At 41.0% G+C, this 57,671-nt stretch carries 51 protein-coding genes and 1 pseudogene (1 of these 52 cut by a window edge); 30 read left to right on the top strand and 22 right to left on the bottom strand.

The window, feature by feature from the left end:
• The 6 genes from AAA952_RS14695 to AAA952_RS14670 form a co-directional block, all read left to right on the top strand.
• Window positions 1-324: the 3' portion of an STY4526/YPO1902 family pathogenicity island replication protein gene (locus AAA952_RS14695; protein WP_338258099.1), read on the top strand. It extends 204 nt beyond the left edge of the window; only the last 324 of its 528 coding nucleotides appear in the window; the start codon falls outside the window, past its left edge; it ends in the stop codon at window positions 322-324.
• On the top strand, window positions 311-955 hold the full coding sequence (locus AAA952_RS14690) for a PFL_4669 family integrating conjugative element protein (RefSeq protein ID WP_014620915.1): 645 nt from the start codon (window positions 311-313) through the stop codon (window positions 953-955). Before AAA952_RS14695 ends, AAA952_RS14690 begins: the two co-directional genes overlap by 14 nt.
• 8 nt (window positions 956-963) lie before the next feature.
• The gene (locus tag AAA952_RS14685; RefSeq protein WP_338258096.1) at window positions 964-1,713 is read left to right on the top strand and encodes a hypothetical protein; all 750 of its coding nucleotides are present in this window, start codon (window positions 964-966) and stop codon (window positions 1,711-1,713) included.
• A 608-nt stretch (window positions 1,714-2,321) separates the two neighbouring features.
• On the top strand, window positions 2,322-3,218 hold the full coding sequence (locus tag AAA952_RS14680; protein WP_338258094.1) for a hypothetical protein: 897 nt from the start codon (window positions 2,322-2,324) through the stop codon (window positions 3,216-3,218).
• A gap of 36 nt (window positions 3,219-3,254) precedes the next feature.
• On the top strand, window positions 3,255-3,518 hold the full coding sequence (locus AAA952_RS14675) for a hypothetical protein (protein WP_011839972.1): 264 nt from the start codon (window positions 3,255-3,257) through the stop codon (window positions 3,516-3,518).
• A 98-nt stretch (window positions 3,519-3,616) separates the two neighbouring features.
• Complete coding sequence (locus AAA952_RS14670; protein WP_014620459.1) at window positions 3,617-3,814, top strand: hypothetical protein; 198 nt, start codon at window positions 3,617-3,619, stop codon at window positions 3,812-3,814.
• Window positions 3,815-4,142: 328 nt separating this feature from the next.
• On the opposite strand, the gene AAA952_RS14665 is transcribed toward AAA952_RS14670, so the two are convergent.
• Window positions 4,143-4,334, bottom strand: coding sequence for a hypothetical protein (locus AAA952_RS14665; protein WP_338258090.1), 192 nt, complete (start codon window positions 4,332-4,334; stop codon window positions 4,143-4,145).
• 814 nt (window positions 4,335-5,148) lie between these two features.
• On the opposite strand from AAA952_RS14665, the gene sodC reads away from it, so the two are divergent.
• From sodC to AAA952_RS14640, 5 genes are all read left to right on the top strand, one after another.
• Complete coding sequence (sodC, locus tag AAA952_RS14660) at window positions 5,149-5,670, top strand: superoxide dismutase [Cu-Zn] SodC (protein ID WP_338258088.1); 522 nt, start codon at window positions 5,149-5,151, stop codon at window positions 5,668-5,670.
• A 597-nt stretch (window positions 5,671-6,267) separates the two neighbouring features.
• Window positions 6,268-6,579 carry a type II toxin-antitoxin system HigB family toxin gene (locus AAA952_RS14655; protein WP_011074398.1) on the top strand — a complete coding sequence of 104 codons (312 nt, stop codon included), beginning with the start codon at window positions 6,268-6,270 and terminating at the stop codon, window positions 6,577-6,579.
• A gap of 5 nt (window positions 6,580-6,584) precedes the next feature.
• Window positions 6,585-7,001: a helix-turn-helix domain-containing protein gene (locus AAA952_RS14650; protein ID WP_338258084.1), complete on the top strand. Its 417-nt coding sequence runs from the start codon at window positions 6,585-6,587 to the stop codon at window positions 6,999-7,001.
• 381 nt (window positions 7,002-7,382) lie between these two features.
• The gene (locus AAA952_RS14645; protein WP_338258082.1) at window positions 7,383-9,008 is read left to right on the top strand and encodes an MCR-4 family phosphoethanolamine--lipid A transferase; all 1,626 of its coding nucleotides are present in this window, start codon (window positions 7,383-7,385) and stop codon (window positions 9,006-9,008) included.
• A gap of 921 nt (window positions 9,009-9,929) precedes the next feature.
• Window positions 9,930-10,811, top strand: a complete 882-nt coding sequence (locus AAA952_RS14640; protein ID WP_338258080.1) for a hypothetical protein — start codon at window positions 9,930-9,932, stop codon at window positions 10,809-10,811.
• Between the two features lie 376 nt (window positions 10,812-11,187).
• On the opposite strand, the gene chrA is transcribed toward AAA952_RS14640, so the two are convergent.
• The 3 genes from chrA to AAA952_RS14625 all read right to left on the bottom strand — a co-directional run bounded on the left by chrA (window position 11,188) and on the right by AAA952_RS14625 (window position 13,876).
• Complete coding sequence (chrA, locus tag AAA952_RS14635; RefSeq protein WP_338258078.1) at window positions 11,188-12,549, bottom strand: chromate efflux transporter; 1,362 nt, start codon at window positions 12,547-12,549, stop codon at window positions 11,188-11,190.
• A complete protein-coding gene (locus AAA952_RS14630) occupies window positions 12,546-13,478 on the bottom strand; it encodes a chromate resistance protein ChrB domain-containing protein (protein WP_338258076.1) in 933 nt (310 codons plus the stop codon). The genes chrA and AAA952_RS14630 overlap by 4 nt, the downstream gene beginning before the upstream one ends.
• Before the next feature lie 206 nt (window positions 13,479-13,684).
• Window positions 13,685-13,876 carry a transporter associated domain-containing protein gene (locus AAA952_RS14625; protein ID WP_338258074.1) on the bottom strand — a complete coding sequence of 64 codons (192 nt, stop codon included), beginning with the start codon at window positions 13,874-13,876 and terminating at the stop codon, window positions 13,685-13,687.
• Window positions 13,877-13,892: 16 nt separating this feature from the next.
• Here AAA952_RS14625 and AAA952_RS14620 point away from each other — a divergent pair.
• The 3 genes and pseudogenes from AAA952_RS14620 to nadS all read left to right on the top strand — a co-directional run.
• Window positions 13,893-14,090 (top strand): annotated as a pseudogene (locus AAA952_RS14620) (IS3 family transposase); the annotation flags it as partial.
• A 125-nt stretch (window positions 14,091-14,215) separates the two neighbouring features.
• On the top strand, window positions 14,216-14,551 hold the full coding sequence (locus AAA952_RS14615; protein WP_338729020.1) for a type II toxin-antitoxin system RelE/ParE family toxin: 336 nt from the start codon (window positions 14,216-14,218) through the stop codon (window positions 14,549-14,551).
• Window positions 14,548-14,835, top strand: coding sequence for a NadS family protein (nadS, locus tag AAA952_RS14610; protein ID WP_011074394.1), 288 nt, complete (start codon window positions 14,548-14,550; stop codon window positions 14,833-14,835). The genes AAA952_RS14615 and nadS overlap by 4 nt, the downstream gene beginning before the upstream one ends.
• A gap of 203 nt (window positions 14,836-15,038) precedes the next feature.
• On the opposite strand, the gene AAA952_RS22385 is transcribed toward nadS, so the two are convergent.
• The 3 genes from AAA952_RS22385 to AAA952_RS14600 all read right to left on the bottom strand — a co-directional run bounded on the left by AAA952_RS22385 (window position 15,039) and on the right by AAA952_RS14600 (window position 21,968).
• Window positions 15,039-15,386 (bottom strand): DUF4238 domain-containing protein, encoded by a 348-nt coding sequence (locus tag AAA952_RS22385; protein ID WP_445190384.1) that lies wholly within the window; start codon window positions 15,384-15,386, stop codon window positions 15,039-15,041.
• A gap of 745 nt (window positions 15,387-16,131) precedes the next feature.
• Window positions 16,132-17,070 (bottom strand): diguanylate cyclase, encoded by a 939-nt coding sequence (locus tag AAA952_RS14605; RefSeq protein ID WP_338258072.1) that lies wholly within the window; start codon window positions 17,068-17,070, stop codon window positions 16,132-16,134.
• On the bottom strand, window positions 17,070-21,968 hold the full coding sequence (locus AAA952_RS14600; RefSeq protein ID WP_338258070.1) for a PAS domain S-box protein: 4,899 nt from the start codon (window positions 21,966-21,968) through the stop codon (window positions 17,070-17,072). The genes AAA952_RS14605 and AAA952_RS14600 overlap by 1 nt, the downstream gene beginning before the upstream one ends.
• 298 nt (window positions 21,969-22,266) lie before the next feature.
• Between AAA952_RS14600 and AAA952_RS14595 the strand changes: the two genes are divergently transcribed.
• The 4 genes from AAA952_RS14595 to AAA952_RS14580 all read left to right on the top strand — a co-directional run bounded on the left by AAA952_RS14595 (window position 22,267) and on the right by AAA952_RS14580 (window position 27,344).
• Entirely contained in the window at window positions 22,267-23,370 is a 1,104-nt protein-coding gene (locus AAA952_RS14595; RefSeq protein WP_338258067.1) for an agmatine deiminase family protein, read from the top strand.
• Window positions 23,371-23,512: 142 nt separating this feature from the next.
• A complete protein-coding gene (locus AAA952_RS14590; RefSeq protein WP_338258065.1) occupies window positions 23,513-24,883 on the top strand; it encodes an amidohydrolase in 1,371 nt (456 codons plus the stop codon).
• A gap of 219 nt (window positions 24,884-25,102) precedes the next feature.
• A complete protein-coding gene (locus AAA952_RS14585) occupies window positions 25,103-25,240 on the top strand; it encodes a hypothetical protein (RefSeq protein WP_338258063.1) in 138 nt (45 codons plus the stop codon).
• A 463-nt stretch (window positions 25,241-25,703) separates the two neighbouring features.
• Window positions 25,704-27,344, top strand: a complete 1,641-nt coding sequence (locus AAA952_RS14580; RefSeq protein ID WP_338258061.1) for a methyl-accepting chemotaxis protein — start codon at window positions 25,704-25,706, stop codon at window positions 27,342-27,344.
• Between the two features lie 1,022 nt (window positions 27,345-28,366).
• Here the strand turns inward: AAA952_RS14580 and AAA952_RS14575 are convergent.
• Both AAA952_RS14575 and AAA952_RS14570 read right to left on the bottom strand, forming a co-directional pair.
• Window positions 28,367-28,825: a DUF2057 family protein gene (locus AAA952_RS14575; protein WP_338258059.1), complete on the bottom strand. Its 459-nt coding sequence runs from the start codon at window positions 28,823-28,825 to the stop codon at window positions 28,367-28,369.
• Between the two features lie 81 nt (window positions 28,826-28,906).
• The gene (locus AAA952_RS14570; protein ID WP_338258057.1) at window positions 28,907-29,284 is read right to left on the bottom strand and encodes a hypothetical protein; all 378 of its coding nucleotides are present in this window, start codon (window positions 29,282-29,284) and stop codon (window positions 28,907-28,909) included.
• Window positions 29,285-29,870: 586 nt separating this feature from the next.
• Here AAA952_RS14570 and AAA952_RS14565 point away from each other — a divergent pair.
• The 3 genes from AAA952_RS14565 (at window position 29,871) to AAA952_RS14555 (ending at window position 33,837) form a co-directional block, all read left to right on the top strand.
• The gene (locus AAA952_RS14565; protein WP_338258055.1) at window positions 29,871-32,033 is read left to right on the top strand and encodes a TonB-dependent receptor plug domain-containing protein; all 2,163 of its coding nucleotides are present in this window, start codon (window positions 29,871-29,873) and stop codon (window positions 32,031-32,033) included.
• A complete protein-coding gene (locus AAA952_RS14560) occupies window positions 32,033-32,494 on the top strand; it encodes a TlpA family protein disulfide reductase (RefSeq protein WP_338258053.1) in 462 nt (153 codons plus the stop codon). Before AAA952_RS14565 ends, AAA952_RS14560 begins: the two co-directional genes overlap by 1 nt.
• 377 nt (window positions 32,495-32,871) lie before the next feature.
• Window positions 32,872-33,837, top strand: a complete 966-nt coding sequence (locus tag AAA952_RS14555) for a sensor domain-containing diguanylate cyclase (RefSeq protein WP_338258051.1) — start codon at window positions 32,872-32,874, stop codon at window positions 33,835-33,837.
• Window positions 33,838-34,269: 432 nt separating this feature from the next.
• Here AAA952_RS14555 and AAA952_RS14550 read toward each other — a convergent pair whose 3' ends face one another.
• Window positions 34,270-36,327, bottom strand: coding sequence for a TonB-dependent receptor (locus AAA952_RS14550; RefSeq protein WP_338258050.1), 2,058 nt, complete (start codon window positions 36,325-36,327; stop codon window positions 34,270-34,272).
• A 422-nt stretch (window positions 36,328-36,749) separates the two neighbouring features.
• On the opposite strand from AAA952_RS14550, the gene AAA952_RS14545 reads away from it, so the two are divergent.
• Together AAA952_RS14545 and AAA952_RS14540 are read left to right on the top strand one after the other, a co-directional pair.
• Window positions 36,750-37,049 carry a hypothetical protein gene (locus tag AAA952_RS14545; RefSeq protein WP_338258048.1) on the top strand — a complete coding sequence of 100 codons (300 nt, stop codon included), beginning with the start codon at window positions 36,750-36,752 and terminating at the stop codon, window positions 37,047-37,049.
• Window positions 37,046-38,623, top strand: a complete 1,578-nt coding sequence (locus tag AAA952_RS14540) for a PepSY-associated TM helix domain-containing protein (protein ID WP_338258046.1) — start codon at window positions 37,046-37,048, stop codon at window positions 38,621-38,623. The genes AAA952_RS14545 and AAA952_RS14540 overlap by 4 nt, the downstream gene beginning before the upstream one ends.
• Window positions 38,624-39,025: 402 nt before the next feature.
• Here AAA952_RS14540 and AAA952_RS14535 read toward each other — a convergent pair whose 3' ends face one another.
• Window positions 39,026-39,595, bottom strand: coding sequence for a CBS domain-containing protein (locus AAA952_RS14535; RefSeq protein ID WP_028759671.1), 570 nt, complete (start codon window positions 39,593-39,595; stop codon window positions 39,026-39,028).
• A 642-nt stretch (window positions 39,596-40,237) separates the two neighbouring features.
• Between AAA952_RS14535 and AAA952_RS14530 the strand changes: the two genes are divergently transcribed.
• On the top strand, window positions 40,238-41,227 hold the full coding sequence (locus AAA952_RS14530; protein WP_168825346.1) for a TerC family protein: 990 nt from the start codon (window positions 40,238-40,240) through the stop codon (window positions 41,225-41,227).
• A 175-nt stretch (window positions 41,228-41,402) separates the two neighbouring features.
• On the opposite strand, the gene AAA952_RS14525 is transcribed toward AAA952_RS14530, so the two are convergent.
• Complete coding sequence (locus tag AAA952_RS14525; RefSeq protein ID WP_028759669.1) at window positions 41,403-41,639, bottom strand: thioredoxin family protein; 237 nt, start codon at window positions 41,637-41,639, stop codon at window positions 41,403-41,405.
• 441 nt (window positions 41,640-42,080) lie between these two features.
• On the opposite strand from AAA952_RS14525, the gene AAA952_RS14520 reads away from it, so the two are divergent.
• From AAA952_RS14520 to nhaD, 4 genes are all read left to right on the top strand, one after another.
• Entirely contained in the window at window positions 42,081-42,725 is a 645-nt protein-coding gene (locus AAA952_RS14520; RefSeq protein ID WP_028759668.1) for an NAD-binding protein, read from the top strand.
• A gap of 2 nt (window positions 42,726-42,727) precedes the next feature.
• Window positions 42,728-44,092, top strand: a complete 1,365-nt coding sequence (locus AAA952_RS14515; RefSeq protein WP_338258041.1) for a TrkH family potassium uptake protein — start codon at window positions 42,728-42,730, stop codon at window positions 44,090-44,092.
• A 26-nt stretch (window positions 44,093-44,118) separates the two neighbouring features.
• Entirely contained in the window at window positions 44,119-45,138 is a 1,020-nt protein-coding gene (locus AAA952_RS14510; RefSeq protein WP_338258039.1) for an FAD:protein FMN transferase, read from the top strand.
• 197 nt (window positions 45,139-45,335) lie between these two features.
• Window positions 45,336-46,580, top strand: coding sequence for a sodium:proton antiporter NhaD (nhaD, locus tag AAA952_RS14505; RefSeq protein ID WP_028759666.1), 1,245 nt, complete (start codon window positions 45,336-45,338; stop codon window positions 46,578-46,580).
• 150 nt (window positions 46,581-46,730) lie between these two features.
• Here the strand turns inward: nhaD and AAA952_RS14500 are convergent, their stop codons facing one another.
• From AAA952_RS14500 to AAA952_RS14460, 9 genes are all read right to left on the bottom strand, one after another.
• Window positions 46,731-47,531 carry an undecaprenyl-diphosphate phosphatase gene (locus AAA952_RS14500; protein ID WP_028759665.1) on the bottom strand — a complete coding sequence of 267 codons (801 nt, stop codon included), beginning with the start codon at window positions 47,529-47,531 and terminating at the stop codon, window positions 46,731-46,733.
• Between the two features lie 741 nt (window positions 47,532-48,272).
• Window positions 48,273-49,073 carry an OmpA family protein gene (locus tag AAA952_RS14495; RefSeq protein ID WP_338258036.1) on the bottom strand — a complete coding sequence of 267 codons (801 nt, stop codon included), beginning with the start codon at window positions 49,071-49,073 and terminating at the stop codon, window positions 48,273-48,275.
• Between the two features lie 4 nt (window positions 49,074-49,077).
• Window positions 49,078-49,812 carry a flagellar motor protein gene (locus AAA952_RS14490; protein WP_338258034.1) on the bottom strand — a complete coding sequence of 245 codons (735 nt, stop codon included), beginning with the start codon at window positions 49,810-49,812 and terminating at the stop codon, window positions 49,078-49,080.
• A 151-nt stretch (window positions 49,813-49,963) separates the two neighbouring features.
• The gene (locus tag AAA952_RS14485; protein ID WP_338258032.1) at window positions 49,964-50,596 is read right to left on the bottom strand and encodes an exopolysaccharide biosynthesis protein; all 633 of its coding nucleotides are present in this window, start codon (window positions 50,594-50,596) and stop codon (window positions 49,964-49,966) included.
• A 278-nt stretch (window positions 50,597-50,874) separates the two neighbouring features.
• The gene (pstB, locus tag AAA952_RS14480; protein WP_338258030.1) at window positions 50,875-51,624 is read right to left on the bottom strand and encodes a phosphate ABC transporter ATP-binding protein PstB; all 750 of its coding nucleotides are present in this window, start codon (window positions 51,622-51,624) and stop codon (window positions 50,875-50,877) included.
• Between the two features lie 42 nt (window positions 51,625-51,666).
• The gene (gene pstA / locus AAA952_RS14475) at window positions 51,667-52,503 is read right to left on the bottom strand and encodes a phosphate ABC transporter permease PstA (RefSeq protein WP_445190383.1); all 837 of its coding nucleotides are present in this window, start codon (window positions 52,501-52,503) and stop codon (window positions 51,667-51,669) included.
• 23 nt (window positions 52,504-52,526) lie between these two features.
• Entirely contained in the window at window positions 52,527-53,432 is a 906-nt protein-coding gene (gene pstC / locus AAA952_RS14470) for a phosphate ABC transporter permease subunit PstC (protein WP_338258110.1), read from the bottom strand.
• Between the two features lie 46 nt (window positions 53,433-53,478).
• The gene (locus tag AAA952_RS14465; RefSeq protein ID WP_338258027.1) at window positions 53,479-54,288 is read right to left on the bottom strand and encodes a phosphate ABC transporter substrate-binding protein PstS family protein; all 810 of its coding nucleotides are present in this window, start codon (window positions 54,286-54,288) and stop codon (window positions 53,479-53,481) included.
• 367 nt (window positions 54,289-54,655) lie between these two features.
• Window positions 54,656-55,258 carry a recombinase family protein gene (locus tag AAA952_RS14460; RefSeq protein WP_338258025.1) on the bottom strand — a complete coding sequence of 201 codons (603 nt, stop codon included), beginning with the start codon at window positions 55,256-55,258 and terminating at the stop codon, window positions 54,656-54,658.
• Window positions 55,259-55,509: 251 nt separating this feature from the next.
• On the opposite strand from AAA952_RS14460, the gene AAA952_RS14455 reads away from it, so the two are divergent.
• Together AAA952_RS14455 and AAA952_RS14450 are read left to right on the top strand one after the other, a co-directional pair.
• Window positions 55,510-55,959 (top strand): helix-turn-helix domain-containing protein, encoded by a 450-nt coding sequence (locus tag AAA952_RS14455; protein ID WP_011839999.1) that lies wholly within the window; start codon window positions 55,510-55,512, stop codon window positions 55,957-55,959.
• Window positions 55,959-56,528, top strand: a complete 570-nt coding sequence (locus AAA952_RS14450; protein ID WP_173249013.1) for a PIN domain-containing protein — start codon at window positions 55,959-55,961, stop codon at window positions 56,526-56,528. The genes AAA952_RS14455 and AAA952_RS14450 overlap by 1 nt, the downstream gene beginning before the upstream one ends.
• A gap of 249 nt (window positions 56,529-56,777) precedes the next feature.
• Here AAA952_RS14450 and AAA952_RS14445 read toward each other — a convergent pair whose 3' ends face one another.
• Complete coding sequence (locus AAA952_RS14445; protein ID WP_338258022.1) at window positions 56,778-56,993, bottom strand: hypothetical protein; 216 nt, start codon at window positions 56,991-56,993, stop codon at window positions 56,778-56,780.
• Window positions 56,994-57,671 lie beyond the last annotated feature (678 nt).

Here is a 57,671-nt window from a genome sequence, read left to right as displayed (position 1 = left end):
AAAAAAATGGAAGGTATTGAAATCCCATTATTTTGTGAAGATCTAATCATTTACGGCGCGTCTAACAAATTAATGACAGACATGCTTAATATTTCAAAACACACATGTGCTTCTTGGCGCCGCTTTGTTGATACTGATCCCAACTATCGACAGCGCTCTATCCCTGCTGATTGCCATTTGGCGCTTTGGTCTGACATCGAGAAATTGCCTAATCCGCTTTACCCCACTGCAGAAGAATTACTCGTCTTAGCCAAACAGCATGCGGTCAGTATCGGTGCTATTTGGTCAGATATCAAAAAAGGAAATGATGATGAAAAAAAATAAAAACAGAGCGGGTTTATTGCGTAGCGATGCGTCTATTGCACTTCATGCCAGTGATTCTGTGTCGTTGTGGCACGGTCGCAAAGGCAAAAGTCAGGGATTACCCGGGTTCTTTTCACATACTGCGGTATTAGAAACCTCTGCTGCGAAAGATGATCCATACGCAGATTATGGGCTTATTTTGATTGAAAACAGTTTAAATGAAGCGTTCTTAACTATTAATCAGTTAAGCACAGGGTTAATGGCAAATGAACGTCGTCGCCGTGTGACGTCATCTGAGTGCGCTTCATTAAAACCGGTTGAAAAGGCGTTGTTTGTAACTAGTCGATTTGGTTGGCGTATGGTCGCGCTGATTGAAGAGTTTGATTTATTAATGGTTGATCTGTTGGATGCACAATTTAAAGCACGTATGAGCAGACAAGAATTTGAGCGACAGCGCCATGAAGCGGTTCATTGTGTTCGTAAGGTATTGGAAATGAGTCAAACTACACAGCATTCAGGTATAAGCCGTAATGATGTAAGTGCAAATAACCCTAAGGCACAGAGTGCGAAGGAGAAGTTCGGTCGTATTCCGATGGAAGTGATGGAAGGGGTGGTTCGTGCTGAATTTGCGCCTGAAATCAAACAGCGTTAGATATTATTGTGCAAAAGACAACAACTGACAAAGCTCGCATTAAACGGCAAAAGCTACGCTCTGCAAAGCGTGCTGCGGCGTTGCATGTAAAAAACCATAAAACCGCTGTTGGTGCTAATGCGTTTAAAGCGAGCCTTGATGGTTTCAAGGTTAAAAACGCTCGTCTACCTCGCTATTTCAACGAAGTGATCAATAACGCTCGTCAACTTATCTATCGTGGTCAGCTTGAAATTGATGAGGGTGGTATATCAAGAAAGATGTCAGAACGGACTAAGCGCAAACTCTTTGAAATAGTGGTAACGATGATTACCACATGCGATTTAATGAGTGGCCAAGTCGGTAAAGCGAAAAATATAGGTATGGATACCACTAGCCATGACGCACTGATGTTAGCCCATGCGAAGCGTTGGGGAGAAGCGATCCCGAGCTCTACCTGGTATCGTTATATCGATATGCTAAAACAAGCGGGTGTTTTCACTGTCCAAGAAGTTAAGGTGGCAATTGAAGATAACGCAACCGGTGAGGAAAAAACCATTCGTTCAGTTGCAGCCTATAAATGGTTGTCAGCGAGATTCTTGCAAGCGATAGGTGCATACACCGACACAATTCGCGCACAGATAAAGCAAGCTTATCAAAAGGCTATCAATAACGGCCTGTCATTTACTTGGCGAGTGTTCAAGCGCCAGCTCCCAGTAAAACAGCGGTTCACCGCTGATATGTTTTTCTCACAAAGCACGAACCCACCTCAAACCCATTGAGCGGCATTTTAAGCAACCGTCTTGATTGGCGGGGACTTTGCACATCTAGACGTTTTTAGTCGCTTAAATCAGACGTTAAAGCAGCCTAATCTTTCTGTAAAACATAATATCGTCTCCTTTTTTTGCCAAACAGCTAGGTACGTTTTTTACTTTCTCTGTGGGTTGTGGATAAGGGCGGTATATCAAAGCATTAATGGGAGTAAGAAAAAGGAGTAAGAAGTGGGAGTCCAAAAGCTTTTTTAAAAAAGATTAAGTATTAGTAAAAGATAACTTATTAAAAGGCACAAGCAACGGTGGATAAATCCACCTAAGAGCAATAATGCCTCGCCATTTCCTGCCGTTGGCAGGGGCGAGAACTTAAAGCACCGCTGAAAGTGAATTTTGTCATCCGACCGTTAAGCTACAAACGTGCTGAAAACCAGTTAAAAACAAAAGCGGTCTAGCAGAAGGGAAAAGAGCAATAATCATACCAATTTGTGACTTGTAAGGCGGTCATCCATCCTATTTTATCGTGCAAAAAAACATCACACTGTTTTTAAATACAGTGCTTAATGTGTTATACTGTTTATTGTTAAGGTGCTGTTTTTAAAGAGTATAAAGAGGTATCTATGAGTCATGTTAAAAGTAAATACGACCATTTTTTTCAAAAATTTCTGAGTCACTTAGAAGGATTCTATTTCAATCAATATAAAAAATGCCTTATTAACACTGTTCTCGACGGATTAGCCCCTGATATTCCTTCTACTCACCTTGCTGAATGGTATTTTTCAGATGATTTAACGGATGAATTGGCTTTTTGTTACCCGATATCTGAGTCTGAAACGGTCGGAGAATATTTTTTGCGTAAGAGAGGTTGGCGCGAAGGTGCAATGGCACGATTATATTTTTCCGCCGTGATCGCAGCGCATACGTCCATCTGGGAAATTACTGAGGTCTTAAAGGGCTGTACGGCTTACGTCAAGAAATTTAATGTGGATATGGCGCCCATCATGGTGGCCATACCGAAGTGTTCCCAAGTTGATTTGGATAAACAACCCTTTTTTGTTGGTAAGGTTCTTTCCCTTGAGTCAATGGGTCTTGGTGAGTTAACTATTTCATTGGGTAGCGTTCCGCTACCGCGCAACGCGGTAGAGAGTGTCATTGAACGGCTTGAAGCATTAACGTCTAAAGAGGCGTTAACCCCACTTCAATCACAATTCCAGTTACATCGGCTAGCACTCATGGAAAGGCATGTTTATGAAGTGCAGCAGGGTAAAGAGGTTTGGGGTGGTATCGAGGATGATATCATTGCTCAGCATCGGTTTGATGGTATATATCAAGCGGGCTTGCAAGCTTTTCACTTAAATAAGGCGCTGGTCAACCCTTATTCTGGGGAGGAGGGCATATATTGGTCTCAAGGTTGGCAAGATGGACAACAAATCGCCACCCAAAATGACCGAGGTCAACTTTTCAATTTATCGGATGTATTCCCCTTAAAATTTGCAAATAAACTCCACATAACGTAAAAATACTATCTTAAACATTGATTAGGTTGATGATTTATGACGGTATTTAAAAGTGGCACCGAAGGCCAGCGGAAATTTGCGACAGTTATTCGTGCTCAGGTGTTAAAAATGCACCCTTGGGGTCTTAATGCCAATACTGCGGATAAAGTCACTTTCCGGTTAGAGGGTATGAAGTCCCCACTCTTTTTTATTAAATATAAAGAGGCGCTAGTAGCCGGCGAGGTGGTGCAATCCTTAGCGCTCTATGATGAAGAGAACTACCAGCGCCGCGCTAAGTTCGTCCAGGCTCGTGCAAAATAGTGGGAACACCCAGACCATATGAATAAGCGGTTAATTGAGCTTGATATTGAACATCGTTGTACGCATCATCATGGCACCAATCCAAAACAGGACCTACATTGAACTCACTAGACATTATTGCCATTGAAGAAAACGGAATATTTACAGCTAAGCATAACAATCATTATTGGCATGTTGAAAAAGGTGCCACGTTGGTTACAGGCCGTTTTGAAGGCCGCAACGTACTTGAATATGCCTCACGCCCTGTAACAACGAAAAGGGCATTCGTCGATTGGGTTCTACGCGTTTATTTCTAAGATAAAATTTCCTATGTCTGAAAATATTCCTTCAATTGAAGGTGAACGCCTTGAGGCAATGCTGGCACTTCAGCGAATGTACACATCTGTTCATCGCTGCGACGGCTGTCATTGTGAGACGCCTAAGCGTTACAGTGTCAGTGGTAAGTGCGTTACATGCCAGGCGACGGGGGTGATAAATACCACGGATAGGCATAATTACAGGAACCCGGGTTATCATGATTTAAAAGCGTTTAATGAGGCTAAGGGCGTCAATCTTATTTTGCAGGTATTCAATCGGTTACAGCGCTTGCGTAATTTGAAGGGTAAACATCGGCTTAATGAGTGATTAGTCTTTGAGCGCGTACACAATTAAAGCAATGATGATAATCGCGGTAAACGCGCCCACCACATATCCTGTAAATGGGCTCGCTAACGCATCATTGAACGTTGATTTAGTGCTTTCTGCAAATAAGTCCTGGGCAAGAGCGAACGGCGTAAACAACAGACTTGATAATGCCAGGGTGGTAGCCAACTTCATGTTATTTTACCCTTAAATTTGATATCTTAATCATATCACACATGAATAAGAGTGATGTTTGATGAGAATTTCAGCAGTCCAAAAAGATATCCTATTTGTGCTATACCAGCTAGAGCTTCGTGGTTTTTTAAAACCTATACCTGCGACAGATATCCTTACTATGTTGAATAAAAGTCGAGCAACAGAGGTCTTTGGGACAAACTTTAGGGTATCTTGCCACAAACTCAATGAGAATGGTTTGGTCCATATGCATCGCTCCCTGCAGACGTTAAGGCTTTCGTTTACGTTGACTGAACTGGGGCGAGAGAAAGCTATTGAATTGAGTGTTGATTAATAGGGTGGCATTTCGGAAGGGAGTGCTTCCGAATAAAATAAAGCACCACAACAATATGCACATGGTGACGTATTAACTGAGTACTGTTTAGCTGCGAGCATTGCGGTGAAACACCCTGCATATTCACCAACTTCTATTATGTGACTTGTTGGGATATTAGGGCATTTATCAATATGTAGTGTCGATTCTAACTGTTCATTGTCTTTATAAACAATAATGTAACGTGCCATTATACTCTCTGATTAATTGAGTTTGAGCGCATTATGCCTCAATTTAACTGATGTTCTTCAAATAACTGACAGAATAAGTTTAGGTTCATGTTGCTTGAAGTTGATACGTGGAATGCTGTGTTAGCTTTCTGAGATTCATTTGTTTCTAACTTGCCCATTCTCACATACAAGGTAAGCAGGGAGGATCAAATTGAGAAGTAAGCAGTTGTTATGTATCGTGGGGGGGGATTTTCTTAACGGAGTACGATAAATGAAAAAGTTATGCTTTGCCTCGTTTTCAGTGATGTTGTTTAGTGGGGCAGTATTAGCTCAACAACCTCAAGTGACCATGGAATTACTAGGCGCTAACGGTAACACTGCTATTGGTACTATCTCCCTCCAGGATTCGGAGTTTGGTCTTGTCCTGACCCCAAATTTGTCATCCCTAACACCCGGTGTACACGGTTTTCACGTACATCAAACAGGTAGCTGTGAACCGACAACGAAAGACGGTAAAACAGTATTAGGAGGAGCCGCAGGTGGGCATTATGATCCAGAGAAAACAAATCAACACGGCGCACCGTGGACTACGAATAATCATAAAGGTGATTTACCGCCTTTATATGCCGATGCTGATGGTAAGGTGACCAATTCAGTATTAGCGCCACGTCTTAAAGTAAATGATATTAAAGGTAAAGCCTTAATGATCCATTTGGGTGGCGACAATCATTCTGATCACCCAGCCCCTTTGGGCGGTGGTGGCGCACGAATGGCCTGCGGAGTGATTAACTAAAATCTAACTAAATTAACGTGAATCAGACTTGCTTCGTCTGGTTCACGCGTATAAAGCTGACATTTTTTTGCAGGCTTCGGGCTAACGTGCATTTGCCCCAAAGAGTGTTAAAAACTCATACAGTGGATTTAATCGTGGCAAAAAAAAGCTACCTTTACGGTAGCTTTTATCAACAGTCTCCCCTATTTCTTTGAGGATTTACTTGGCTTCAGTTCTGGGGTATTCCCTGGAGTACTTTTGTTATCACGTCTGCGTTGATCAGGTTTACCAGTTGAGTCAGCGATTGGTTTAGGGCCAGGTTTAAGAGCCATAATAGTTATCCTTACATGTTTAAGAGGAAGTCCCTCACATATTAATATATGGAACAAGAAGTATCTGTTCAATAAAGAGATAACTTTAACGTGATGAAATCCGTAATGAAAATGATATGATCTTATTTATTGAAAATTTCAGCCTCGAATCGCGCCCGTGAATCACTCTAAGACAGAGTGATTAATTTATTCCACACTAGGCATGTCTGTTATTCGTGTATGCACGGAAGTTTCCATTTTGGAAACTTCCGTGCTATAGTTTCCAAAATGAAAACAGGAAAAGACTGTGCACGTTATTTCAAGAAAACCATTTAATGATGCCGCCCAAAAGTATCCTAACGATAAGGACGCTTTGGTGCAGATATACAGCACCTTACGTAGTGGCACATTCACCAATCCTGATGATTTACGACAAGTATTTCCATCTTTGGATAACTTTAAATATCGAGATAAATGGTGGGTGATTGATGTGGGGGGCAATAATCTACGAATTATCGCTTTTATCGAGTTCCGAGATAACAGGATGTATGTGAAGCACGTGGTTAGCCATGCAGACTATAGCAAGCTGACTGACAAGTACCGTCGAACAAAGGAGTAATGTATATGCTACCTACTGCATGTATTGAAATTAGAGAAGCATTGGCCAAAGTGCCATACCTCGCTCACATTGAAACTCAGGAAGACTACGAGCAGGCATTGGCATTAATGGACGACCTCGTTGATGACTATGACTCAAATAAATTTTTGATTGAGATGTTGTCACTTAGTATTGAGCGATGGGAAGAACAGGCTGATGAATTTGCTGAATTTAATGCTGCCATTGCCGAAATGGACAGTGGTATAGCTGTATTGAAAACGCTTATGTCTCAGTATCGTCTGGGTGTTGCAGATCTTCCTGAATTAGGTTCAAAAAGTAATGTGAGTAAGTTACTCAATGCCGTAGAAGGAAAAAAGTTAAATAGACACCACATAGAAGCACTCAGTCAGCGCTTTGGTGTGCCTGTATCATTATTTTTTTAGCTTAGTGAATCAGACTTGCCTAGTCTGTTTCACGCGCATCACGCTGGCATTTTGCGCAAGCTTCTGGCTCACCGCTTTGGTCCAAACTCGTGTCAGGCCGATCAGTTCTGGCACGTTTATGCCCCAAAACGTGTCACAGATCGAAGGCTAGCTCTTACTTAGTCTGATAGTTTGAGATACATAAAGTAATGAATACCAAAAAGTATGACCTGCCCATGAGGGATTTCAAAAATCGTTACAGTGAAACAGACTTGCCTAGTCTGGTTCACTGGCTAATGGACTTCAAAAATCAATATTACTCACTAAAACAGCCTTGTTATTATAAGGTTATTTTAATCAGATCAAGGTAGTATTGATTTTTTTTAACAAAAAGGGATTTTTGTGATTTCTAGATTTAAGACGTTATCGGTTAACCAACTCACTTTCATCACTGCGTTGTTTTATGTTGCCATTTTCAATCTACCTCTCTTTGGTATAGTACGAAAAGGAATTGAAAAACAACCAGAAGTCGATCCCCTTTTTATCGCATCTATGCCGCTATTTTTAACATTTGCGCTGAGTTTTTTGTTTTCAATTTTTACCGTCAAATACCTGCTGAAGCCCTTTTTCATTGTATTGACGTTACTTTCCTCAAGTGTATTTTTTGCCGCCTATCAATACAATGTCGTGTTTGACTACGGCATGATCGAAAACACGTTTCAAACACATCCTGCCGAAGCATTGATGTATGTAAATCTTGCATCAATTACCAATCTACTGCTGACAGGGCTATTACCGTCATATCTTATTTATAAGGCCGATATTCATTATCAGCCCTTTTTTAAGGAGTTATTGCATAAATTAGCCTTTATGCTGCTAATGTTCGTTGGCATTGGGATAGTCGCCTTTTTTTACTATCAAGATTATGCTGCATTTGGTCGAAACAACAGTGAGTTAAGGCGTTACATTGTCCCTACCTATTTTGTTAGTAGTGCATCTAAATATCTCAATGAGCACTATTTGCAGACGCCCATGGAATACCAACAACTTGGCCTAGATGCGAAGAATGCCAGTCGTAACCCGAACACTAAACCTAACTTATTAGTATTTGTTGTGGGTGAAACTGCGCGCTCAATGAGCTATCAATATTATGGATATAACAAGCCAACCAATGCTCATACCCAAAATCAGGGGCTGATTGCGTTTAACGATACTAGCTCATGCGGCACGGCCACAGCGGTGTCTCTACCCTGTATGTTTTCACGAATGGGGCGGGCAGACTATGATCCTCGCCGTGCTAATGCTCAAGACACAGTGATTGATGTGTTAAGTCATAGTGGTATAAAAGTACAGTGGTTTGATAATGATTCTGGCTGTAAAGGTGTATGTGATCAGGTTGAAAATCTCACGATAGATTTGAAGAGTGATCCGAAGCTGTGTTCTGGCCAATATTGTTTTGACCAAGTATTGCTCAACAAATTAGATAAAATTCTGGCAGTAGCACCAAGTCAAGATATTGTAATTTTTTTGCATATCATTGGTAGTCATGGACCAACTTATTATCTTAGATACCCGCCAGAGCATCGTAAATTTATACCGGATTGTCCGCGCAGTGATATCCAGAATTGCAGTAAAGAAGAACTGATTAACACCTACGACAACACTATTCTATATACGGATTTTATTCTCAGTGAAGTGGTGAATAAATTAAAAGGTAAGCAGGATATGTTCGATACTGCAATGCTGTATCTCTCTGACCATGGTGAGTCTTTGGGTGAAAAGGGCATGTATTTACATGGTGCGCCCTATAGTATTGCACCAAAAGAACAAACTAGCGTACCAATGCTGGCTTGGGTATCTAATGACTTTAGCCAAGATAATCAGTTGAACATGACTTGTGTTGCACAGCGAGCAGAACAGGGCGGCTTTTCCCACGACAATTTGTTCGACAGTTTGCTAGGACTTATGAATGTAAAAACCACTGTCTATCAGAGCCAACTCGATATTTTTGCACCTTGTAGATATTAGGGTTATTCCATAATGGTGAATACTGATTATTGAATACATGAACAGATGATTAATTTTCTTAATGTGCGGCGAAAAGGCAGTCTGATAATGAATACAATTTAATACTAGCGATAGTGTATTGTTCATGTTGTAAGGAGTATAAATAATGACCAGCATCCTCTTATTTAATACTTAATACCGATTTTGCCCCGTAACTATCTTCCTTCGGGGCTTTTTTTTGTCCCAAAGTGAGCCCGTGAATCATTCTAGGATAGTCTGATTCACAATCTAGCAATAATATGGAATTTAGTATTTTAAAGTAGTTACTAAATTCAGTTGACCTACAAGATAAACACTATGCCACTACACACCTACGTTAATGTTTTGATTAGACGTTGTTTTCATAATAAGCTAACTCTTGCTTGCAAATGCGGGTTCGAGACCCAGTAGACTATTCGAGTATTTTGCTTGGAGTCCTTTGTCGCGTTCTTTCTTGTTATCGGTCTCTCAATAGAGGAGCCAGCGTTCAATCGAACTACGACAAGGAAAGCTTTAGTTGCAGCTAAAGCCTGGGTCTCACATTACCCGAAACTGGAAATTATTTGTAATCAGGTGAGTTTATTATCCATACAAAGCGTTTAAGAGAATTTACAACGCTTGGCATTTTCAGTTTAATTCAGCTTAAGTGTTTACGGCACAATGGGTTAGGTCTGGTGATAGCGTTGCTAATCACTTAACGCGGAGTTACGTCATAGAATATTAATCTGAAACCAACTGATTAGAGTAAAAACTAACGCGTTTTTGCCAAAAAAAATCAGTTTATAAGGCTAAAAAGTAAACAAGGGATATAAAGTTTTGGTATATAAAAACTAATGTGCGAGGACTACTTTCAACCTTGATGTTATACTTGTCCAAGCTTTCCCAAAGTAAGTAAGGTATAGGGTGAAAAGTTACCATAAAAAAGATAGAGATCAAGCACTAAGCGTATTACAGAGACTGGCAGAAAATGACGAGCAGTTAACTCAGCCACAAGCAGTTAAACTCGCTCTCCTAGATCAGTATTTAATAAAAAATTGTGAGCTCGTTGCTAGCGAATTTATTGATCGCTTTCGTTACATAGAATATAAATTAACCGAATTAGCCATAATACAACGCGTGGCCTTTGATAACTTCGCTGAGTTTACAAATTGCCTGACTTTAGCGGGGCGTTTTGGTTGTTTAACGAGATTGGTGCGAGGGGGAGATTTTTCGGGGACTGATAGTCTGCACATTTGGCCGCTGCTAGCGGCACTCGCCATTAATGACTCACCCACTATCGCCGCCTATAAAAAGCAATTTGTGCCACCCTTTGTAACTGGTCATAAGGTGACGGTCTTAGCCTGCAATGCCGTATATGCTATTCTAGGTGCCACACCTGTTGCAGATAATTTGCGAGAAAAACTCACAAGCCTAAAAGATTCGAAATACAGTATGGCGATGCTGCATAGTCTCGCGGCTATAATCAATCAGGACATGGACTCGTTTATCGACAATATCCGCATTATGGTCAAGTCTAATCGCTCGCAACAGGAGTATTCGCCACTGGAAAAATGTTACTGTGTTAATGCACATGGTTTAGTCAATCTATGGCGGTTTCATACGATCAATGCGCCACTACGGCAACTTGATTTACCCCTACCATGGCAGAATGAATTAAATGCGTTTTTTAATTCAGGTCATGAGTCAATCCCAATAACGTTTGATCCCTTAGGTGAGTGTGATTTAAGTGACCTGCCAATTGATAAAAATACTCTGGCGCTAATCCATTCATTAACAACATCATGAGGTAACCGAGATTAATCTAATAGAGGGTCCACCGGGATTCTGGAAATTTCCGCCAAAATCAGATTAAGCAATTGTTATCAATAGAAACTCCTTGATTTTTAATATTGCAACTCTTTAGTTCAAGGTTTGAGTGTCTGTAGTTATGTTCTAAGTGCAGTATTTTTATCTATCCGCAGTTTAGTGCTGTCTCTAGCGACGTATGTGAGATGCAGCTATAGATATGAATTTTCCACAAAGACGACTTGCAGATGTGAGTGAAGGGATTTTCTCAACCACCCCATGGCATTGCACAACTGTAATGGGCAAATTAAGTGCCCCACTACAGTAGCCTCAATTTATAATCGTCAGCAGTGCGTTTTCAAGTCGATTGAGAGAGTTAACTACTCCCCATTAACGAAACCATCAGCCCAACAAGCGCCGATATACCAATCACTTTCATCACATTCATTTTGTAACGAAACAATGCAATGCCCGCAATAATAGCAATGATGGCTGATATCCATTCAAACGACCCCTCAAAACCTGTTGGCCATAAAATGTGATAACCAAAAAACAGAGCGAGATTTAAAATCACACCCACGACAGCCGCAGTGATCGCCGTCAGTGGCGCAGTGAATTTCAAATCGTTATGCGTCGTTTCAATAAAAGGTGCACCCGCAAAAATAAAGGAGGGTAAAAAGGTAAACCAGGTAACAATCGTGGCGGCAACTGCGCCCGCCAGAAATACCATATCGGGTCCAAATACGGCTTGCACATATCCCCCCACAAAACCGACAAAAGCCACTACCATAATGAGCGGTCCAGGTGTGGTTTCACCGAGTGCGAGCCCATCGATCATTTGCGTAGGCGTAAGCCAACCGTAATGGCCGACCGCGCCCTGATAAACATAAGGTAATACCGCATAGGCACCACCAAAGGTGAGTAATGCCGCTTTGGTAAAGAACCAAGCCATTTGGGTGAGCGCGTGATCCCAACCCCAGTAAGCCCAGAGCGCAAACAGTGGAATTGCCCAGAGTAATGCACCAGTGATCAAGATTAGGCTGAAACGCGACCAGCGGAAAATCGCGTGGGTGGGGGTTGGAGTGTGATCATCAATCAAAGCAGTGCCGAAGGATTTATCGGTTTTGCCGTGACCACCGCTGCTGTTGAAATAATCAGGCAAAAATCGCCCACCTAAATAACCCATCAGCGCCGCTGCAATCACGATGTAAGGGAATGGCACATTGAGCGCAAATATCGCCACAAACGCCGCGGCGGCAATCATCCACATGACATTATTTTTTAATGCACGCGAGCCAATCCGATGAGCAGCATGTACGACGATAGCAGTTACCGCTGGTTTAATTCCATAAAACAAACCAGCGACCCAATTCATCTCACCGTAAGCGATATACACCCACGACAGTGCAATCAAAATAAACAGTGATGGCAACACAAACAACCCTCCGGCCACGACACCACCCCAGGTGCGATGCATTAACCAGCCGATATAAGTCGCGAGTTGTTGCGCCTCAGGGCCGGGCAACACCATACAGTAATTTAGGGCATGCAAAAAACGCTTTTCACTGATCCAGCGTCTACGCTCGACCAGTTCCTGATGCATGATAGCGATTTGCCCCGCAGGACCGCCAAAACTGATAAGCCCAAGCTTTAACCAGAAACGAAAGGCTTCCCAAAAACCGACTGGCACTGGTGCTTCTACTTGTTTAACAGACGATAATTTGGTGGCGTTACTCATACCGTTTCCTTATCAGTAAAAGCGGCCAATAACGCATCGAAGACACCATTAGCAGTGATGATGAGTTGATCGTCGTCGTGAATGCTGTTGCGCAATCCCCACAGGATTTGCTCCAGGCCACTGGCCTCGCTAGGCTGGATCCCACCTGCATCTAGAAAATGTATCAAAGCCCCCATGCGCGCTAAACTGGGGTGTTCGAGCCCAAAACTTTCCAGCAGGACTTCAAAGGTCACCTTGCCATTGAGGTGAGTAAAACTGGCGCCATCAAAATCAAATCCCAGCGCATCGATGGGACAATCCTGAGGGGCTTGCAACCATACAAAGCGTGCTTCAGGGTCGATAAAACGGCTAATCAACCAGGCACTCGCAAGACGATCTACCCAGGGGCGGCTTCGGGTTGCCCATAACCGTCCGCGATAGAGGTCGACATCCAATCTCGGAATTTCACCGGCATGTTCATGGGGTTCATTGGGTGATAACTGCCGGTTGAGTTTACGTTCAAGACGTTGCAGCGCCTGCTGGGTTTGCACCTGCGCTTCGCCAGGGAAAAAATCCGTAACAGTGATGGCAGTGAAGTTCTTACGCAGTTTGCGCAACTGTCGTATTGCCTCTTGCAGGGAGTTAACTGCCAATTCTTGAATCTGGGGAAGTTCCTGTAAAAGGTTGGCATACTCATCGCGACGGTCAAACAAATCACTAAATTGGCTACCGTCTTTGCTATCCACGAAGAGCACATAAGCCGAGCCTTTACTTGCTTCCACTTCTTGTGCAAAGCCATCAAACAACTGCTGATGTTCTGGTCGTTGGGGAAGTAGATAAACGCCGTCACGTAATACGGCGGCACCGGCGGATTTAAGAGATCGCCACAACCTCATGCGAACAGTCGCATTTTGGGTAGGCAGGGATAAAATTAATAGTATCCACTTCATAATGGTGTAGAGTAAAGTTTAAATGTGTAGATTGCTCTACACCAACTTGTTTAGCCTGTACAGGAAAGCAATCCGGATCCTGTACATCTAGGGTTTACCGAGATTCTAGAGTAAACCATAAAAAAGACTAACGTTTTGAATCTATGAATTATATTGATATTCGTCGAGAGTGAGTAATGTAACATCACTCAAAACTTATTACTCGACTAACACTGATTCATCGGGCTCTTCAGGTAACTTTGGGCCAGGACTTTATCAACCCTTTTACCATCCATGTCCATAATTTCGAGTCGCCAATCCGCCACATCAACAATATCTGTGGTTTGAGGTATTTTGCCTAATTCATACATCAAAAATCCATTTAGCGTTTGATAACGCCCATCCTCTTCATTTGGCAATTGCTTTATACTTAAAGCGTCTGTCGAGCGATTCTTTGGCAGCTTAAAACACGATTGGATTTTTAAAGTTAATCAACCAACAAGGGAGTTTATGAAGCAAGATGTGACTGCTTACATGAAATATTACAACTTGGAGCGGCTGCATTCTGCTAATGACGATCTGTCACCTGTAGAGTTTGAAAATTCTCAAGTAAAAGTGTCCAGTTTGGGTTGACCAGTACACTAAAGCAGTCTTGACGAGTGTGTGGTATCAACAAAATGGCAAATGACCCTGTGTTGATTACCACATACGTAAGGTGTACAGTGTACACCTCAAAGGTGGCATAAGGATTTTAATTAGTGAGCCATGCTATTGAGTTTGTCGAAACCTCGATCTTTACAAGACAGATCAAGGAACTTGCAACAGATGACGAACTAAAGGATTTGCAAGCAGAGCTTATTGCTCAGCCGGATAAAGGCGATATGATCAAAGGCACAGGTGGCCTACGAAAGGTTAGAATGGCTGTAGGCAACAAAGGGAAGAGTGGCAGTATACGAGTGCTCTATGTCCTTGCTCTGGCCGATAAAATTTACCTGGTACTCGCTTATCCAAAAGCAGTTAAAGATAGCCTAACTGCGGAAGAAAAGGCCAAATTAAAACTAATCGTTCAATCACTTAAAGGAGAGAGCAAATGAGTATATTTAACGAACTTCAAGCCTCCCTTGAAGAAGCGGTAGAAATTCATCATGGTCTCAAAAAGCCCGCTCGAGTAACTCGTTATGAAGTTGCCGACGTTAAGTCAATCCGTGAAGATTTGCTTAAAGTGACGCAGGCCGAATTTGCTGCCACGATGGGTGTCAGTGTAGATACTGTTAAAAGTTGGGAAGGTAAACGCCGCAATCCTGCAGGATTAGCAGCTAAAGTGCTTGCGACGATTCAGCAAGATCCTAAAATCTACGCAGCCCTTGCCGCTCACTAAAATTATTCAAAGGCCCTTCTTGGGCCTTTTAATTCTCCCTATCTGAATCACTACGCGCATCACGTTGGCATTTTGCGCGAGTTTCGGGCTCACGCGCTTTGATCCAAACTCGTGTCAGGCCGAACAGTTCTGGCATGTTTATGCCCCAAAGCCTGTTAGCCTTTGATAGCGACGAATTTCCTGTTTCATTATTTGACTTACTTTTACTCATGCAAGTAAGGGGGTTTATGGACTGTTTTAACAGCCTTGAGATTTGAACCAACAAACTTCTTATAAGGCTTAAGCGACTCCTCACTGTTGCCAATGATATGAAAATTGGCACGTTTGGCTATATTGATATTCATTTCCTCTACAACATCAAATGACACTTGAACCTTGCCGCGAGGAAAACGATTTGATTTGTTTATCATGTAAGTAACATTTGGTGATATCGGATAGTAGAAATCACATTCATGATTTTTTGGTGGTTTAATCTCGTTGGTTAATGCTTGATGAACATTAACAATGGGTTGGTCAGAAGTAATGAACGGTGTATCTGTGTCATTGAGCAGCAGGCAATGAGTGTCGTCATTTCGGTCTAAGTAAAGTGATCAACCTAAATTCATACCGAACATGTAACCAATGAACCACCAACACTCTAGCGTTAACGTCTTAATATGATTGGCTGCTGTGTTGTTTATCGTATCTTTGAAGTTTTAGTTCTCGCAATTTGTTGACCAAAGAATTGCATGAACCTAATCATATTATCGTCATTATCAAGTACAGATAAATTTCGATTTGCAAGCGCCACTAGAGTTTCTTGAACTTCATTTTCGTGCTGTGTGATAGTTTTCAACACCATTGCACTTCCAAGCTTCAATCATCTTATCAGCAATTTCATCTTTTTTACTGCCTTGTTTATACAGTGATTCCAAGCATTGCATTGCTAGGTAATCACTTAGATAAGACATGTGCAGCTCGTGTAGGTCTTTAGGGATTTTTGAAGACCATCTTTTGATTATTTGCACATGTTCAGGTGTAACAGAACACGCCTTAGTGGAGGCTTGAGCCGTATGCAGTGAAAGTTGCACGTACGGTTCTTAGGAGGGCGGCACTTGGTAACAGGTGCCGTCTATCCGACAAAAATGAGCCCGTGAATCACTCTACACCAGACTGATTCACACGCTAACATTTACAATATTATGTCTTTTTTTGTTTCTAAAGCTGTAGCCAATTCAGTTGAACACGATGAATGTAAAATTTCAGTTTTGATAATTTCAAAAATCAAAACTTACAATGTGTACTCAATAATGCAGTTTACCGTAACAGGCTAACCCCGCTGACTTGATTACGACCATGTTCTTTCGCAAGGTACAATTGCTTATCTGCCGATTCGATAAGTGTTTGCCATTTTAAATGCCGATGAGGCTGCATGCTCGCAACGCCAGCACTAATCGTGACCTCTTGAAAACTGGAGCCTAAATGCTCGATGTGTAAGGCTTGCACTGCGTTAACGATGAGTTGTGCGATGTGCATCGCGCCTAAATGCTGAGTGTCCGGTAATAGGCAAATAAATTCCTCACCACCATAGCGCGCCACTAAATCGTTCGGGCGGTGTATCGCTGTGCGTAGCGCTTTCGCAACGAGACGTAAACATTGATCTCCTTCCTGATGACCATAGCGATCGTTGAAAAGTTTAAATGAATCGACATCTAACATCACCACTGACAAAGGTGCACTATTTCTGCAGCAGTACTTCCATATTTCGGGGATCCGTTGCTCAAACAGGTGCCGATTCGCAACCCCTGTGAGCCCGTCCAGTAAAGCAATCGATTGGAGTAAATCGGCTTGTTGTTTGAGGATAAACTGATTATTCACCCTCGCGTTCGTGATAATCGGATTGATGGGTTTATGAATAAAATCGGCGGCGCCAAGCTGAAAGCCTTTAACCTCTTCTTGTTCATCAAAATGCGCGGTAACAAAGATAATGCAGATATTGGCTGTCGCGGGATCGGCTTTGAGCCGTTGACACACTTCATAGCCCGTCATACCGGGCATTTCTATATCTAAAAGCACTAAATCAGGCAGTTCATTCTGGCAGACTGCGATGGCTTGCTCTCCGTTTATGGCCATAAACATTTCATAATCTTCATGAAAAAGCTGATGTAATATTTTTATGTTGAGGGGTTGGTCGTCAACGATAAGAATTTTTCCCTTCATGCGATTGGCTTGCGGGATGATTTCCGTAGGATGCATTATTTATTCTCCAACATGATGATGCGTAAAGTGTCTGATGCCTTATCGAATTCGAGTGCTTGTACTTGCCCCTGTAGCGTTATCCATTGTGGATGGTGTGGTAATTTTTTGATTAATCGGTCAACGAAAGTCATGGCTTCTAAATTGTTCGCTTTTAAGAGGAGCATGAGGGCGTTCAGTTCAGTCCAAGCACTCGGCATTAACGTTTGAGAATCGATTTCATGTGCTATTTTATCTTGAGCTAATGCAGTCTGTTCAGGCTGAGGGATGTAGGTAGAAAGTTGCTGAGTACTTTCATTGATTAATAATTCTAATTGTTCGGTCCACGCTTTTATCTCAATAAACTCAAGGTCTTTTTGTTTGAGTTGTTTCTCTAAAAATGCGGCATAAGCGGCTAAACGCAGTGCACCAAAATTACTGGCAAGACCTTTGATACCATGTCCCACGGCCGCCGCAGTGGCATACTCAAATACTTTAGTAGACTGCTTGAATAGATTAAGTTGTTTCAACATTTCAGGTGCAAAACCTTTCGCCATTTTCTGGAAAAATGCCTGATTACCGCCAAAACGACGCAGTATTAGCTTGATGTCATCCAGTAATGGCATATCGTCCATATCGTCGAGTGGAGCCTGTAACTCCGCTGGCTGATGCTGTTGCGCTAATGAGGGGACTTCTTCCTGTCCCACTAAACGCAAAATGCTGGGGAGCAATATCTGCATGTCGATTGGCTTACCTACGTGGTCATTCATACCAGCATCGAAGCAATCCTGTTTATCGCTTTGGGATGCATTGGCTGTCATCGCTAAAATAGGCAGATCCGCAAATCGGCTATCAGCGCGGATAAGCCGTGTTGCGGCTAGGCCGTCCATATCGGGCATTTGTATGTCCATGATCACGATATCGAATACGTTTCCACTTTCTAACACTTGAAACACCCCTTCAACGCCGCCGTTGGCAAGTTGCACGTTTGCCCCTTCATAACTCAGCAGCTCATCAATCACTTGTCGGTTGAGTTGATTATCTTCAACCACTAAAATGGCGAGTGTAGATAACCGTCGTTGCGAGTGTGGCGTAGGATTCACCGGCATCGTTTTGCCTTCGATAGCGTTGATTATCGCCTCGGCTAAAATCTGTGATGTGACTGGTTTAGTTAAAAAATTCACGAAGGGGACATTTTTTATATGCTGACTTTCGCTAATCACCTCATGGCCGTAGGCGGTGAGCATAACGATGAGCGGAATAGGGCTATCTGAGTGAGAATTACATATTAAATCAGCGGTTTGTAGCCCATCAAGATCTGGCATACGCCAATCCATTAGCACGACATCAAATGGTCTTGCGTTTGTATTGGCTTGCTTTACTTTTTCAAGCGCTTGATATCCCCCCGAGGCGGTTTCTGCACTGCAGCCAAAGTCAGTCAAAATCTTATGTAAAATTTCGACGGTAAGCGGGTTATCATCGACAATTAAAATATGATACCCACTGAGGTCAATGGCGTGAGTAGCTTCAACTTCCATGACGCAGAACGTTACATCAAACCAGAAGCGGCTACCCACACCTACACGGCTGGTGACGTTTAACTGGCCTCCCATGAGTTCGACTAACTTTTTGCTTATCGCTAATCCTAGCCCTGTACCGCCAAATCGCCTTGATGTTGACGATTCGGCTTGTTCAAAGCCCGTAAAAATGCGCTCTATTTGCTCTTCACTAATACCAATACCAGTATCTGAAATTGAAATCTGCACAGTAACGGTATTGGCCTCATGACGTAAGCATTCCATGGCGACGGTGACTTGACCGTGGCGTGTAAATTTAAGGGCATTACCCGCTAAATTAACCAAGATCTGTTGTAGCCTCAGTTGGTCAGCTAAGAGCCAGGCGGGTAAAGCCGGATCAAGGTCAAACATGACCTCGACATTTTTGTTGCCATGGTTGCCCGACAGCACAATTGCAAGGTCTCGCATAAGCAGTTCGATTGAACAAGGGTGCAGATCGAGTGTTAATTTACCGGCATCGATTTTTGAAAAATCGAGAATATCATTCAGTAACCCTAATAATGATTTCGCCGCAGTTTGGGTTTTGGAGACATAATCCTGTTGTTGCACTGACATTGAGGTATGTTGCATTAATTGCAGCATACCTAAGACCGCATTCATTGGGGTGCGGATCTCATGGCTCATATTGGCTAAAAATGCGGACTTGGCCGCATTAGCCGCATCTGCCTCATATTTAGCCTCTCTCAAGGTTTCTTCCAATTGCCGCTGTTCGGTAATATCTAAATTGATACCGATGACTTTTGTAACCTGACCTGTGGCATCGCGTTCGATTTGGGCGGCAGCTTGCACGTAACGAATAGTGCCATCGGTTCTGACGACTCTAAAAATGGGATCATATTGGTCTTTTTCTTCTACTGCCGCTTTTAGCTTCGCCTCGGCGAAGTCAATATCATTTGAATGGATCCGCATACGCCAATGCTCATAGGTTAATCCGTTATCCTGTAAGCTTAGAGGATGATCGTAAATAGCAAACATCCGCTCATTCCATTCGAGGGAGTTATCGCGTAAATCCCAGCTCCAGATCCCGAGCTTGGCGACTTCCGCGGCTTTACTTAAATAATGACTCGCAGTGACAAGTGCTTTTTGTTGTTGTAGTACTTGGGAAATATCAATCGCAATGCCTAAATAACCAATAATCTCGCCGAGATTATCCTGCATGGCTGTAACAGTGAGAGAGACTTGGCATTGACTGGTGTCTTTTCGCACATAGGTCCAAGTGCGCGTTTCTGGCCCAAAGGTTCGCGCTTTATAGACAAATACATCAAAGCCTTGAATGTCTTCACCATACTCACTGGACAATTCAGTTGCTCTTACCGCGACTTCCTCGGGCAAATGTAGCGGTGCCGGTGTTGATAGCCCGATCATATCCACTGCGGCGTAACCGAGTAATTGCTCGGCCCCACGATTGAAAATCGTGATCACGCCCTTTTTGTCCGTTGCAATGATGGACATTTCGGAGGCGGCATCGAGTACGTTCGTTAATAACGAACCCAACTTATTTTTCTCAATTTGCGCCAATTTGCGCTCTGTGATGTCGGTTCTTAATGCGACAAAACGTTCTATATCGCCGTTTTCATTAAAGACAGGGCCAATCACAGTATCAAACCATTTCAGCATTTGGTGTCGGTCACGATTACAAATCTCACCATGCCAAGATAGGCCCGATTTTATTTGGGCCCACATGGTGCGCCAGAATGCGGCATCATGCTCACCAGAGTTCAAAATGGCATGGGTTTTACCTAACAATTGTTTACGTGAATAGCCACTTACGTGACAAAAATTATCATTCACTTCTAAGATGACGCCATTCGGGTCGGTGACAGAGTAGAGCAGCTGTTGATTGATGGTGTCGAGCAACGTCTGGTTTTCGAGTAATGCTTGCTGGAGCGCATTGGTACGCTTGGTGACTTCTTGTTCTAAACGCGCATTCAAATTTAAAATATGCCGCTCGCCATCTTGTTGGACGGTGATGTCGCGGATAGTTTGGCTTACCCCCACAATCTCATTGTGTTCATTATAGATAGGTAGCGCTGTCGTAGAGGTTGATAACTGGCTACCATCTTGGCGCTGATGGCTTGATATTCGATTTAATACTGTTTTTCCTGAGAGCACTTCGCTAAACAGAGCGTGTTCTTTCGAGACGCTATTGGATGGAATAATCAATTCTGCATTTGATTGACCTAATACCTGATGTTCTTTATAGCCAAATAGCTGCTCAGCGCCTTGGTTCCAACTCGTAATTTGGCCTGCAAGGTTAAAGCTGATTATGCCGTCGAGGGAATGCTCTAAGATGCTGGCCCGCCTTGCCTGCTCAGCTTGCATTTGCTGCTTACGTTGCGAACTTAAGGACCACACCGTGATAAAGGCGGCCAACAGTAGACTGAATAACCCGCCACTGAGCAGTACTAAGCTCGGTTGATTAAGGTGTAATGATTGAATAAAAGCGGGGTAGGCAATGACTTCGACCTGCCATTTGCGGCCAAAAATAGTTTTTGTCAATGTGTGGCTATATGCTGATGGTAGCGAGGCATCATTGGCATGCGTCTCAAAAAATCGAATGGGGTGCTGTGCTTGGGTAACATCACTGAGCAGCAATTTAGTTTGTTTTTGATTAAGCGCTAAATTCGTTAGCACTTCGTTTGTCACGAGGGGGGCATAACTCCAACCATAACCAGCAGAAAGCCTTTCTTCGACGGTTTTGGGTATCCAAACGCTACGATAAATCGGTCGTAATATTAAAAAGGCCTGCGAAGGCTCACCAGTGGCTTGTACTAACGTGATGGGAGCCGATAACCGTACTTCTCCAGATAATAACGCGGCATCTGCTGCTTCTTTACGATAGGCTTCGGATGCAATATCTAACCCAACGGCAGCACGGTTTCTGTCTAGCGGCTCAATGTATTCAATCACATACTTTTCGCCGCTGTGTGGGGTCAGTTGTCGAATATTGAAGTCAGGCCAATCGTCATTTTTGGCTCTTGCTAAAAATGCGGCTTCATCTGCGCTGGATATTCGACGAATAAACCCAAATCCTCTGGCTCCTGGAAACTCTGCATCAATATCACGGGTCAAGCTGTAACGATGGAATATCGCACGGCTGATATTGTGCTCACCTGCGGTGATGATTGTCCCTTGAGCCCCACGCAAGCCATATTGATATAACTTAATACGGTTGATGACGTTCTCACTGATAAGCTCAGCGTTTTGTTGCAAAGCTTGTCCGATGACGTGGGCGTTCATCCGTCCTATCTGCCATGTGATTAAGCCGCTGAGTATCAATCCTAATATCAGAAAACAGATGCCCAGTTTATAGGCGGGTTTATAACTCGTCAGCAAATTCATATGTGCTTAATTATCCATCCATAGTAAGGTTCTGATTTTGGACCATTAAAAGACTTTTTGCCACTGAGGAAGGATTGGCAAAAGCTAAATAGGTTAAAAGTCGTGAATTTAAGTGGTGAGCTATGGTTTCAGCCCGTTAGTGTCATGCGAATAGGAGCAATTTGATATATCGTTATTTGCCTAGCGATTGGTTACGGCAAGTTGGATAGTCTTTTTTCTGATATAAATATGCTTCTAAGATTGTGGATGGCTTGAGTACTGCTGTTTGCGTTGTCAGCTTTTTATAGGATGGGTCAATATGAACAATCGGCGCAATTTCATTAAGTCATTTGGCGTTCTTACCTCCGCTACATTGTTGTGTGGCCCAACAGAGATATTTGCAATGTCTAATAATAAGTTGTGGTTTATGCCTGATGAGAGTGAGCCCCACTTGCGCACATGGATGGCCTTTGGAGCAAGTCAGAAAATCTGGGGTAAGAAGCTTCTGCCGGAAGTTCAACGTAACTTAGCGACCATAGCACTGTCCATCGCAAAGTACGAACCCGTTTCAATGCTTGTTCGTCAAGCAGACCTTCCTTTGGCTCAACAACTTATGGGTGACAACATTGAGCTAATTAGCTGTCCACTGGATGATTTGTGGATGCGTGATACTGGCCCTGTTTTTGTTGTTACTGAGAAGGGTGACAAAGGGACGGTTGACTTCAATTTTAATGGATGGGGTGAGAAGCAGGACTTTGACGATGATACTGAAGTCGCTTCGTTTGTCACTCAGCAAGTAGGCCTGCATCGCATTAAGACTGAGTTGGTGCTAGAAGGTGGAGGAATTGAGGTTGATGGTCACGGCACTGCAATTATAACGGAAAGTTGTGTGCTCAATGAAAACCGTAACCCTGGCCTCAGTAAGAGTCAATGCGAACATGAGTTAAAGCGATTGCTTGGATTGGAGAAAATCATTTGGCTGCCTGGCATCAAGGGGAAAGATATCACCGATGGCCATACTGATTTTTATGCCCGTTTTGCGCGGCCCGGTGTGGTTGTCGCTGGGTATGATCCTGATCCAGCGTCTTTCGACCATGCAGTAACAAAAAAGCATCTAGAAATTCTAAGCACAGCTACAGATGCAAAAAACCAAAAACTTGAGGTAATTGTTCTTGAGGCTCCTTCCATTGTTCGGGATAAATTCGATAATGAGGATTTTGCTGCAGGCTACATTAATTTTTACGTCTGTAATGGTGCAGTTATCGTCCCTGAATTTGGTGACCCCGCGGCTGACGCTGCAGCTAAGCGCCAATTGCAGAACGTGTTTCCTGAGCGTGATGTTGTACAGATCAATATCGATGGTATAGCAGCAGGTGGAGGAGGTATTCATTGTGCAACGCAGCAGGAGCCTTGGAGCAATTAACATCGTAAACTATGATAGAGACAGGCTTAGCCGCGGATGGCTTGGTCAACAATACCGCGTAAACTGAAAATACATTATTTTTTTAAATGGGTCGCTGAGTTTATTGCTCTTAATTCATTGTTTAGTGCAAAGGAAGACTATTATGTTGAAACGAGTATATAGCTTACGTTTAACCCGCATTTTTATTTTAATTTTTTTGTTTAACTTTAATGTTGTTGCTCAGATTAGTGAGGAGAACACTAAACTGCCTGACAGTCTCCTGGAACAATTAAATTCTGTTGTAAAAAAGGATACGGGTCGTCTGGTTGATATGTTTAAAGATCTTCATATGCATCCTGAATTGGCTTTCACTGAAGTCCGGACAGCTAAGATTGTTGCTAATGACCTTAAACGCTTGGGATATACCGTCACTGAAGGGATTGCAAAAACTGGGGTTGTCGGTGTGCTCCAAAATGGAGCGGGTCCAACAATCTGGTTTAGGGCTGATATGGATGGTATATCAGTAAAAGAAGACACGGGTCTCTCCTATAGCCCTAATAGAAAACAAAAACTTTCTGATGGCTCTGAAATCGACGTAATGCATGCCTGTGGACATGACGCACATGTGGTTTGGTTATTGGGCATGGCAAGTGCGATGGTTGAACTTAGGGAGAGTTGGTCTGGAACACTTATTGTTTATACTCAACCTGCAGAAGAAGTGGGATTGGGGGCGCAGGCGATGGTTAATGATGGCTTATGGGAAAGAGGTTTCCCAAAACCGGATTATGCCTTTGGATCGCATACAGCACCTATCCCTGTAGGGCATGTATCAAGTTCTGCGGGGTTGAGAATGGCAGGTACAGATCAGCTTGATATAACCTTTGTGGGCAAAGGTGGTCATGGCTCAACACCTCAAATGACAATCGATCCTATTGTTATGGCTGCTCAAGCTATTCTTTCTTATCAAACAATCATTAGTCGGAATCTGGATCCACTAGATTCCGGCGTTATCACTGTCGGTGCCATAGACGCCGGACGTGACAATAATGTTATTCCTACAGAAGCGATATTGAAGCTTAATCTAAGGTGGTTTACGCCAGAAGTCCGTAATAAAATAATTTTACGTATTGACGAAATTAATAATGGTATTGCATTTGCGTCTGGAGTGAGCCCAGAGCAAATGCCCATACGTAAAATGAAAGGCAATGCTGGGCCATTAGTTAATAACGATAAGCTAGTCACTAAGATTAATCCTGCATTAAAACAATTATTGGGAGCTGAGAATGTCTATGATCAATTTCCGCCCGTAATGGGATCTGAAGATTTTCAAGAAGCTTTTAATACTCTCAATGTTCCCTATGTATTCATGTTAGTGGGGGTTGCTCCGATGGAACAATTTACTGCTGCACGTGCTAAAGGGTTACCCTTCCCCTATGCTAATCATAATCCCAATTTTTTTGTTGATTTGAATTCTATATCTGTAGGTGCCAGAGTTAATACAGTTGCAGCATTAAGTGTCTTAAGAAAACGATAGTTGATTAGAGTCAGACTTACCTCGTCTGATCCATGCGCAGAATTTCGCGTTTTCGTATGATTCTAAGCTAACAAGTTACTGATTTATATACATATGCTAGTGAAGAACGGTTAACAAGCCGCTTTTATATCGTTACGGTCACAAAAAAGCGTGGTCTTTTACTAATCTCGCCGTTTAGCTATGCATGAAAGTGGGGAAAGATGTCAATTGGAGTGCAATATGAAATCACCTAAAATACCTGACGATGAACAGGTTCGTTTAAGTCAGCTACGCGCTTTAGTCATTCTTGATATTTCTCCTGAAGAGCGATTTGAGGAACTATCGGGATTTTGTAAATTTTTGCTAAATTATGGCTAATTAATTGTTCTCTTTAGATATTGTTCGATCCTGCTTGCCAGTTCCTTTCAATTTAAGGAACCATTTATCCCATCTATCCATGATGTCTTTTGGTGTATTCACTATTGATTCCAACGGCTCCATTTCAGTCAATAATATGAATTTTTTATCAGTCTATTCAACAAGTAGCGTGTTTGACGGCTTAATTAGAAATGCTGCCTATTAAGATCTATCTTCCATAGAGGTTATCTGCTGCTTAAATAAGTTGTTTTCTGCATTCACCACTAGCTTCATTTTATCGTTACACTCATCAATCAACAATTTTTGGTATGTTGACATTAAAAATAGTTGTTAGTTAATTGTTTATTGCTACACATACAGATCATACTGATACTTTAGAGAAAGCAGCAATATCCTTCTTAAAGAAGATATAAAATGCTTATGTTTGCACCGTTCTTGCAGAACATTAGACAGGGGCCTTTCTATGTTTAAAAACATGACAATAATACAGAAAATAACCGCAGTATTTTTTATCCTTTCTTTACTGGTGTTAGGGTTAGCTTGGTTTTCGGTCGTTCAGTTGGCCAGTTTGCATAATAATACGACCAAGATTACTGAAAACCTGATCCCTTCTATTCGTTCATCTGCTCAAATGCAAGTTGCTTTATTTGATGCACGGCGTGCCGAACTGAATCTGGTGATTGATGTAATGAAACAGGACACCGCAGCGATGGAAATTAGCGAACAGCGCTTTGAGACAGCCAAGCGTGAATTTGAAGCTGCCAAACAACAATATGCCAAACTGGAGTTTGTATCAGAGCAAGACAAACAACAATTTATTGAACTTGGTGACGCTGCCGAAAAATACTTCTCTGCACACTTGTCATTACTGGCAGCGATTGAAAAAGGGGATATGGCAAGTGTAAATGTGATGATCAAAACCGTGACCAGAAAAACTTTAGAACTGGCTGGTGAAGAAACGACAAATTTACGACGTGAAAATGATCGCGCAGCACAAGAAATGGCTTTACAGAGTAAGGATGCCTACAAAGCAGCCAAAATGCTCAGCATTATAGTGGGACTTGGCACAATCTTTTTTGTAGTGGCCATGGCATTTTTGCTTATCCGTCAGATCCAAAAACCTATAATGTGGTTATTAACGCAAACTCATCAGGTCTCTGCTGGTAACTTGACTAATAAGCTCGATATAAATGCATTTGCCCGTGATGAGTTCGGTCAACTGGCAGAGAGCTTTAATGAGATGCAAGGTAACTTACGTATGCTGGTTAGTGAGGTTTCGAACTCTGTAATACAACTTAGTTCTGCAGCTGAGGAGATCAGTGCTGTAGCTTTGCAATCATCCAATAATATGCAAACTCAGCAAAATGAGTTGAGCCAGTTAGCAACTGCTATGCATGAGATGCAGACTACAGTGCTAGACGTGGCCCGCAATACCAACGATGCCGCCAATGCCGCGACACAAGCAAGTGGTACAGCGACACAAGGTAGTGAGACAGTGAATGATTCGATTATACGGATTGATAAAGTTGCCGGAGCAATAGAAGCAACCGCAGTTGTTATCCGCAAATTGGGAGATGACAGTCGTAATATCGGGATGGTGTTGGAAGTAATTCAAGGTATCGCAGAACAAACCAACTTATTAGCACTGAATGCAGCCATTGAAGCTGCAAGGGCTGGCGAGCAAGGAAGAGGTTTCGCTGTTGTTGCCGATGAGGTACGAACGCTAGCCAAACGGACACAGGACTCAACCTCTCAAATCAATAGCATTATTACTGAATTACAGCTCCGGGCTAATGAAGCTGGGGTGACTATGCAACAAAGCCAAGCGATGATGATTGAAACAGTTTACAAAGCTCGGGAAGCTGGTGAATCGATTGCAAAAATCAGCAGTTCAGTGAACTGTATTTCTCAAATGAATATTCAGATAGCTACCGCAACGGAAGAGCAGGGAGCGGTGAGCGAAGAGCTAAACCGTAATGTGGCAAACATTAACGAAGCTTCTGAAGAAGTGGCGACAGGTGCAAAACAGATGGCGATGGCATGTAACGATCTCAATCATTTAGCCACGCAGTTACAAGATGTGGTGAGGAAGTTTCGTATTTAAATTTTCTTTTTGAAAAATGCAAGTTGAAGACGATAAATAAAGTTTCATACCTAACCGGATGAAGCCCAGCACTTCAACAACTAAATACCATTTAGTGTTATATCGGAATTATTTAACGCACAATAGCTTGGCGCTCAAGTTTCTATGTCATCTTTTATGGAAAAAGTCGGGCGTGCAGGGTTACTAACAACCCCGCACTCTAGACGCAACATATCGAGTGACAACAGCACAGCCGCCAATCCATACTTTGTCTCCAATTATTACGGAGGTTATTTTTCCATCACCAGCTAAACGCCGTTCAGCATCAAGAGTATGCGCAGCAGTATAAATCTGTACCCTAGGGTCGAGCATAGCGTTTAATCTTAAAGATTTTTCTGCATCAGAACTCAATATGCTAGAACTATCAGCTATCCATCCAGATGAGTTTTTTGTGCGATATATTCGAGTTAGATCCAAGCTCTTGTATCAAAGTTGCTCAACAGCAAAAACGTAGCTTAAAGAATTCCCTCTGATAATAGTATCAGAGTTTTTAAATTGCTTACAAAAGCAAAGGTTACCAGTTTTTGTTTCGAAGCTGAGGCCATTTGAATTAATGCTTTAGACCAATACCCGTGCGATGAATCACTCTTGTCTAGTCTGATTCATGCGTCAGCAGAAAACTACAATATTATGGATTCTGTTTAGATTCTAAAGCAGTGGTTAAATTTAGTTGGCTACAACACTTATGCCCACACTTGGCCATTAAAAGATTCTGACAACTGAAATCGTTAAACAATGCCAACAATCGTTGATATATGATGCGGTGCCATCATAGATGCTGCTTAGTCTGTAAATTATAGTATTGTGTTGGGTCAGAGCAGTTTACGGCGTTCATCTGCATTATGGTCTTGGCACTATGGATAAGCATTAGACACAATACCTTATCCGACGAGAGCGAGCAAAGAGAGAACATTTAGCATAATAGAGGCATTATGCTGCAATGCGTTAATTCACATTTCAGTTAATGCCCCTGCTTGCAACTCTTAAGGGGTAATTATTTTAGAGTGACTTTCCAGCATATCCGCCATTAATTGGCTGTGGTTTTGCAGTCGTAGTTGCTGCGGTGCTGCGCCATCAACACTTAACAGAATACTAGGTTTTTTTAAAAAATGTTTAGCATCAGCTTCGCTGAGTAATTTAGGTGTGTTGATCTGGTAATCTGACTGTGGCGTTACATCTAAGGTGAAGAATAAGGGTTTAGACGTCACCCAAGATCCACTGTCATCAGCACGATAGCTAAATAGATCTTGATATTTTACTTCAATCAGCACTTTACCTTCGGGTAATTGCGCAGGTTTAAAAGCTTCCGTTACTTGACCATTAATACTGATTACATTAAGGGTATTAGTGCCTTTTATGGTTGCTGCAGTTGCTGTCATGCTGATAATGCTCATGATTAAAGTAGCACTAACTAAAATGTTATGAAATGAAGTGGTTTTCATAATAAACTCCAAAAATTTGCTGCATAGCGAGAGAGCACAATCGTTGTGGCACTATCGCTGAACATTGAATCGATTTGATGGTTAAAAAAGATCGGTTACAGCAATATCGGAGTTGGGAGGCGGTGTGGTTAATTCAAGATCGGCTGTTTGAATAGCCCAACTTTGAGTCGCAATACGCCAACTAACATTATTTGTTAACGCAAGTTGAAGCTGTGTTGCGGTTAGATAAAGTTGTGCGAGACAATGGGTTTTACAATGGTTGGTAAGGGAATACTGGCAATGCTGCATGCATTCGTCCGGAGGACAATCTGACATAGCACAATTCATTTTGCTATCAGTCATTTGCATACAGTGGATATCATATAAGTCATTCATTGCTGAAGCTGGCATAGCATTCACGATCGCCGATTGGGCGATAAGTGAAAATAACAGTGCTATGGTGATCCAATACTTAGTCATAAAAACTCGATTAAATGTGTGTCTATTCCTAATGAACTAACAAAGTTGGGAAAAGGGAAAATTCTATCCAAAAGTCACTTTTCCTTGAATTTAATTTCAAGTACGACGCTCAACAATTAAGCTGCTAGCTTGATGAAAAACTATATTATCTTAATAATTTTGCATTAACCATAGATTTCTTCATGGTTGTTTAGTCTTAAATCGTGCGTGTGAATTACTCTGTCCTAGTCTGGTTCATGTATCGAATTCCACCATTGTGTTCTGACTTCGAAGTAGCGTGCTTTTGCCGTAATTAGACAGAATTACTGTACGCGAAGTAGCCTGCTTACACAAATTTTTGTGTAATTATGGGCAATATCCACTCTGTATTGGATCATATCATGTGGGGTTAGCGTGGCTGAACTTGCTCTATTTTGTGCTCTATCTGCAGCAAACCACTGTTAATCACTCTCGTACTGTCACTGCCAATTTTTATCATCTCGTCAATACAAGTTTTAAAAAGGTGTTAAAAGTATGATTAATGTCAAATAGCAATCATTCTCATTAGTGTATTGTGGCGTCACTTTCTATTTACGGAGAAACGAGAGTGAAACCTACTTATTTGGCCACCATTTTAGCCATGCTACTCAGCCCACAACTGGTGGTCGCTGAAGAAGTTGATAGCGCTGAAACAGTAAATATTGAACGTATGAGTGTTATCGGAGTAAGGCAGCGGCTAGAACAAGCGGGAACATTAGCTAATACGATAATGAAAACCGAGGTCATTAACGCAACCACGATTGAAAACAAAAACGCTGTTAATTTATCAGAAGCTATTGATAATTCACCAGGCGTCAAGGTTTCTAACGAATGCTCAATGTGTGGCGTTAAACGCATTATGCTTAACGGCATGAAAGGGGAGCAAACTACGATTTTAGTCGATGGTTTACCTGTGCATACCATGATCTCGGGCTACTATGCAGTCGATGCAATCCCTACCACAGGGATTGAACGTATTGAAGTCGCCCGAGGTGCGGGGGCATCATTAATTGCTCCTGAGGCTATTGGCGGTACTATCAATATTATCAGTTACGAACCTACGGAAAACGGCGCAGAACTTGATGTTTCAGCGGGTGAAAATGGTTACCGAAAACTGGGTTTTCTTGGCAAAGGAGTCAGTGAGGATGGCAGTACCCGTGCCACTTTAGTTGCTCAATATGATGATAGGGATCAGTTTGATGCCGATAATAACAAGGTCAACGAAGCGCCACTGCAGGAGAACCGCAGCCTGACTGCCAGAGTGTCGCAGGATGTCACAGATACCGACAATCTCGTGCTACGTCTTGCCAATATTCAATCAGAGATTTTTGGGGGACCTATGTTAGGGAGCACCTTTGCTGATGGCACAGCATCAAGCATTGGTAATGTATTGTCCGGTTTTGACGATCAATTTAGCGAGCCTCAACAACTGTTTGAAGATGGCGATGTTCGCAAACCGTTTACTGGCAAAGCATGGGAAACCACCGAATGGATCAAAACTGAGCGCAACGAGGCCTCATTAGCTTGGCTTAAAGAATTTAGTCATGACTGGAATATGCATTTGGCTACAAGCTATGCCGAACATAAACAAGATTCATTCTATGAAGGATTTGACTATACTGCTGAAGACAAAATGTGGTTCTTTGATGCTCGTTTTAACTATCTATTAAGCGAAAACCAACTGCTTACCTTTGGTGCCGATTTACGCACAGAGGAAATGCGCTCCCATTCTCGAACTGGCAGTGCGAATCCAGATTATGCATCTGACTCCTTTGATTATGATGTGAAGGGCATTTATCTACAGGATACGTGGCAAGCAACTGCAGTTCTCGAAGTCGCCATGGCCCTTCGTTACGATACGATCACCGCCGATTTTACCGATCCTAAAAAACCGGGTACCGAACTCGATGAATCTATTCTATCCCCACGGCTGGATATACGCCTGCGCCACAATGATGAATGGACATCACGCGTCTCAGCTGGGCGAGGTTATCGAGCCCCGCTTTCCTTCTTTGAGACCGATCATGGCATATTAGACGGTTCCCTTGGTTTTGATATAGATATTGATGAACTGGAACGCTCTAACTCAGCCAGTTATGCGTTAAGTTATGAGGGTGAGAAACTCACCTCTACAGCCTCTATCGCATGGACAGAAGTGGATCATCTTGCGGCATTAACGACTAATGACCATGGTATTCCATTGCTGACTCAGCTCGACGAAAAAGCAACAGTAATCACCAGTGATATCGCATTTGGTTACCGCTTAACCGAGGATATGACATTAAGTCTAACGGCTGAACATTTCGATTATGACTCAGTATTCAAATCATCGTATGCCGTTGCCCCAATTGAGGAAAGGGTAACACTCTCTTTAGATTGGGATGTAAACGATTGGGAGTTCTTCGCTAATCTCGTCTGGGTAGGTAGTCGTGATTTATCTGAATATGGCTACGATGGTTACAACCGCTTAGATGCTAATGGTCAAGTCGATCTCGATTCTAAAAAGACCACTGATGCGCCTGCTTACCTCACCCTCGACTTACGTGTTAGCTATGAGATAAACGAATATATGTCTCTTTATAGTGGTGTCAGTAATTTATTTGATTACACTCAAGCTGGCGATGAAGAAACACCGCTGTTTTACGATGCTGAAGGTGCCTTTGACGTAGGCTATATCTACGGTCCGCTGCGTGGGAGAGAAATCTACGCAGGCATGAAGTTAACCTTCTGATGTTACGTCAAATCGTATTAGTTTTAGTTTGCTGCGCTATGCCTCTACAGGCGGCGCAGCTTACTCGCGACTATCAGTTTCAAGCCCTGCGAAGCCAAAAACTGACCAACCTCTCGCATCTTGAAGGTCAACTGACTGCAATCATGTTTTTTGAGCCTGAATGCCCTTGGTGTATCAAACAATCTGTGGTGCTCAAAAAAATACATAACGATTGCAGTCAATCTATTCACCCCGTCGCCTTGGGCGTTAATGGTGATAACTTAACACTAAAGCGCGCATTATTTCGGCTTGATTTTCCCTTTGAAGCCTACCGCGCACCGCCTAAATTACTCAAAGATATGGGAGGTATACCCGCGACTCCGATCTTACTTTTATTAAATGCAAACGGGGAGTTAGTGAAGGGATATCGCGGCTTTACCAGTGAAGATGAACTAAAAGCGCAACTTTGTCCTACGGCTTAAATCATAGCTTCGTAAATAAGGAGAATACTCATATTTGTAGCAGTATGATTGCTAACTGAAGCGATTCAATATTGATCAGTGTGAGACGGTTATTGCTTTACCATATATTTCTTATGGGTGTTGAGCCCTATCGTAACGTACTTTAACTCAAAATTTTGCTTATGAACCACTCTAGGTGAGACTGTTTAGTCAGGTTCACGCACAGAGCCTCGCGTTCCCTTATGGTTCTGAGCTAGCATGTTACTTATTTATGGAAACGCTCTAGGTAGCGAATGGACTATAATATCGTTACGTCCATGAAAAAGTGTGGCCTTCTTCACTGGATTTGCTAGCGCTTGCCGTTTAGTGAAGGTGGAGGATGTCAATTGGAGTGCAATATGAAATCACCTAAAACACCTGACGATGAAAAAGTTCGTTTAAGTCAGCTACGCGCTTTAGCTATTCTTGATACTCCTCCTGAAGAGCGATTTGATCGCGTAACACGTATGGCGAAACGTCTATTTGGTGTCCCTATTGCTCTTGTGTCCTTAGTTGATGAAAATCGACAATGGTTTAAGTCATGTTTTGGATTAGATGTTTCCGAAACTGAACGGAGAATTTCATTTTGCGGCCATGCAATTCTTAATAAAGGCGCGCTAGTCATTAATGACACAACTCAGGATGAGAGGTTTTTTGATAACCCTTTGGTTATTGATGAACCGCATATTCGTTTTTACGCGGGCCAGCCACTGCATACGTTGAGCGGTCAAGGATTAGGTTCGCTCTGCATTCTTGACCTGACCCCGCGAGATTTCAGTGATGAGGACATCGCGATGTTAGCTAATCTTGCGGGTATGGTGGAGCGCGAAATTATGGCGGTGCAGCTCACCATATCCGATGAGCTGACGAAAATATCGAATCGTCTTGGCTTTATTACACTTACTCGATACTGCCTTGACGTATGCAAACGTGAGTTGTTTCCGGCCTCGCTTGTGTTTTTTGATTTAGACAAATTCAAAGAGATCAACGATACATACGGACACGCTGAAGGTGATAGAGCGCTCAAAATCTTTGCTGACGAAATGAGGGATTCATTCCGCACTTCGGATATTTTTGCTAGATTTGGTGGCGACGAGTTTGTCGCATTGTTAACCAATACGAGTACAGACCAAATTCAGCAGCTAATTGGACGTTTCGAGGTATCTTTAAGGTTGCGTTGTGCCTCGGAGTGCTTACCTTATTTCATCGCGTTTTCTTTTGGCATTGTTGATTACGAACCGCTTAAGCATGATTCAATCGAGGATATGCTGAATGAGGCAGATAAAGCGATGTATGAGAATAAAAAAAGCAAACGTAACGCGTAGCTGCGCAAATATCGAGTAAAACCAACTAACAAGTCAATGTAACGGACAACTAATTAAAATCTTATAGATTTCCTAGCGACCGTTTACTCCTAAATAGTGCACGTGAATCACTCTTGGTGCTTAGTCTGGTTCACGCGCCAAAAACTCCGTCTCACGTGGATTTGGGCTAACGCGATTTTTCCTAAAAACGATTTTCTAACCCAGCTATTCGAGTCCTTTAGCTCAACCAAGTGTTTGTGATTATAAATTGCTTGACCAGTACCACTACAAAGTGGGCTGCGTTAGAGAGACTGCATTTGTCGTAGAAAACTTTTGCATATTTAGTTTGGTGGGCAAAGGGACCGATTGTGTATGTTGTTTGGCTAATAATGCAAACACCCCCATTTAATAGGGGGTGTTTTCAAGCATAAAATTTTATGTGAACAAGATAGCTTAAAAGTTATACATCACTGATACACCGATGTTTCTTGGGTCGATAATTGCAGCGTAACCGTCCACATAACTGCGGCTGGGAGGCTCATTTACTGTCAATGCTTGCTCATCAAATAGGTTGTTCACGAAGCCACTTACCCGCCAGCTGTTGGCTTGATAATCGACGCTAAAGCGAGTTACTACATAGTCACCTGCCACGCGGTCTTCTGTGTTGTTGATATCGGCGAAGTATTCACCAACATAGTTGCCTGATAGGCCAAAGGTTAGCTCGTCATTGAGCCAATATTTAATGCCTAAGTTTGCGGTAACGTGTGGCGCCGCATTCAGTTGATTGCCAATAACATCCCCATAATTAGGATCTGCTCGTTTAATTTCACTGTCGAGCAAGCCCACTCCCGTCGTTAATTGCCAGTTATTACCAAGCATTGCAGTCAGGGCGGTTTCAATGCCATAGGTAACTGCTTTGTCTACATTGGTAATTTTTCGAGCTTGATTAGATGCTTGATATCCATCGAAGTTGTTATAGAAAAGGTTGGCACTAAGGTTGACATTACCGTCTAAAAATTCACTGCGCGAGCTAAGTTCGAAGGTATCAACAAATTCTTCATCGTAATAGTAGTATTCACTTTCTGCTAACGACAATGCTCCACCGCCAGCGTTATATCCGCGGCGCGCACTGGCGGCTAAGGTCGTGTTATCTGTGATGGCGTATTGCAGAACTAACTTAGGCAGTGTGACTGTGGTGCCGTCATCGAGGCTTTCATTTAGTTGACTACCTTGGTATCGCATCGAAAAATTACGTGTTTGTTCATCACGCATCACCCGACCGCCGAGAGTGACCCAAAGTGAGTCATCTAAACCATAGGTGATTTCACCGTAAATAGACGTTGATGTGCTACTGTCATCGCCGTTATAAATTGAGCTGCCTGTGCTATCAAAGTCTTGGCTGCGCTCAAAATAAGATAGGCCAATAAAACCATTCAAGTCGCGGTTATTTAAACCAAAACTGTATTTACCATCGACAGTGTAACTTTGATCTTTCATATCCACATATTGCTGCGCTGTCACTACTGGCTCGTAAGATTCAAAGCCCCAGTCATAATCCATGTAGGCGACAACTAAATCGAAAGCTTTGCCTTCACCAAGGTCGTAGTCGATTTTTACTGAGTGTGTGGCCGATTTAGTTTCAATATAACGCTGAAAGATAGGGCTATATGCCCAAGGGTCATTTCCCGTGAAGTAGTTACGTCCGGAATCTCCTTTCTCATCATTAAACGAGAAGCTATACATCACTTTTAGATCGTCAATAGCACTAGGTTGCCATAAAACTTTGCCGCGCCAGCGGTTAGTGATGAGTTCATTTTGGTCGAATGTGGCTGGGTTTGTGTCGTATTCCAAACCTTTGTTGTAGGTTTCACCTGTGACATTTTGCCCGCTGATCCTAAAGGCTAATTCGTCGTCTAGAATCGGGCCTGATAGCATTACGGCGCTATCAATATAGTTGTCTTGGTTGCGGTAACCTAAACGGGCGGCACCATGCCAATCGAACGTGGGATCTTCAGTTTTTATAAATACAGTACCACCAATACTGTTACGGCCATTAATGGTCGATTGTGGCCCTCGAAATATTTCAATTTGTTGAATGTCCCATAAGCCTGTATCGCCAGTGAGATCGGCTACAAAGGGTTCAGCTACGCCATCAATTAGAGTGGATACGCGTGCACGAGCACCGCCAGTAAATGAGTTGAAGCCTGAAGCCGAACCATTGCCTGAGACACCTCGGATATCTGGTACCGAGCCTGTTAGTACGACAACGTTAGGTATTTCGGACAAAGCATTTGAAATCGACTGATACTGACCGCTATCGAGTGTTTCTTTGTCAATAACAGATACCGACGAGGTCGTATCTTTTAAACTGCGCTCAATTTTTTCGCCATATACAGTAATTTTTTCAATAGCATCTGCCGACGCTATCTCGACGGCAGCGGCAGCCGTAGACATGCCAATACTCGACAGAAGTGCCGCAATCATATTTTTCTTAAATGCCCTGTGTTTCATAAAGATCCTCGGACTGACTATTAATGAATAGCGTGGTGTTAGCTAGAAGTGCCGACAATTTACATTAAAATAACCTTAATCACAATTGCGAATGGATGTCATTTACATTACCATTTATCGGTTTTGTGACCTCAACCAAATAATGAAAATAACAGGGTAAATATGTTTGGAATTTCAGCTTTTGTAGCGACAGTTATCGGTATCATGCTTATTTACGGTACGAGTAAACATCAAAGATTAAGGCGAACGTCATTACCTAAATCATTTTTGCTCATCGGATATTGTTTACTTTTATTGGCACTATTTTTTTGGTCGCAGTATTTGAGTTTGATATCCGCATTATTCACTTGGTTTTTTAATGTCTTGCTATTGCTGATATGCATTCCGTTGGTCACGCTCGTAAAACATAGAGGTGAATTGTCATGAAGCGGTTAACTGAAGCTGAAAAGATTCAGCCTCATTGGTGGCGAAAAAGCCTGATTGCAGGTGTGTTAGGTCTCACATTTGCCTACGGAATGGTGGCGGTTTTTGCTTGGTTTGGCCCAGGAGGAATTGATGCGCCAATGAAAGTACAGCTTAATATGTGGCTGATTAGTTTGATTTGGTTGACTGTTGTTTCTCTGAGTTTTTTATTCAAGACCGCAACCACAGCCTTGTGTGGCTTGGCCTTGGCTAATGTTGCTATTTATCTTATTTTCATCGGGTTATGGACATTGTTATGAGAATCCGTGCAGATGTGCTTCGTACTTATCAGTCTATCCATACGTGGACGGGAATATTAACTGGACTGCTATTATTCATTGCTTTTTATGCGGGTGCATTGACTATGTTCAAACCGCAAATTGAGCAATGGGCTATACCGTCAAATCAGCAGTTAGCTCAAGTACCCAGTGAGCGGTTGGATGAGTTAATTACGAAGGCATTGAGCCAATATGATAAAGCTAAGGAAGGTTTTATTATCAGCTTTGATGAACATGAATCACCAATGAAGTGGTACGAACATGGCGGCGGTCGCGGTATTCGATTAGATGATCAATTACGGCATGCAAGCTTGACTGAGCATGGCGAGATTATCACCCAAATGAGTAGTACAAACGAGTTGGGCACGTTAATTGACCAACTGCATCGTACCGCTGGCATCATCGGTAAAGTGGGCCATGAAGATTTAGGTGTGATTGTTTTAGGTGTGGCGGCCCTATTGTATTTTTTGGCGTTAGTGTCAGGTGTAATTATTTTGCTGCCTACTTTAGTCAAAAACTTGTTCGCACTGAGGCAAAATAAGGGAAGTAACCGCCTTTGGCTAGATAGCCATAATCTCGTTGGCATCATCAGTTTGCCATTCCACATCATCATCGCATGGACAGTGATTGTTTTTGCGTTCCACGACTTTTTTTATGGTGGGTTGGGTATCGTTTATGGTGATAAACCTTTATTTGAACGGCCTGTACGCTCAAATGTTGAATACTCAATTACTGAACTTCCATCAATGGCAACGTATCGACAGCAATTAAGTGCGATGACCCATGGCTATCAAATTGTTTCTATGGCGTTTTCAAACCTTTCAACTACCAATCCCGCGCTAGCTGTCGAAGTAAAAACCGATGGGCAGATAATGCGTGGTGGCTATAGCGATTTTATTTATCTGAACCCTTATACCTTTGCGGTGCAATTTAACACACTTAATCAAGCCAGTGAGGGGGTGTATGGTCCTATTGTAAACAGTTTGTTTGCTCTGCATTTTGGTAATTACGCGGGTGACTTTGGTCGCTGGATGTATTTTGCCTTTGGTTTATTAGGGGCATTTTTGTTTTATAGTGGCAATTTACTCTGGCTAGAAAAACGTCGTAATAAGCAAGCAGAGCAGCAAGCATCAACACGTTTTATGGCATCGCTGACAATTGGTGTTTGTTTAGGGTCAATGTTGGGGGTGAGTTTCGCTATCTTGGTGACTAAATGGCTTTATCTGGTAACTCATCAGGTCAATAGTCATTACCTTGCCTGTTACTACGTTATATTTTTTGGGGCGATTATTTATAGTTTTGTTCGTAATCCTGCATTGGCTGCAATTCATATACTGAAGTTATTAGCATTAGTTTGTGCATTGATCCCTGTGAGTACACTCATCTCACCGTTGTTTACACCATCCGAGTCGATTGCTTCTGGTAGCTTGGGGCCAGTCGATATGGTGGCGTTGCTTTTTGCAATATGCTTTTATTTTTGCGCACAGAAAGTTCATAAGCGAGCTTATTTTGGAGAACGAAATAGCATTTGGGCATTGTCGAACGCGAACACTTAATCAATATGGATGTTGATATTAATCAGGGCCAAAAGCCACTTTTGAGGTGTATATGAATATTAAATTGCTAGCTGTTCTTATCATGGCGGTTACCCTCTGGCTTATCGTGGCATCGGGTTTTGTCTTGCACTGAGTATTTAAAGAAAACTAAGTATACTATTCCGTTTAAACGGTAATAGAACTTGATTCACCGACCTGCAATATTTGATATTGTTATCAATTAACTAATCTAGAAAGTCATCATGAACGAACCTCGACTGCAAACACTTCTTACCGTTTTTCCTGTGCTGTCAGCAGCACTGTATTTTATGGGGTGATCCGTACCAACTCTTTTAGGCTTTCTACTAAGCGAATTAATGCGGTTGGTTATCCAACCGCATTTCACTTGAACACCTAACTGTACTAATGGTTGGTCGCTAGCTTATGGCTTTCATGTAATTGATGAACTATCTCAGCTGCGAAACTTTGTTTTGGCTGCGTAGGTAAGCATAGTCGTTCAGCAATATTATCACCGCTGATAATGCCACAAAGCTTATCGTCGGCATCGATAACCAATAATAGTCTTATAGAAGAAGCGCTTAAAGTATTTAAGACATCAGCTACAGTGGCAAACTGAAGTTCTAACAGGGTTACGGCTTGCAGTTTATCTCGGGGTAGCATTACATCTGCTAGTGTCAGCGAAAATGGCGTTACTGTTTTGCTGACTATGGGCAGTATACGATCCGAAGCAACTTCGGCAGAGCCGATGACTCCTTCCCAACGGCCTGACGGATTGATGACCAGAAATGTTATACCAGAGGTCGTCAATAGACGTTTTCTGGCATCTGCAACCGACATTTCCAGTGGCAAAGACCATAAGTGATGTTCGGCTATCTGCTGCATAGCTGCTATAGCGGGGCATTGGAGAGTGAGTGGATGATGTGCAACGTATAAAGGCGAAGAGTTCACATTAAAGGGATGCAAAGTTTTCATGATAAAAATCCTCAGTATATTAATTTAGTTATGTAAGGGATTAAATCGTTAAAAAACCAAGGGGGGAGCTTGTCCTATCGGCATTCCACGACAAAGACTTCCTAGCGCAGCATTGGACGGGAGAGTGTTCGAATGTTCATTGACTGAAAACTGAGTGATAATTGTCGATAATTGAGGTGTCAGCAGTTCATTGTTATCAGAAAGGGGTCGAAGTGAATTGAATGAAGGTTCTGAGGTAGGCAGAAGAGTAATGACGTGACTACTGTCAAGTAATGCTGAACTACCAGTAAACTCAACCTGGATAACTGATTTGGATGCACCAAGTAACACTGCAAGGCTATATAGCCAAACGACAAGATGCCTGAATAACATTCTGTGATCCTAGTCAATTATAAGTTACCGATTTCATGGTAAGAGGGATCTATGTTGGCTTGCAATCGCTTAAGGTATTATTAATAAACTTTAATTTTTCTCAGTAGTGCCAAATTTTGTATGCATTTTTGAGTAATCGACAATAAGTTATTTCCATTAACTAAATCATATACACTGTTTCTATTCTTTATGCGGGCATGCTTTGGTGAACCGAGGCTTCAAGTTATATTGATAAGTGTTAACTTCAGTTGAATGTGATTAAGGATACATATGGAATTTTTTTCCACGCTATTTGTGGGTTACCCGCTTTGGGTTTGGTTAATGTTTTTCGGTTTTGTGCTGGCGTTATTAGCCTTTGACCTTGGTGTATTGCACAAGGAGCAGCATGAAATTACTGTGGCTGAAAGTTTAAAGCTTTCAGCCTTTTATATCTGTATGGGCTTATTGTTTGGGGCTTGGCTCTGGTGGTACAAGGGCTCAACCGCTGGTATGGAATACCTAACGGGCTATCTGATTGAAAAATCACTGTCTATGGATAACGTATTTGTTATCGCGTTAATCTTCAGTAGCTTAGGTATCCCACGTTTATACCAACATAGAGTGCTTTTCTGGGGCATTATGGGCGTATTAGTGTTGCGCGCCATTATGATCGGTCTTGGAGCCGTGCTTGTTGCCCAGTATCAAGGTGTACTTGTGTTATTTGGGCTCTTCTTGATTTTCACTGGCGTGAAAATGCTCTTCTCAAACGATGAGCACGGTGATATCCAAGATAATAAGTTTTACAAATGGTTACGCACTAAGATGCGTTTTACGCCAACGTTGCATAAAGAAAAATTCTGGGTACGGGGTGAAGAGCATCAGTTAACAAAAGGATGGTGGGCTACGCCGTTATTCTTGGCGTTGATCTTAGTAGAAACCGCGGATTTGGTGTTTGCAGTTGACAGTATTCCAGCTATTTTTGCGATTACCCAAGATCCTTTTATTGTCTATACCTCGAATATCTTCGCGATTCTGGGGCTACGAGCCTTGTATTTTGCTTTGGCAGCTATGGTGCACCGTTTCGAATACCTTAAGTATGCGCTGTCAGTGGTATTAGTATTTATTGGGGTGAAAGTGGGTCTAGTGTATTTTAACCATGAAGGGTTAGTGGATTTTAAAATCCCTACGGCACTTTCTTTAGGCGTTACCTTTGGATTACTTGTCGCAGGTGTACTCTATTCACTTTGGAAAACACGTGATCAAGATAAGAACTGTCAATAGCCTGTGTTTTGTGATTAATGTTTTGTAAATTAATGATTTTATAAGGAGATACATCTTGTATCTCTTTTACGATGTATAGTTCTTGTACATTAATTTTGGGGTTCTGTTTAAATACTCGTATTGGTTAAGGATACCGTTCTATTGTATTTGGCTGCAATAGTGTAATGGTTCGGCGTTAAATTTTCAGCCATGACTCGACCATCTGTTGTTGGGGAGTAGAGCCCCAATGCACCAATCTTTCGTTAATGACAACTGCTGGTGAACTCACCACTCTATAGTCCATTATTATTTCTGGATTTGTCTCCATAATCAAATTAATACTGATACTATGATTATTAGCGATCGCAGTAATTAGTGCGGCAGTATTTGTGCATTTTTCACATCCCTTACCCAAAACTTTTATACACAGCATTTCACACTCTCACAATACGGGGTAACCTATTAGGTGCCGCTTAGGTGCCACTCGTTATGGCTATATAAGGCATTGCTTGTGACACTTCAAAAAATGCGTTTTAGGACCCAATTTATCGCTGCACTATGCCTTTTGGCCTTGTTTTAATCAATAAGAACTTCATTAAGATTGAGGTGGTTTTTATAAATTATTGTTAATCTTTGTTGCTGATTATTCTGTGTTGGAATCGTTATTCAATATCACATTTCCTGATTTTAGCTAATGGAGTTGTAGCAAAATAGATGAGTGGAGGTTTTATCCAACAACACCACAATATTAATAATGCGATGAAAAATCAGACGAGTATGGAGTAGTATTGAATATGTACCAATAAGAGTATTGCTATAAAAAAAGCGTTAGGTTACTGTTCTGCTGTTTTTTTATCCTGCATTTAGGACAGTTATGGCACATTTTACAGTGATTGGGCTCGGTCGTTTTGGTACTGCTGCATCGTTAGAATTAATCAATTTAGGGCATACTGTAACAGGAGTCGAACGAGATCCAAAGTTGGCAGAAAAGTATGTTGATGAATTAACTCAAACCGTTGTTTGTGATTCCACTGATGAAAATGCCTTACGTGAATTAGATCTTGAAAATAGTGAGGCTGTTTTAGTTGCTATTGGCGAAGATATGCAGTCAAGCTTATTGTGTACCTTAGCATTAAAAAATATTGGTGTAAAAAAAATATGGGTTAAGGCGAGTACTAAGGCTCATCACACGATTGTTTCTAAATTAGGCGTTAACCGCATAATTCACCCTGAAGAGGAAATGGGGATCCGCGTAGCACAGGCACTTAATTATCCGATGGTGAATAATTATTTACCATTAGGAAACGGTTTATACGTTGTTGAAGTTCATATACGAAATAAATTGCATAATACGCTTATATTCGAACTTTTAAAAGGCAGTGTTAAACCGATATTAGTTAAACGTGGCACTCAGGTTTTCTCTAGCTTTAGCACTGACTTTTGTCTACATGAAGAGGATATATTATTACTTTATGGGACTCAAACTGAACTTAAATCAATTGCTCCAAGGTTAATCTAATCATGGTATCTTGGCATCCATCGATTTATATAGCAAAGAAAACACCTAAAGCGGCAAAAAAAATACTGGCGGCGCCACCTTTAATACTGTCGGTGAGCTTTATTATTTTAATATTAATTGGCACTCTACTGCTTAAATTGCCAATAGCCACAACAGCCCCTGTTACTTGGAGTCAGAGTTTATTTAATGCAACTTCTGCAGTAACAGTGACAGGTTTAGTCGTTTTTGATGTAGGAACTGTATATACCACATTTGGACAGGTCATTGTTGCCCTATTAATTCAACTTGGTGGTTTAGGCATCATGACATTTGCTATTGTAACCTTGTTAGCTTTAGGCGGGAAAATTGGTTTTTTCCAAAATACTATAGCAAAAGAGGCTTATAATAGTACGAATAGTTCAACATTAGTGAATACTGCAAAGTCGGTATTCATTTTCTCTCTCTGTGTTGAATTAATTGGCATGTTGATTTTATCTATTTCTTGGTCAGATGAACTAGGTTGGAAAACGAGTCTGTTTCATGGTTTTTTTTACACAATATCTGCTTTTAATAATGCTGGTGTAGGGCTAAGTCCGGACAGTCTCATCCCCTATGTTGAAGATCCTGTTATCAATTTGACAATTACCGCATTATTTATTATTGGAGGCTTAGGGTTTAGTGTTTGGATTGACTTATGGCGTCAAAGACGCTGGGCTAAATTAACAACTTATAGCAAAATGATGATTATTGGGACGGTTATTATTAATGCTGTTGCCGTACTCGCTATTTATTGTATTGAATATAATAACCCTATGACTTTATCGCCATTATCTGACACGGGTAAATGGCTAGCGTCTTGGTTCCAAGCTGTAACCCCAAGAACGGCTGGATTTAATACACTTCCGATAAATGAACTTGAAGATTCAACAACCGCATTAATGTTAATGTTAATGTTCATCGGTGGAGGTTCGTTAAGCACCGCAAGTGGCATAAAAGTCGTGACATTTATGGTGCTAATATTGGCAACTTATGGTTATTTAAGACGTTATGAAACTGTTTATGTTTATCATCGTGGTATATCTAAAGAGACAATAAGTAAAGCATTAGCACTGGCGATGATATCTGTTGGAACAATTTGGGCCTCTATATTTTTCTTATTGCTCAGTGAGGATGCGCCAATGATAGATATTATTTTTGAAGCTGTATCTGCATTTGGGACCGTAGGATTGTCAAGGGGGTTAACACCTAATTTAACTGTGGCTGGTCAATTCATTATAATATTTTTAATGTTTATGGGACGATTAGGCCCCTTAACTCTTGCCTATTTTTTAGCGAGCCCAAAATCTAAACGTATACGTTACCCCGAAACAAAATTAACCATTGGATAATGAAATGACGAGTTTGGAGATTTAACATGAGATTGACTGGTTGTTTTTCTATTATCTGTTTGATGATGGTTGGTTGTCAGCCTACACCACACATGTTTAAGCTGGAAGGAGAGGCTCAGGGGACAACATGGCACATCAGTTTTTGGAGCCCAAATAATATTAACTCTTCTTTACTTGAGGAAAATATAAATAAGAAACTTGAAGAGCTAGATAAGAATCTCTCTAATTATAGGCACGACTCAACTATTAGCCTATTTAACTCATCCATGAGTACAGAGCTTATCGTAGTAGGCGAGGAAATCGTGAGTTTAGTTGAAAAGGCTAAAAACGTCTCTGCCAAAAGTTATGGATGTTATGATCTAACGGTAAAATCCTTATTTGATCTATGGGGTTTTGATAAGTTTCAGTTAATGGTCCCAAGTGAAATAGCTATTTCTGAAACACTTAAAAAAACAGGGATGCAACATTTACATTTACAATCTAATGCGATGTCAAAATCGAGTCCATATATTAATGTAGATTTGTCCTCCATTGCTCAGGGTTATAGTGTGGGTAAGTTAGCTGAAACGTTAGAATTATATGATGTTAAAAATTATTTAGTTGAAATTGGTGGGGAAATGGTAGTAAAGGGGCATAAACCCGATGGCTCTAATTGGAAAGTTGCGATTGAACGTCCTTTGCCGGATAAAAATATACTACACAAGCTATTAACCATAAAACAAGATCAAGCAATAATGACTTCTGGTACTTATCGGCATTACTTTGATAATAATGGTGTCCGTTTATCACACATTTTAGACGCCAGAACTGGTTATCCTGTAATACATAACACTGTATCGGTTACTGTATTGAATAAGGATCCAACGCTTGCTGACGCTTGGTCTACTGCACTTTTATGTTTGGGGCATGAGAGAGGGGTTGAGACTGCTAATAAAAACGATATTAGCGCATTATTTATTGCTGAAGAAAACAGTAAACTTGTTGAGTATTCGTCAAATGCATTTAATATTTTTACTGCATCAAGTTCTGTAATCAATGACAATTAGATATTGGCAATAACTCTATTTCTCATAAATACATTGAGAGTGAATAAACGTTAAAAATGAAACGTTAACCATTTTATTTTTGTTGACTGCATGTTAATATAAATTGCTGTTAATGCTCTATAAATTGCTATTTGTTGTCTTTTGTAAGAATCACAGCATTTAGTATAGATGAATTTTTATTTTACTGGATAAAAATTATGTTACATGCGTTTTTAATATCATTAGCTATATTAGCTTTACTAAGTATTATTTTTGAAGAAATTACTCATATCAATAAAGCAAAAACAACGCTTTTTTTTGGTTGTATAGCGTGGGCTACACTTTTCATTAATGCTGATGGCGTGGCAAATCAGGAGGTTGTAGCGCATAAATTCAATGAAAACTTACTCGAGATTGCAACTCTTTGGTTATTTTTAATGTCCACAATGACGTTTGTTGCATACCTTAATGCCAAAGGTATGATTCAAGTGATGGTACAAAAAATATTCCCACAGAAGGTTTCTGTGAGATTGCTGATGATCCAAGTAGGTTTGTTTTCACTTGTTCTTTCAGCATTTTGCGATAACGTCACAGCAACCCTTGTTTCCATTGGTTTACTATATACGTTTAAATTAGAAGATAGTATTCGTCTAAAAATGGCTGTACTAATCATCTTCTCAGTCAACTCTGGAGGGGTAGCACTTATTACTGGTGATGTCACTACTCTAATGATTTTTTTGAGTGGACATGTAAAGATGTCTGAACTTATTATATTGTTTATTCCATCATCTATAAGTGTAATTTTATTGGCTACAATTTTTTCTTATAAAATTGAAGGGTTCGTTACGACTTCGAACGATAAACTTACATATCAAAAGGTTGATGTGCTTATTGCCTTCATTTTCTTTTGTACAATTATGATGACTATGTTGTTTAACATTCTGTTTGAAATACCCCCTGTGTTAACCTTTTTAACTGGTCTATCAATTATGTTTTTAGTTGGCCATGTTTTTCGTAGTGATAAAGAGGAGATAAAAATCCTTGAATACATTCGCCAAGTTGAATATGACACATTATTATTCTTCTTGGGGATTTTATTGTTGGTTGGAATGCTTAAAGAAATTGGAACACTGGATTTATTGGCTAAAGCATATGCGATGTTTAATCCCAATATTTCAAACTTTGTCGCTGGCTTGGGCTCTGCTTTAATTGATAACGTTCCGCTTACTGCTGCGCTGCTGAAGGCTGAGCCTGTTCTCAATACTTCTGAATGGCTTGGTTTAACCTACAGTGTTGGTGTTGGTGGTTCTTTATTAGTAATTGGCTCAGCAGCGGGAATTGTTGCAATGAGCAAAGTAAAAGAGCTTACATTTGTTAGTTATATCAGATATGTCCCAGCATTATTTTTATGTTATTGCTTGGGCTATGCGTTAACATTGCTTTTAGCGAATGTTGTTTTTTAATAATTATAATTGATGGTTAGGTGTGAAGTTTCGCCTAACCATCAAATTAAAATTAACTGTATGTTTTTTATTGGTACTTTTTCATTTATTCACATGTGGTTTATGTGAATGCTTTATTGTGTTACGATATTTTTATAAGCCTTACTTGTATCAGGCAAGAACAAGAATTATTATGCCTAATATAATTCTGTACCATGCAAAAATATTTAATGAATGTTTGGCAACAAATTGAATTAGTGTATTAACAACAATAATTGCCGAGAAAAATGCTGCAATAAATCCAAAAACTATTGCCCAAATATCATCTATACTTAGCAGATGATAATTTTTTGATGCATCGTATACTGCGGCACCTAGCATGGTTGGTATGGCTAAGAAAAATGAAAACTCTGTTGCAGCTTGCCGTGATACCCCTGATAACATACCGCCAATAATAGTAGCACCAGATCTAGATGTGCCTGGGATCATTGAAATACATTGTGCTATTCCTATTGCTATAGCTTGTTTTAATCCTATCTGTTCAATACTTGTTATTTCAACTGTTTTTTTTCGTCCTTCAACCCAAAGTATGATAATTCCTCCAATAATTAATGTTGAAGCAACTACGGTTGTATTAAATAAAAGCTGTTTAATATTGCTAATAAATAATGCCCCTATAATAGCGGCTGGCAAGAAAGCAATCATGACCATAGCTGCAAATCGTTGTGCTACAGGGTCGGACTTTAGTACCCCATTAATTAGTGTTATAATTTTAATTCGGAATAACCAACATACTGCTAAAATCCCTCCTAATTGAATGACAACCTCAAATACTTTTGCCTCATGTGAGGGAAAGTTAATCCAATCACCAATTAAAATAAGATGTCCAGTACTTGAAATTGGTAAAAATTCAGTGATACCTTCAATAACTCCAAGTAGAAACGCTTTAAGAAAATAAATCCAGTCTGTCATTTTGTGCCTTTAAGTGTGTGAAATAGCGACTTGATAGTTAAATAAGTGGATAAAATATCAGTTTTTCACTGTTAATTAAATTGTGTGAATGATATTTAATTTTTTGTTTCATAAGCGATTTTTATTGAATTTTCTACGAAATACAATTGCACCAAAAGTTGTTAGCTGGTAGCGCTACTTGCTGATGAACAGGTTACCGAGTTTAATGACTTTGTTCGGTGTCTTCTCCCTACTTAATGTTTCTGCGACTTGTTCGTTATAATGTGCATATTCAAATCTTTTGTACTGTAAGAGATTGATAAACGTTTATAGGATTTAATGTCACTAATGCAAATGAGATTGACTTTTACTGACCAGCTATTAGGTTTCTGAACTTTGGAAAGGTATTCATTTTAAAAGGTAATCTTTGGGCTAGAAGCGGTAGGCATTAGCTCTTTACCAGCAATGCCCACCTCATGGTGAGAGCCGTTACTTTGTTTTCCTCTCACCATCCTGACTATTTTTATCAGTAATCGGCTCAGTAGCGGGAACTGTTGCAATAAGCAAAGTAAAATAGCTTACATTTGTTAGTTATATCAGATAAGTCTCAGCATTGTTTTTGTGTTATTGCTTGGGGTTTGCCTTAATATTAAAGTTAGCTAATGAAAAACATTCTCGTTACATTTAACTCAGAAGCCATTCTCTGTAGATAAAGAGCGTTAACATTAAGAAAATAGTGTGTAGTCAGACAGTTTTTTATGATTATTCAGGTATAGGAATATGGCTTTCAATGGTATTACCTTGGTTTATAATTATTTCTATTCTGCGGTTTTTCTGACGATGTTCAGGTGTATCATTTTTAAAACGAGGTTGTGTATCAGCTAAGCCCTGAACAATAATTCTACTTGAGTTTACGCCCTTGTTTTTAGTGATTACTCTAACGACTGCTGTAGCTCTTAAAGATGATAAGTCCCAATTATCAGCATAAATCTCCATTGGCAATGTTGCGTCAGTATGTCCGGCTATCACTATTCTTCCTGGGACTGACGCGATAATCTCGCCAATCTTATCAATTAGCGGTACAAATTTAGGTTGTATAAAAGCAGAGCCCGATGCAAAAAAAGTGTTGTTGTCACCGATTCGAATGATGAGACTATCACTCACAGCATCAATTTCAATTTCTTGATTTTCTATTTCATTTTTTAACTTAGCGGATATTATTTCTTTATACTTTTTTATTGTGTCATTGCTCTCGGAGCTTGCAGGTGCGGTTGTTGCAAGTTCAATAAGCTTTGGTTCTGCATCTACAACGGATGTCACAGTATTGGGTTCGAGTATACTCGTTCCTCCAGGTGCTAATGAAGTCACAGCAGGAGTTGATATCAACCCGATTTTAGCCAATGAATCTATAAGACCTTCAACCATAAACTTTGCTTCATTTTTATCACTCATCGCAAATGAGTACAACACGACAAATAAGGCAAATAACAGTGTCATAAAATCTGCGTAAGAAATTAACCAACGTTCATGATTTTCTGGGGGATCAACCTTCTTTTTTCTCATCTAGTTAGTGCTCCAAATATGGATTTAAATGAGCTTGTAACCGTTGTGGAGACTCACCGTCTGCAATGCCAATTATTCCAGTCAGAGTCATCTCTTTAAATACACTTAACTGATGTGCAAACGCTTTGTAACGGTTTCCAAATGGCAGGAAGATGATATTAGCCGCAGCAACGCCATAAATAGTTGCAATAAATGCGACTGCAATCGCACCACCTAATTTATCTGGGGCATCAAGTAACCCCATAGCATGAATTAGTCCAAATACAGCACCAACAATTCCCATCGTAGGACAATAGCCACCCATTGCCTCATATACTTTTACAGTTTGTTCTACACCGTGCTGTTCAAATTCAATCTCTTTTTCTAAGATTTCTACAATATTGTCTTTTTCATAACCATCAACGAGTAATTGAAGTCCTTTATGTAAAAAAGGATCGTTAATTTGGTCTATCTTATCTTCAATTGATAGCAAACCACCTTTTCGCACATCGCCTGCAATTTCGACCAAAAACTCGGCACGCTCCGCCAAATCAGTTCGTAAAGGGAAAATGAGCCATTTAAAACGTTTCATTGAAGCAATGATGACAGAAAAAGGGAACTGCGCCACTGTAGCCCCAATGGTTCCTCCAATGACAATCATAAATGCAGGTAGATCTAATAATGCACTTGGGTGCCCACCTTCAATTAGGTTTCCAACGAGGATAAAAATTAACGCAACAATTACACCTATAAAACTCATTTGTGACTCTCAATGGGTAAGTTTTAAAGCATTGATATTAAAGTATAAGTAAATTTCTATTATCATTTTTACTTAAAAAATTATGATTTTGCATATTACAAGCTAGATGATAAATCTACTAAATTCAATATGTTAATTAATATATTTAAGTTTATCTTAGAATGTCTGAAACATTTTGTCCTGCTAAAAATAATCCCATGCCCAAGAAACTAAACCACACTAAGGTCGTAATGGCCAAGAGATAACCCCAAATTATGATCATGCCATCCCGCTGTAACATTCCAATGCAAATTAATAAGATCACCCAAGCTGGTAGTGTGTTTGTAAAGGGGATGGCGCCAAAGGGTAACATCAGCAACATCGCGACAAGGATGAGTAATAGCCCATTAAAACGATTGGTTCGATTGCTTGTTAACAAAAATAAACGTGGTCTTGTAAGATGATCAATCCGAGTGAGTAAAGTTACCCCTTTCATCAATATTAATTTTATCTGTTCTGAACTAAAGTGTCGCTCCATTAACGCAGCAGGTAACCATGGTCCTCTATTCAAGACGACACCTACCCCAATAAAAACAATCAGCAGCCCAAATGGGGTACTTGTTCCTGGAATTGATAGAGGTAATAAAAATGGAATTGTTAATAGAATGCAAAAGAACAACATACCTTGCTCTCCTACAAGGGACAGCAGATTACGTAAGCTGATATGCTCAGTTTTAATTGCATCAGATGTAAACTGTAAAATATCAGAAAGCTTTAGTTCTTTATTTTTTTTCGCCGCGTTCACACATTATTTCCTTGTTTTAATAGAATTATTTAAAAATAGCTCCATTCGATTTGCTAACTACCTCACTTTAAACCACTGTTAAAAGCAATGAGTTAGACCATTAGCACTCGTTTTGCTCAACAGTGGCATTGATTTTTTCGTTGGAATAAAACCTAAACACTGTGTCATATTGCCTTGTTCTTCGGCAATACTTCTCCACTGATATAGGCTTTGCTACTCATAACATAATTTCTAATTAGCACGCTCTTAGGTGTTTAGGCCCATTTTAGCTACTTTGGTTAGCCAAATTGGCCGCTAACATATCCTTGGGTGCGATGATCCATGGGATTATTGAAGATTTGTTCTGTGTCCCCATGTTCGACTAATTCGCCCATCCAAAAAAATGCTGTTTTATCTGAAATACGTTTAGCTTGGTTCATTGAATGAGTAACAATCACGATGGTAAATTTTTTACGTAATTCATCCATTAACTCTTCAATTTTATGGGTCGCAATCGGATCTAAAGCACTGGTAGGTTCGTCCATCAAGATGACTTCTGGCTCCATCGCAATGGCACGTGCAATACATAAGCGTTGTTGTTGACCGCCGGATAAACCAAATGCAGGTGTATGTAAGCGAGCTTTGACTTCTTCCCATAATGCTGCACCACGAAGGGAGCTTTCAACGACTTCATCTAACACGGATTTATCTTTGACGCCTTGCGCTTTTAAACCAAAGGCAATATTTTCATAGATGCTCATAGGGAATGGATTCGGTTTTTGAAAAACCATGCCAACACTCATTCTTAGGCGTTTTACATCAACATTGGCATAAATATCATCACCATCAAAGGTCACTTTTCCTGTAATTTTAACTCCTTCTACTAAATCATTCATGCGGTTTAGCGTACGGAGTAAAGAGGATTTCCCGCAACCTGATGGACCTATTAAGGCCGTTACTTGGCGTGCGGGGATATCAATCGAAATGTCTTTTAATGCATGGTTTTCGCCGTAGAATAAATTTAAATGTGTTACTTCAATCTTGCTCATTATTTTGCCTTTTTATAACATGTTTTTTACGTGTTATTTCTATTATTTGTTTAATTTAGTCGCAATGATTTTGGTTGCTAGGTTTAGTATTAGCACCAATACAATCAAAATGGTTGCAGTTGCATAAGCTTGATCCCATTCATTTTTGGTAAATAGCTCTTGAGTTAATTTATATAAATGAACGGTCAATGTTCTGCCTGAGTCCATAACTGATTCAGGAATTTGAGTCACCATTCCTGCAGTCAAAAATACCGGAGCTGATTCCCCGATGACACGGCCAGTGCTTAAGATGATAGAGTTCACTATACCGGGTAAAGCACTGGGTAAAATCAAACGCCAAATGATATAAATTTTACTGCTGCCTAACGCATAGCCGCCTTCTCTATAACTCATAGGCACTGACATCAAGGCTTCTTCTGTGGTGCGAATAATGACCGGCAAAATCAGCATAGCTAGGGTGAGTGCCCCTGACAAAATTGAAAATCCAAGACCTAGTTGTGTGACAAAAAAAGTCATGCCAAAAAGGCCGTAAACTATCGAGGGTATGCCCGCTAATGACTCGGTACAAAAACGAATGATTCTAACGACTTTACTAACAGGGGAGGCGTATTCTGTTAAATAAATTGCGGTCATGATGCCAATCGGCGCTGCAAATATAAGTGATAGTAATACCATGTAAACGGTTGAGACTATCATTGCCCAAATACCCGATATCTCACCAATTCGAGTGTAAGCACTCGTAATAAATTCCCAGCTTACATAGCTTAGGCCATTAGCAAGAATGTGCCAAACTACCCAGAGCAGGAACAGGATTGTTATCCCTGCGGACCCCCAAATGGCGCAGTAAAGTAGCCAGTCTTTGCGCTGTCTCGTTAGCATGGATTGCGTGAACTTAGGCATGATTAGTGAGCCTTCTTGCGATTGAGATACAACAGCGAACCGTTAAGTAATACGATGAACGCGAGTAATACGATACCGGTTGCGTATAAAGCACTGGAGTGGATGCCTGTTGCATAAGACATTTCCATCGCGATATTAGCGGTTAGTGTTCTAGCAGGTTCAAGTAAGGAGCCTGGCATTGCTGGAGCATTACCCATTACCATGATGATGGCCATGGTTTCGCCAATAGCACGAGCAACACCTAAAATTACGCCTGTTAGAATACCGCTTTTGGCTGCGGGGACAAGCACGTTAAAAATAGTGTAAATATGGGATGCACCAAGAGCCAATGCACCTTCTTTATAAATCGATGGCAATGCACGTAATGAGGTTTCTGAAATGGTGATGATGGTCGGCAAGATCATGATCGCTAGAACAATAATCCCAGCCAAGAGGGTATTACCTACAGGAATATCAAAAATAGCTTCTATACCTGGAACAATAATAACCAACCCAAAAAAACCATATACTACAGAAGGAATACCTGCGAGCAGTTCAACTGCAGGCCTGACAAGATTTGCGAGCCATTTTGGTGCAAGCTCAGCAAGAAATATGGCGGTAAAAATCGCAATTGGCACCCCAATAATTACTGCACCCGTTGTTGAGATGAGTGAAGCGATAATCATAGGTAAAATGCCGTATAACGCGGGTGGTAACCACTCCTTACCTAAAACGAATGAGATTAAACCAGCCTCTTTTAAAGCAGGTAACCCTTCGTGAAAGACAAACCATCCAATAGTGGAAACAGAAATCACGCCAGCCATAGCACTACATAGGAATAGTATTTTGAAGCCGCTTTCTGTTAAGACCCCAGATTTTTTTAAAAAAAGTGGTATTTTTGGCGCTTGGGGTTGAGTCCCTGAATTCATCATGACACCTTGAGTGTAAGTATAAGAGTTATAAAATCAGGCTTTTTTATTGAATAGGGCTGTAACCTTGCTCTGCGACGATGCGTTGACCATCGTTTGATATAATGAAATCTATAAAATCTTGTGCATTTTGATGGGGGTTATTATTCACTAATAGAATGAATGGTCTCGTTATTTGATATTGACCTGTTGCAATATTCTGTTCTGATGCAATAACGCCGTTTACTTTAATCGCATGTAAAGAATTATCTACTGAGCCAAGGGATATATAACCTATGGCATAAGGGTTATTTGCGACGATGGTCTTGATCATGCCGTTACCGCTGCCAACATGAGCTTTAGGTGTGATTGCTGAAACTTTATGGCCATTAATTGTACGTTGGAGTTCCATGATTTCTTCGAAGGCGCCTCGGGTACCTGAGCCAGCTTCACGTGTTACCACGACAATCGGACGTGATTCACCTCCAACTTCGCGCCAATTTTTAATTTCCCCACGATAGATTTTAGATATTTGTTCTTGAGTTAGGTTTTGTACTGGGTTGGCATTGTTCACTGTTGCGGCGATACCATCATGGGCAATCACTATTGCCTTGGTTGTATCATTTAGCTCATTTTCATTTATGTTACGTGAAGACATACCAATCATACTGGTCCCATTTATTGCTGCTTGAATTCCAGCAGAAGAACCAGTGCTTTGTACCTCGACATTATGGTTTGTGGCTTTTTGAAAGTTCTCTGCAAGCACCTCCATAAGGTGTGCAACGGAAGTTGAGCCTGATACAGTTACTGTTGATGCTTGAGCAAATGGAGCTGTTATTAAGCCAATCGCTGTAAGTAGGCTAATGCATTTTTTCATGACAAGTCTCACTGGAAATGGTTAACAGAGAGCTTTTATCACCCCCCACAATAAGAAAACGTGCACATTAATACAGATGATTGTGACGATTTTATTACAGTTTTATTTCCTGTTTCACTCTGAATATTTTGGGGGGGGATGTAAATTCTAGTCTTTGTGGATAACTTTGGTTGTTACTCACTAGAGGAGCTTTAACACCTTGTTCTAGTGAGATTCTGATTGGCTTAGTTAAGGTTAGATTAATGCTGATGGTAATGCTTGTTGTGAATAAGTTGTTTTTACACTGGCATAAATTTTTTATTAATTTTTATTTACCATCTTTCATCGCTATGTAGCAGGAGAACTGCTTAATTATGATTTTTTTAGTTCAAATCAGTTTGACCGCTTTAGCAATAGTAGAACGACTGCATTTAAGCAGACTCTGCACTTGTGACCAGCTTTTCCCTTCATTGAGTAGTAACCGAATATTTTGCCTTAATCCATGGTCAGGCTGACGCCCAAGGTATTTACCTAATGTTTTGGCCTTTTCGATGCCTTGCGCTTGTCGCTTTCTTCTTGTCTCGTAATCATCTCTGGCCATTGCTGCGGCCAAATCAATCATGAACTCAGTTAGTACCTTTGCGATCATGGTATGTTCTTCTGTGCCACTTAAGATCCCATGTGTCATTGGCTGGTCAACAACGACAATATGAATATTGGCTTTTACCAACTTATTTTTTAGGACCTTCCATTGCTCGAAGGGGAGGCGAGACAATCTGTCGACTTTTTCTATGAGTAAAACATCACCAGGATGAGAGTCCATGATTAAGCGCCCAAGTTCAGGCCGTTCAATTTTCGCCCCTGATTGCGTCTCGGTATAAAAACTGGCTATGCGAACATTTTTAGTTTCTGAAAACTGAACCAACTCATTTCTGGCTCGATTGGCATCTTGTTCATCTGTAGATGCGCGCAGGTAGGCCCGAATAAACATTTTGTCTCATTTGGTGCTTTTAGGGTGTGGTTTATGATACTAGTACGAGTAGGGTTTAAAATCAATATATAGCGAACCAATTGGCAGCGGGATGAAACTAGTTTGCTTGGGGTATACCCTAAGTGTTCTGATGAATGCTCTAAACAAGATTGATTCAACTGTCGTTGCGAATATTTCGAATGTTGACATTTTTCGAATATTGCGGATAATGAAGGTTGGAACAACTTTTTCCAATATTTGAGAGATGAATTATGAACATGACTACTTTGCCGAACGCCGAAGAAATCGCAATGGCTCGGTTGGGCAGCCAGGAGTTATCCGCTGTTATTGAAAGTAACGGTGAGGCTCAACAAATAAGTGTAATTGATAAACAAGGTCAATCGCATGATGTCACTTTACCTTCTAGCGTATTGAAAATGATGATTGAAGTGTTGACGCAATTGGGACAGGGTAATTCTGTTAATATCACCCCCATCCATGCCGAAATGACCACGCAACAAGGCGCTGACTTTTTGAATATGTCACGACCAACATTTATCAAGTTATTAGATTCACGTGAAATACCATTTACTCGAGTCGGTAATCGAAGAAAAGTGCCATTTTCTGCGGTGATAAAATATAAGCAGCAACTGGAAATCCAGCGTTTGTCAACACTTGATGAGCTTTCCAGATTAGATCAGGAATTGGGTATGGGTTACTAATGGCTTCGTATACTGTTGTTTTTGATGCGTGTGTCATGTATCCCGCACCACTTCGTAGTTATTTGATGTTTTTAGCCAATGCGGGCTTATTTAGGGCTCGCTGGACTGAGCAGATCCATGATGAATGGATGCGTAATGTATTGTTGAATAATCCACGCATCACAGAAGTAATGTTAGAACGCACGAAACAACTGATTAATCAAAATGTACCTGATTGCCTTATCGAAGGGTATGAGCCGTTAATTAAAGGATTAACACTTCCTGATATGAATGATAGGCATGTGGTTGCTGCAGCTTTAAAAGGGCACGCAGAGGCCATCATAACGTTTAATCTTAAAGATTTTCCTGCATCAGAGCTCAATATACTTGAACTATCAGCTATCCATCCAGATGAGTTTTTATGCGATATGTTTGAGTTAGACCCAAGCTCTTGTATAAAAGCGGCTCAACAGCAAAGAAGTAGCTTAAAGAATCCCCCGATGACAGCATCAGAGTTTTTAAATTGCTTACAAAAGCAAAGGTTACCAGTTTTTGTTTCGAAGCTGAGACCATTTGAATTAATGCTATAGACCTTACCCGTGCGATGAATCAGACTTCCCTAGTCTGGTTCACACGTGAAACCATAGCCATTTTTCACGAGCTCCGAGCTCACCAATTTTTGCCCCAAAACGTGTTTACCATCTCTAAGTGAGTGACCAGATTTATTGTTTCATTTCGGAGTGGTATTTATGGGGATGTAGCCCAATAGAACCCAAACGCTTGCGGTGCCGTAACAAAGAACGCCTCCTATGAGGAGGCGTTTTATCTGCATTTCCGCGTTAAGCTGGATTTTGCAAAAACGGCTTATCTGCTATAACAAAGGGCTTAAATTCACTGTGTGTAATGCGTTTTTTGTCCAACTTGGTTTTTGCTGTCTTTTGAGTGTTATCTCTTAGGTATTTTCTGTTGAATTCAGATTTCGATTTACCAACTAGCCCTAAATGATGATTCATTTCATGATCTTCGCTAAAATTCACGTAATCCCAATCGTTCATCGGAAAAATCTCTTCTTAAGTTTATGCAATATTGCACATATGTATATATGGTGTTAAAGATTTTTTCAAGGGGCTGAGGATATTTTGATCATAAATTCACAAATTAGAGCCTGTGAATCACTCTACACCACTTTCTATCGTTCTTCCGGCATCGAGGATGAATAGTGTATTTGGCTCAAGCTGACTCGGTTTAGAGGGTTCAGTTCACGTATTCACAGTTCAAGTGGTCAGAATGCTATTTTGTCCTGGACAGAAATTGAAAAGAGTATTTGGCAGGTTAAAAATTAATCAGCACGAAAATAGTGGCTGATGAGCGAGCGATTAAAGATTATACAGCTCTATCCCGCGACTTATGCACAGATTTTGTGGATAAGCAGTGTTTGACGTTTTAAGCTGCTCTGCTTAAAATGAAAGTGTTCCACAGTTACTCACTGACTTACAGTGTGAAGCACACGGCAGTACGCCTTAAATGGCTCCATGAGATGTGTCGCGTTCGGCTTAGGCTGATTGGGGTATCCTAAACTTAGCTTCTCTTTGATAGAAGTACCAGCGTGTATTCGTCTGCCTTAACCATTGGTTTTCTGGATGTATTTCACTGAGAACCATATAAGTCACCAGACTTTTAACCTCACCCATCGAGGGTGCTTACTCGTTTTGTTATTCAATAGTGACTAACAA

Source organism: Shewanella sp. M-Br (assembly GCF_036245925.1).
GTDB lineage: Bacteria > Pseudomonadota > Gammaproteobacteria > Enterobacterales > Shewanellaceae > Shewanella > Shewanella oncorhynchi.
Note: the sequence above shows the minus strand (reverse complement) of the source record. Positions and strands in the feature narration are given on the sequence as shown.

What these genes read in the sequence shown, in the direction of transcription:
- AAA952_RS14690 (WP_014620915.1), top strand. Translation starts at nt 311, where the DNA reads ATGAAAAAAAATAAAAACAGAGCGGGTTTATTGCGTAGCGATGCGTCT.
- AAA952_RS14680 (WP_338258094.1), top strand. Translation starts at nt 2,322, where the DNA reads ATGAGTCATGTTAAAAGTAAATACGACCATTTTTTTCAAAAATTTCTG.
- AAA952_RS14675 (WP_011839972.1), top strand. Translation starts at nt 3,255, where the DNA reads ATGACGGTATTTAAAAGTGGCACCGAAGGCCAGCGGAAATTTGCGACA.
- AAA952_RS14665 (WP_338258090.1), bottom strand. Translation starts at nt 4,334, where the DNA reads ATGAAGTTGGCTACCACCCTGGCATTATCAAGTCTGTTGTTTACGCCG.
- sodC (WP_338258088.1), top strand. Translation starts at nt 5,149, where the DNA reads ATGAAAAAGTTATGCTTTGCCTCGTTTTCAGTGATGTTGTTTAGTGGG.
- AAA952_RS14650 (WP_338258084.1), top strand. Translation starts at nt 6,585, where the DNA reads ATGCTACCTACTGCATGTATTGAAATTAGAGAAGCATTGGCCAAAGTG.
- chrA (WP_338258078.1), bottom strand. Translation starts at nt 12,549, where the DNA reads ATGAGTAACGCCACCAAATTATCGTCTGTTAAACAAGTAGAAGCACCA.
- AAA952_RS14630 (WP_338258076.1), bottom strand. Translation starts at nt 13,478, where the DNA reads ATGAAGTGGATACTATTAATTTTATCCCTGCCTACCCAAAATGCGACT.
- nadS (WP_011074394.1), top strand. Translation starts at nt 14,548, where the DNA reads ATGAGTATATTTAACGAACTTCAAGCCTCCCTTGAAGAAGCGGTAGAA.
- AAA952_RS14605 (WP_338258072.1), bottom strand. Translation starts at nt 17,070, where the DNA reads ATGCATCCTACGGAAATCATCCCGCAAGCCAATCGCATGAAGGGAAAA.
- AAA952_RS14600 (WP_338258070.1), bottom strand. Translation starts at nt 21,968, where the DNA reads ATGAATTTGCTGACGAGTTATAAACCCGCCTATAAACTGGGCATCTGT.
- AAA952_RS14595 (WP_338258067.1), top strand. Translation starts at nt 22,267, where the DNA reads ATGAACAATCGGCGCAATTTCATTAAGTCATTTGGCGTTCTTACCTCC.
- AAA952_RS14590 (WP_338258065.1), top strand. Translation starts at nt 23,513, where the DNA reads ATGTTGAAACGAGTATATAGCTTACGTTTAACCCGCATTTTTATTTTA.
- AAA952_RS14585 (WP_338258063.1), top strand. Translation starts at nt 25,103, where the DNA reads ATGAAATCACCTAAAATACCTGACGATGAACAGGTTCGTTTAAGTCAG.
- AAA952_RS14580 (WP_338258061.1), top strand. Translation starts at nt 25,704, where the DNA reads ATGTTTAAAAACATGACAATAATACAGAAAATAACCGCAGTATTTTTT.
- AAA952_RS14575 (WP_338258059.1), bottom strand. Translation starts at nt 28,825, where the DNA reads ATGAAAACCACTTCATTTCATAACATTTTAGTTAGTGCTACTTTAATC.
- AAA952_RS14570 (WP_338258057.1), bottom strand. Translation starts at nt 29,284, where the DNA reads ATGACTAAGTATTGGATCACCATAGCACTGTTATTTTCACTTATCGCC.
- AAA952_RS14560 (WP_338258053.1), top strand. Translation starts at nt 32,033, where the DNA reads ATGTTACGTCAAATCGTATTAGTTTTAGTTTGCTGCGCTATGCCTCTA.
- AAA952_RS14555 (WP_338258051.1), top strand. Translation starts at nt 32,872, where the DNA reads ATGAAATCACCTAAAACACCTGACGATGAAAAAGTTCGTTTAAGTCAG.
- AAA952_RS14550 (WP_338258050.1), bottom strand. Translation starts at nt 36,327, where the DNA reads ATGAAACACAGGGCATTTAAGAAAAATATGATTGCGGCACTTCTGTCG.
- AAA952_RS14545 (WP_338258048.1), top strand. Translation starts at nt 36,750, where the DNA reads ATGAAGCGGTTAACTGAAGCTGAAAAGATTCAGCCTCATTGGTGGCGA.
- AAA952_RS14540 (WP_338258046.1), top strand. Translation starts at nt 37,046, where the DNA reads ATGAGAATCCGTGCAGATGTGCTTCGTACTTATCAGTCTATCCATACG.
- AAA952_RS14535 (WP_028759671.1), bottom strand. Translation starts at nt 39,595, where the DNA reads ATGAAAACTTTGCATCCCTTTAATGTGAACTCTTCGCCTTTATACGTT.
- AAA952_RS14530 (WP_168825346.1), top strand. Translation starts at nt 40,238, where the DNA reads ATGGAATTTTTTTCCACGCTATTTGTGGGTTACCCGCTTTGGGTTTGG.
- AAA952_RS14525 (WP_028759669.1), bottom strand. Translation starts at nt 41,639, where the DNA reads ATGCTGTGTATAAAAGTTTTGGGTAAGGGATGTGAAAAATGCACAAAT.
- AAA952_RS14520 (WP_028759668.1), top strand. Translation starts at nt 42,081, where the DNA reads ATGGCACATTTTACAGTGATTGGGCTCGGTCGTTTTGGTACTGCTGCA.
- AAA952_RS14515 (WP_338258041.1), top strand. Translation starts at nt 42,728, where the DNA reads ATGGTATCTTGGCATCCATCGATTTATATAGCAAAGAAAACACCTAAA.
- AAA952_RS14510 (WP_338258039.1), top strand. Translation starts at nt 44,119, where the DNA reads ATGAGATTGACTGGTTGTTTTTCTATTATCTGTTTGATGATGGTTGGT.
- nhaD (WP_028759666.1), top strand. Translation starts at nt 45,336, where the DNA reads ATGTTACATGCGTTTTTAATATCATTAGCTATATTAGCTTTACTAAGT.
- AAA952_RS14500 (WP_028759665.1), bottom strand. Translation starts at nt 47,531, where the DNA reads ATGACAGACTGGATTTATTTTCTTAAAGCGTTTCTACTTGGAGTTATT.
- AAA952_RS14495 (WP_338258036.1), bottom strand. Translation starts at nt 49,073, where the DNA reads ATGAGAAAAAAGAAGGTTGATCCCCCAGAAAATCATGAACGTTGGTTA.
- AAA952_RS14490 (WP_338258034.1), bottom strand. Translation starts at nt 49,812, where the DNA reads ATGAGTTTTATAGGTGTAATTGTTGCGTTAATTTTTATCCTCGTTGGA.
- pstB (WP_338258030.1), bottom strand. Translation starts at nt 51,624, where the DNA reads ATGAGCAAGATTGAAGTAACACATTTAAATTTATTCTACGGCGAAAAC.
- pstA (WP_445190383.1), bottom strand. Translation starts at nt 52,503, where the DNA reads ATGCTAACGAGACAGCGCAAAGACTGGCTACTTTACTGCGCCATTTGG.
- pstC (WP_338258110.1), bottom strand. Translation starts at nt 53,432, where the DNA reads ATGAATTCAGGGACTCAACCCCAAGCGCCAAAAATACCACTTTTTTTA.
- AAA952_RS14465 (WP_338258027.1), bottom strand. Translation starts at nt 54,288, where the DNA reads ATGAAAAAATGCATTAGCCTACTTACAGCGATTGGCTTAATAACAGCT.
- AAA952_RS14460 (WP_338258025.1), bottom strand. Translation starts at nt 55,258, where the DNA reads ATGTTTATTCGGGCCTACCTGCGCGCATCTACAGATGAACAAGATGCC.
- AAA952_RS14455 (WP_011839999.1), top strand. Translation starts at nt 55,510, where the DNA reads ATGAACATGACTACTTTGCCGAACGCCGAAGAAATCGCAATGGCTCGG.
- AAA952_RS14450 (WP_173249013.1), top strand. Translation starts at nt 55,959, where the DNA reads ATGGCTTCGTATACTGTTGTTTTTGATGCGTGTGTCATGTATCCCGCA.
- AAA952_RS14445 (WP_338258022.1), bottom strand. Translation starts at nt 56,993, where the DNA reads ATGAACGATTGGGATTACGTGAATTTTAGCGAAGATCATGAAATGAAT.